58 protein-coding genes and 2 pseudogenes (1 of these 60 only partly in view) are annotated in these 54,953 nt (G+C 60.7%); 43 read left to right on the top strand and 17 right to left on the bottom strand.

Annotated elements, in window-relative coordinates; translation table 11 throughout:
* The 6 genes in view from merT to merE are tightly spaced (at most 16 nt apart) and all read left to right on the top strand, a layout consistent with a single transcriptional unit that may run on beyond the window.
* A protein-coding gene (gene merT / locus GQA94_RS22470) for a mercuric ion transporter MerT (protein WP_001294667.1) crosses the window boundary here: on the top strand, positions 1–308 show its 3' portion. It extends 43 nt beyond the left edge of the window; the window shows 308 of its 351 coding nt (coding positions 44–351); the start codon falls outside the window, past its left edge; the stop codon is at positions 306–308.
* A gap of 15 nt (positions 309–323) precedes the next feature.
* Complete coding sequence (merP, locus tag GQA94_RS22465) at positions 324–599, top strand: mercury resistance system periplasmic binding protein MerP (RefSeq protein ID WP_000735441.1); 276 nt, start codon at positions 324–326, stop codon at positions 597–599.
* A 2-nt stretch (positions 600–601) separates the two neighbouring features.
* Complete coding sequence (gene merF, locus GQA94_RS22460; protein WP_000654684.1) at positions 602–847, top strand: mercury resistance system transport protein MerF; 246 nt, start codon at positions 602–604, stop codon at positions 845–847.
* Positions 844–2,490, top strand: coding sequence for a mercury(II) reductase (gene merA / locus GQA94_RS22455; protein WP_000136268.1), 1,647 nt, complete (start codon positions 844–846; stop codon positions 2,488–2,490). The genes merF and merA overlap by 4 nt, the downstream gene beginning before the upstream one ends.
* Before the next feature lie 16 nt (positions 2,491–2,506).
* Complete coding sequence (merD, locus tag GQA94_RS22450; RefSeq protein WP_003465059.1) at positions 2,507–2,872, top strand: mercury resistance co-regulator MerD; 366 nt, start codon at positions 2,507–2,509, stop codon at positions 2,870–2,872.
* On the top strand, positions 2,869–3,105 hold the full coding sequence (gene merE, locus GQA94_RS22445) for a broad-spectrum mercury transporter MerE (RefSeq protein ID WP_001087809.1): 237 nt from the start codon (positions 2,869–2,871) through the stop codon (positions 3,103–3,105). The genes merD and merE overlap by 4 nt, the downstream gene beginning before the upstream one ends.
* 52 nt (positions 3,106–3,157) lie before the next feature.
* Here merE and GQA94_RS22440 read toward each other — a convergent pair whose 3' ends face one another.
* The 4 genes from GQA94_RS22440 to GQA94_RS22425 are packed head-to-tail and all read right to left on the bottom strand — an operon-like array spanning position 3,158 to position 7,637.
* Positions 3,158–3,772, bottom strand: a complete 615-nt coding sequence (locus tag GQA94_RS22440) for a recombinase family protein (RefSeq protein ID WP_000904941.1) — start codon at positions 3,770–3,772, stop codon at positions 3,158–3,160.
* Positions 3,773–3,832: 60 nt separating this feature from the next.
* Positions 3,833–5,050, bottom strand: a complete 1,218-nt coding sequence (locus GQA94_RS22435) for a TniQ family protein (protein ID WP_054471483.1) — start codon at positions 5,048–5,050, stop codon at positions 3,833–3,835.
* Positions 5,047–5,955, bottom strand: a complete 909-nt coding sequence (locus tag GQA94_RS22430) for a TniB family NTP-binding protein (RefSeq protein ID WP_003465065.1) — start codon at positions 5,953–5,955, stop codon at positions 5,047–5,049. The genes GQA94_RS22435 and GQA94_RS22430 overlap by 4 nt, the downstream gene beginning before the upstream one ends.
* Before the next feature lie 2 nt (positions 5,956–5,957).
* On the bottom strand, positions 5,958–7,637 hold the full coding sequence (locus GQA94_RS22425) for a Mu transposase C-terminal domain-containing protein (RefSeq protein ID WP_003465068.1): 1,680 nt from the start codon (positions 7,635–7,637) through the stop codon (positions 5,958–5,960).
* A gap of 248 nt (positions 7,638–7,885) precedes the next feature.
* On the opposite strand from GQA94_RS22425, the gene GQA94_RS22420 reads away from it, so the two are divergent.
* From GQA94_RS22420 to GQA94_RS22350, 15 genes and pseudogenes are all read left to right on the top strand, one after another.
* The gene (locus GQA94_RS22420; protein ID WP_003151133.1) at positions 7,886–8,263 is read left to right on the top strand and encodes a type II toxin-antitoxin system RelE/ParE family toxin; all 378 of its coding nucleotides are present in this window, start codon (positions 7,886–7,888) and stop codon (positions 8,261–8,263) included.
* A complete protein-coding gene (locus GQA94_RS22415; protein ID WP_001172026.1) occupies positions 8,244–8,579 on the top strand; it encodes a helix-turn-helix domain-containing protein in 336 nt (111 codons plus the stop codon). The genes GQA94_RS22420 and GQA94_RS22415 overlap by 20 nt, the downstream gene beginning before the upstream one ends.
* Before the next feature lie 14 nt (positions 8,580–8,593).
* Positions 8,594–8,929 (top strand): hypothetical protein, encoded by a 336-nt coding sequence (locus tag GQA94_RS22410; RefSeq protein ID WP_000741275.1) that lies wholly within the window; start codon positions 8,594–8,596, stop codon positions 8,927–8,929.
* A 23-nt stretch (positions 8,930–8,952) separates the two neighbouring features.
* Positions 8,953–9,279 carry a hypothetical protein gene (locus GQA94_RS22405; protein WP_047883117.1) on the top strand — a complete coding sequence of 109 codons (327 nt, stop codon included), beginning with the start codon at positions 8,953–8,955 and terminating at the stop codon, positions 9,277–9,279.
* The gene (locus GQA94_RS22400) at positions 9,276–9,656 is read left to right on the top strand and encodes a hypothetical protein (RefSeq protein WP_001054412.1); all 381 of its coding nucleotides are present in this window, start codon (positions 9,276–9,278) and stop codon (positions 9,654–9,656) included. The genes GQA94_RS22405 and GQA94_RS22400 overlap by 4 nt, the downstream gene beginning before the upstream one ends.
* 156 nt (positions 9,657–9,812) lie before the next feature.
* A complete protein-coding gene (locus GQA94_RS23610; protein ID WP_302931911.1) occupies positions 9,813–10,082 on the top strand; it encodes a DUF3391 domain-containing protein in 270 nt (89 codons plus the stop codon).
* 46 nt (positions 10,083–10,128) lie between these two features.
* Positions 10,129–11,043: an HD-GYP domain-containing protein gene (locus tag GQA94_RS22390; protein WP_001736514.1), complete on the top strand. Its 915-nt coding sequence runs from the start codon at positions 10,129–10,131 to the stop codon at positions 11,041–11,043.
* A 167-nt stretch (positions 11,044–11,210) separates the two neighbouring features.
* Positions 11,211–11,606 (top strand): annotated as a pseudogene (locus GQA94_RS22385) (fumarylacetoacetate hydrolase family protein); the annotation flags it as partial.
* Positions 11,607–11,620: 14 nt separating this feature from the next.
* Positions 11,621–11,830 (top strand): tautomerase family protein, encoded by a 210-nt coding sequence (locus GQA94_RS22380; protein ID WP_047883046.1) that lies wholly within the window; start codon positions 11,621–11,623, stop codon positions 11,828–11,830.
* Positions 11,827–12,741, top strand: coding sequence for an acetaldehyde dehydrogenase (acetylating) (locus GQA94_RS22375; protein WP_047883045.1), 915 nt, complete (start codon positions 11,827–11,829; stop codon positions 12,739–12,741). Before GQA94_RS22380 ends, GQA94_RS22375 begins: the two co-directional genes overlap by 4 nt.
* A complete protein-coding gene (dmpG, locus tag GQA94_RS22370; RefSeq protein ID WP_177329715.1) occupies positions 12,738–13,790 on the top strand; it encodes a 4-hydroxy-2-oxovalerate aldolase in 1,053 nt (350 codons plus the stop codon). The genes GQA94_RS22375 and dmpG overlap by 4 nt, the downstream gene beginning before the upstream one ends.
* Before the next feature lie 28 nt (positions 13,791–13,818).
* On the top strand, positions 13,819–14,568 hold the full coding sequence (locus GQA94_RS22365) for an SDR family NAD(P)-dependent oxidoreductase (protein WP_047883043.1): 750 nt from the start codon (positions 13,819–13,821) through the stop codon (positions 14,566–14,568).
* A gap of 63 nt (positions 14,569–14,631) precedes the next feature.
* On the top strand, positions 14,632–15,048 hold the full coding sequence (locus GQA94_RS22360; protein WP_047883042.1) for a tautomerase family protein: 417 nt from the start codon (positions 14,632–14,634) through the stop codon (positions 15,046–15,048).
* The gene (locus tag GQA94_RS22355; protein ID WP_047883041.1) at positions 15,045–15,491 is read left to right on the top strand and encodes a GlcG/HbpS family heme-binding protein; all 447 of its coding nucleotides are present in this window, start codon (positions 15,045–15,047) and stop codon (positions 15,489–15,491) included. Before GQA94_RS22360 ends, GQA94_RS22355 begins: the two co-directional genes overlap by 4 nt.
* A gap of 10 nt (positions 15,492–15,501) precedes the next feature.
* Positions 15,502–15,828 (top strand): 2Fe-2S iron-sulfur cluster-binding protein, encoded by a 327-nt coding sequence (locus GQA94_RS22350; RefSeq protein WP_047883048.1) that lies wholly within the window; start codon positions 15,502–15,504, stop codon positions 15,826–15,828.
* Between the two features lie 627 nt (positions 15,829–16,455).
* Here GQA94_RS22350 and GQA94_RS22345 read toward each other — a convergent pair.
* Both GQA94_RS22345 and GQA94_RS22340 read right to left on the bottom strand, forming a co-directional pair.
* Positions 16,456–17,829 carry a solute carrier family 23 protein gene (locus GQA94_RS22345; protein WP_047883039.1) on the bottom strand — a complete coding sequence of 458 codons (1,374 nt, stop codon included), beginning with the start codon at positions 17,827–17,829 and terminating at the stop codon, positions 16,456–16,458.
* A 108-nt stretch (positions 17,830–17,937) separates the two neighbouring features.
* Complete coding sequence (locus GQA94_RS22340) at positions 17,938–19,596, bottom strand: acyl-CoA synthetase (RefSeq protein WP_047883038.1); 1,659 nt, start codon at positions 19,594–19,596, stop codon at positions 17,938–17,940.
* Between the two features lie 193 nt (positions 19,597–19,789).
* Between GQA94_RS22340 and GQA94_RS22335 the strand changes: the two genes are divergently transcribed.
* Both GQA94_RS22335 and GQA94_RS22330 read left to right on the top strand, forming a co-directional pair.
* Positions 19,790–22,060: a PAS domain-containing sensor histidine kinase gene (locus GQA94_RS22335; RefSeq protein ID WP_126588708.1), complete on the top strand. Its 2,271-nt coding sequence runs from the start codon at positions 19,790–19,792 to the stop codon at positions 22,058–22,060.
* Positions 22,060–22,695, top strand: coding sequence for a response regulator transcription factor (locus GQA94_RS22330; protein WP_042909934.1), 636 nt, complete (start codon positions 22,060–22,062; stop codon positions 22,693–22,695). The genes GQA94_RS22335 and GQA94_RS22330 overlap by 1 nt, the downstream gene beginning before the upstream one ends.
* Positions 22,696–22,699: 4 nt before the next feature.
* On the opposite strand, the gene GQA94_RS22325 is transcribed toward GQA94_RS22330, so the two are convergent.
* Positions 22,700–23,713 carry an AraC family transcriptional regulator gene (locus GQA94_RS22325; protein ID WP_047883037.1) on the bottom strand — a complete coding sequence of 338 codons (1,014 nt, stop codon included), beginning with the start codon at positions 23,711–23,713 and terminating at the stop codon, positions 22,700–22,702.
* A gap of 189 nt (positions 23,714–23,902) precedes the next feature.
* On the opposite strand from GQA94_RS22325, the gene bktB reads away from it, so the two are divergent.
* From bktB to GQA94_RS22300, 5 genes are all read left to right on the top strand, one after another.
* Positions 23,903–25,090, top strand: coding sequence for a beta-ketothiolase BktB (gene bktB, locus GQA94_RS22320; RefSeq protein WP_047883036.1), 1,188 nt, complete (start codon positions 23,903–23,905; stop codon positions 25,088–25,090).
* The gene (gene fadB, locus GQA94_RS22315; protein ID WP_047883035.1) at positions 25,090–27,195 is read left to right on the top strand and encodes a fatty acid oxidation complex subunit alpha FadB; all 2,106 of its coding nucleotides are present in this window, start codon (positions 25,090–25,092) and stop codon (positions 27,193–27,195) included. Before bktB ends, fadB begins: the two co-directional genes overlap by 1 nt.
* Before the next feature lie 19 nt (positions 27,196–27,214).
* Positions 27,215–28,993, top strand: a complete 1,779-nt coding sequence (locus GQA94_RS22310; protein ID WP_047883034.1) for an acyl-CoA dehydrogenase — start codon at positions 27,215–27,217, stop codon at positions 28,991–28,993.
* Between the two features lie 78 nt (positions 28,994–29,071).
* Positions 29,072–29,821, top strand: a complete 750-nt coding sequence (locus tag GQA94_RS22305; RefSeq protein WP_042909930.1) for an electron transfer flavoprotein subunit beta/FixA family protein — start codon at positions 29,072–29,074, stop codon at positions 29,819–29,821.
* Positions 29,821–30,765 (top strand): electron transfer flavoprotein subunit alpha/FixB family protein, encoded by a 945-nt coding sequence (locus GQA94_RS22300; protein WP_047883033.1) that lies wholly within the window; start codon positions 29,821–29,823, stop codon positions 30,763–30,765. Before GQA94_RS22305 ends, GQA94_RS22300 begins: the two co-directional genes overlap by 1 nt.
* Before the next feature lie 539 nt (positions 30,766–31,304).
* Here GQA94_RS22300 and GQA94_RS22295 read toward each other — a convergent pair.
* Complete coding sequence (locus tag GQA94_RS22295) at positions 31,305–31,739, bottom strand: hypothetical protein (protein WP_003291593.1); 435 nt, start codon at positions 31,737–31,739, stop codon at positions 31,305–31,307.
* 564 nt (positions 31,740–32,303) lie between these two features.
* On the opposite strand from GQA94_RS22295, the gene GQA94_RS22290 reads away from it, so the two are divergent.
* The 3 genes and pseudogenes from GQA94_RS22290 to GQA94_RS22280 all read left to right on the top strand — a co-directional run.
* On the top strand, positions 32,304–33,197 hold the full coding sequence (locus GQA94_RS22290) for an integrase (protein WP_047883032.1): 894 nt from the start codon (positions 32,304–32,306) through the stop codon (positions 33,195–33,197).
* Positions 33,198–33,303: 106 nt separating this feature from the next.
* Entirely contained in the window at positions 33,304–34,284 is a 981-nt protein-coding gene (locus GQA94_RS22285; protein ID WP_047882739.1) for an IS5 family transposase, read from the top strand.
* Between the two features lie 359 nt (positions 34,285–34,643).
* A pseudogene (locus tag GQA94_RS22280) lies at positions 34,644–34,967 on the top strand (DUF4158 domain-containing protein); the annotation flags it as partial.
* Positions 34,968–35,290: 323 nt separating this feature from the next.
* Here GQA94_RS22280 and GQA94_RS22275 read toward each other — a convergent pair.
* Positions 35,291–36,775 (bottom strand): DEAD/DEAH box helicase, encoded by a 1,485-nt coding sequence (locus GQA94_RS22275; RefSeq protein WP_019406703.1) that lies wholly within the window; start codon positions 36,773–36,775, stop codon positions 35,291–35,293.
* 361 nt (positions 36,776–37,136) lie between these two features.
* Between GQA94_RS22275 and GQA94_RS22270 the strand changes: the two genes are divergently transcribed.
* Complete coding sequence (locus GQA94_RS22270; protein WP_019406702.1) at positions 37,137–38,039, top strand: DNA-binding protein; 903 nt, start codon at positions 37,137–37,139, stop codon at positions 38,037–38,039.
* Between the two features lie 6 nt (positions 38,040–38,045).
* Here GQA94_RS22270 and GQA94_RS22265 read toward each other — a convergent pair whose 3' ends face one another.
* From GQA94_RS22265 to GQA94_RS22255, 3 genes are all read right to left on the bottom strand, one after another.
* A complete protein-coding gene (locus GQA94_RS22265; protein WP_423835466.1) occupies positions 38,046–39,227 on the bottom strand; it encodes a DUF4113 domain-containing protein in 1,182 nt (393 codons plus the stop codon).
* A 101-nt stretch (positions 39,228–39,328) separates the two neighbouring features.
* Positions 39,329–40,450: a hypothetical protein gene (locus tag GQA94_RS22260; protein ID WP_040137971.1), complete on the bottom strand. Its 1,122-nt coding sequence runs from the start codon at positions 40,448–40,450 to the stop codon at positions 39,329–39,331.
* 76 nt (positions 40,451–40,526) lie between these two features.
* The gene (locus GQA94_RS22255; protein WP_080902098.1) at positions 40,527–40,967 is read right to left on the bottom strand and encodes a LexA family protein; all 441 of its coding nucleotides are present in this window, start codon (positions 40,965–40,967) and stop codon (positions 40,527–40,529) included.
* A gap of 172 nt (positions 40,968–41,139) precedes the next feature.
* On the opposite strand from GQA94_RS22255, the gene GQA94_RS22250 reads away from it, so the two are divergent.
* The 10 genes from GQA94_RS22250 (at position 41,140) to GQA94_RS22205 (ending at position 50,643) form a co-directional block, all read left to right on the top strand.
* Complete coding sequence (locus GQA94_RS22250) at positions 41,140–41,685, top strand: hypothetical protein (RefSeq protein ID WP_040137966.1); 546 nt, start codon at positions 41,140–41,142, stop codon at positions 41,683–41,685.
* Between the two features lie 148 nt (positions 41,686–41,833).
* Complete coding sequence (locus tag GQA94_RS22245) at positions 41,834–42,325, top strand: hypothetical protein (protein WP_044315039.1); 492 nt, start codon at positions 41,834–41,836, stop codon at positions 42,323–42,325.
* A gap of 262 nt (positions 42,326–42,587) precedes the next feature.
* Entirely contained in the window at positions 42,588–42,935 is a 348-nt protein-coding gene (locus GQA94_RS22240; RefSeq protein ID WP_063542205.1) for a hypothetical protein, read from the top strand.
* 1,392 nt (positions 42,936–44,327) lie between these two features.
* Complete coding sequence (locus GQA94_RS22235) at positions 44,328–45,158, top strand: replication initiation protein (protein ID WP_063542203.1); 831 nt, start codon at positions 44,328–44,330, stop codon at positions 45,156–45,158.
* 66 nt (positions 45,159–45,224) lie between these two features.
* Positions 45,225–46,949 (top strand): DUF4942 domain-containing protein, encoded by a 1,725-nt coding sequence (locus tag GQA94_RS22230; protein ID WP_063542201.1) that lies wholly within the window; start codon positions 45,225–45,227, stop codon positions 46,947–46,949.
* A gap of 273 nt (positions 46,950–47,222) precedes the next feature.
* A complete protein-coding gene (locus GQA94_RS22225; RefSeq protein ID WP_063542199.1) occupies positions 47,223–47,624 on the top strand; it encodes a TraR/DksA family transcriptional regulator in 402 nt (133 codons plus the stop codon).
* 70 nt (positions 47,625–47,694) lie between these two features.
* Positions 47,695–48,063 carry a hypothetical protein gene (locus GQA94_RS22220; RefSeq protein WP_063542197.1) on the top strand — a complete coding sequence of 123 codons (369 nt, stop codon included), beginning with the start codon at positions 47,695–47,697 and terminating at the stop codon, positions 48,061–48,063.
* 108 nt (positions 48,064–48,171) lie between these two features.
* Positions 48,172–48,918, top strand: a complete 747-nt coding sequence (locus tag GQA94_RS22215) for a metallophosphoesterase (protein WP_155736335.1) — start codon at positions 48,172–48,174, stop codon at positions 48,916–48,918.
* Between the two features lie 169 nt (positions 48,919–49,087).
* Positions 49,088–49,456 (top strand): hypothetical protein, encoded by a 369-nt coding sequence (locus GQA94_RS22210; RefSeq protein WP_044314877.1) that lies wholly within the window; start codon positions 49,088–49,090, stop codon positions 49,454–49,456.
* Complete coding sequence (locus tag GQA94_RS22205; protein ID WP_044314876.1) at positions 49,453–50,643, top strand: tyrosine-type recombinase/integrase; 1,191 nt, start codon at positions 49,453–49,455, stop codon at positions 50,641–50,643. Before GQA94_RS22210 ends, GQA94_RS22205 begins: the two co-directional genes overlap by 4 nt.
* A gap of 187 nt (positions 50,644–50,830) precedes the next feature.
* On the opposite strand, the gene GQA94_RS22200 is transcribed toward GQA94_RS22205, so the two are convergent.
* Positions 50,831–51,592: a hypothetical protein gene (locus tag GQA94_RS22200; RefSeq protein WP_052816814.1), complete on the bottom strand. Its 762-nt coding sequence runs from the start codon at positions 51,590–51,592 to the stop codon at positions 50,831–50,833.
* 109 nt (positions 51,593–51,701) lie between these two features.
* On the opposite strand from GQA94_RS22200, the gene GQA94_RS22195 reads away from it, so the two are divergent.
* Positions 51,702–52,016 (top strand): hypothetical protein, encoded by a 315-nt coding sequence (locus tag GQA94_RS22195; protein ID WP_040138111.1) that lies wholly within the window; start codon positions 51,702–51,704, stop codon positions 52,014–52,016.
* A gap of 76 nt (positions 52,017–52,092) precedes the next feature.
* Here the strand turns inward: GQA94_RS22195 and mvaT are convergent, their stop codons facing one another.
* The 4 genes from mvaT to GQA94_RS22175 all read right to left on the bottom strand — a co-directional run bounded on the left by mvaT (position 52,093) and on the right by GQA94_RS22175 (position 54,930).
* On the bottom strand, positions 52,093–52,452 hold the full coding sequence (gene mvaT / locus GQA94_RS22190; protein ID WP_044314875.1) for a histone-like nucleoid-structuring protein MvaT: 360 nt from the start codon (positions 52,450–52,452) through the stop codon (positions 52,093–52,095).
* Between the two features lie 258 nt (positions 52,453–52,710).
* A complete protein-coding gene (locus GQA94_RS22185) occupies positions 52,711–53,604 on the bottom strand; it encodes a ParB/RepB/Spo0J family partition protein (protein ID WP_063542353.1) in 894 nt (297 codons plus the stop codon).
* A 460-nt stretch (positions 53,605–54,064) separates the two neighbouring features.
* Positions 54,065–54,337, bottom strand: coding sequence for a hypothetical protein (locus tag GQA94_RS22180; RefSeq protein WP_141239065.1), 273 nt, complete (start codon positions 54,335–54,337; stop codon positions 54,065–54,067).
* Positions 54,338–54,441: 104 nt separating this feature from the next.
* Positions 54,442–54,930: a hypothetical protein gene (locus tag GQA94_RS22175; protein WP_044314872.1), complete on the bottom strand. Its 489-nt coding sequence runs from the start codon at positions 54,928–54,930 to the stop codon at positions 54,442–54,444.
* Positions 54,931–54,953: the final 23 nt, after the last annotated feature.

Below are 54,953 nucleotides of genomic sequence, written 5' to 3'. Positions count from 1 at the left end.
GGCTGGCCGCCATCCTCGCCTCGGCTTGCTGCCTCGGGCCGCTGGTTCTGATCGCCTTGGGGTTCAGCGGCGCTTGGATCGGCAACTTGACGGTGTTGGAACCCTATCGCCCCATCTTTATCGGCGTGGCGCTGGTGGCGTTGTTCTTCGCCTGGCGGCGCATCTACCGGCCGTCAGCCGCCTGCAAACCGGGTGAGGTTTGCGCGATTCCCCAAGTGCGAGCTACTTACAAGCTCATTTTCTGGGGCGTGGCCGTGCTGGTTTTGGTCGCGCTCGGATTTCCCTACGTCGTGCCATTTTTCTATTGATCACAGGAGTTCACCATGAAAAAGCTGCTTTCCGCCCTTGCCCTCGCTGCCGTTGTTGCCCCCGTGTGGGCCGCCACCCAGACCGTTACGCTGTCCGTACCGGGCATGACCTGCTCGGCCTGTCCGATCACTGTCAAGAAGGCGATTTCCAAGGTCGATGGCGTCAGTAAAGTTGACGTGACCTTCGAGACGCGCGAAGCGGTGGTCACCTTCGATGATGCCAAGACCAGCGTGCAGAAACTGACCAAGGCTACCGAGGATGCGGGCTACCCATCATCAGTCAAGAACTGATCATGAAAGACCCGAAGACACTGCTGCGGGTCAGCATCATTGGCACAACCCTCGTGGCGCTGTGTTGCTTCACCCCTGTTCTGGTCATTTTGCTCGGTGTGGTCGGCTTGTCCGCGCTGACCGGCTATCTGGACTATGTGCTGCTGCCTGCGCTGGCGATTTTCATCGGCTTGACCATCTACGCCATCCAACGAAAACGCCAAGCCGATGCCTGCTGCACCCCGAAATTCAATGGAGTAAAAAAATGACCGAAATCACCGTGAATGGCATGACCTGCACATCCTGCGCCACCCATGTCAAAGATGCTTTGGAAAAGATTCCCGGCGTGAATGCCGCTGTGGTGTCCTATCCAGAAAGCCGCGCGCAAGTCATGGCAGACACCGCCGTGAGCCACAACCAACTGCTGGCCGCCATCGCCGCATTGGGTTATCAAGGCTCGATCCGGGTTGGTGATTTCAAAGATGAACCAAAAATCCGTGATGCACTTGAGGGCGCCGGTTTGCATATCGCCATCATTGGCAGCGGCGGGGCCGCGATGGCGGCGGCGCTGAAGGCCGTCGAGCAAGGCGCGACGGTCACGCTGATCGAACGCGGCACCATCGGCGGCACCTGCGTCAATATCGGCTGTGTGCCGTCCAAGATCATGATCCGCGCTGCCCATATTGCCCATCTGCGCCGGGAAAGTCCGTTCGACGGCGGTATTGCGGCAACTGTGCCTGCGATTGACCGCAGCAAACTGCTGGCCCAGCAGCAGGCCCGTGTCGATGAACTGCGGCACGCCAAATACGAAGGCATCCTGGACGGCAATCCAGCCATCACCGTTTTGCACGGTGAAGCGCGTTTCAAGGACGACCAGAGCCTGGTCGTCCGTTTGAACGAGGGTGGCGAGCGCGAGGTAACGTTCGACCGCTGCCTGGTCGCCACCGGTGCCAGTCCGGCCGTGCCGCCGATTCCGGGCCTGAAAGAGTCACCCTACTGGACTTCCACCGAAGCGCTTGTCAGCGACACCATTCCCGCACGCCTGGCCGTGATCGGTTCGTCGGTGGTGGCGTTGGAACTGGCGCAAGCCTTTGCCCGGCTCGGCAGCCAGGTCACGATCCTGGCACGCAGCACCTTGTTCTTCCGGGAAGACCCGGCCATCGGCGAGGCCGTGACAGCCGCTTTCCGCGCCGAGGGCATCGAGGTGCTGGAGCACACGCAAGCCAGCCAGGTCGCCCATGTGAACGGCGAATTCGTGCTGACCACCGGACACGGTGAATTGCGCGCTGACAAGTTGCTGGTTGCCACCGGTCGGGCACCGAATACGCGCAGCCTCGCGCTGGACGCGGCGGGGGTCACTGTCAATGCGCAAGGGGCCATCGTTATCGACCAAGGCATGCGCACGAGCAACCCGAACATCTACGCGGCCGGCGACTGCACCGACCAGCCGCAGTTCGTCTACGTGGCAGCGGCCGCCGGCACCCGTGCCGCGATCAACATGACCGGCGGCGACGCAGCCCTCAATCTGACCGCGATGCCGGCAGTGGTGTTCACCGACCCGCAAGTCGCCACCGTGGGCTACAGCGAGGCGGAAGCGCACCACGATGGCATCGAGACCGACAGTCGCACGCTGACACTCGACAACGTTCCGCGAGCGCTTGCCAACTTCGACACACGCGGCTTCATCAAGCTGGTCATCGAGGAAGGTAGCGGACGGCTCATCGGCGTGCAGGCGGTGGCCCCGGAAGCGGGCGAACTGATCCAGACGGCGGTGCTCGCCATCCGCAACCGCATGACGGTGCAGGAACTGGCCGACCAGTTGTTCCCCTACCTGACAATGGTCGAGGGGTTGAAGCTTGCGGCGCAGACCTTCAACAAGGACGTGAAGCAGCTTTCCTGCTGCGCTGGATAAAAAAAGGAGGTTTTCAATGAGCGCCTACACCGTGTCCCGGCTGGCCCTTGATGCCGGGGTGAGCGTGCATATCGTGCGCGACTACCTGCTGCGCGGATTGCTGCGTCCGGTGGCGTGCACCCCGGGCGGCTATGGCCTGTTCGATGATGCCGCCTTGCAACGGCTGTGCTTCGTGCGGGCGGCCTTCGAGGCGGGCATCGGCCTGGACGCGCTGGCGCGGCTGTGCCGGGCGCTGGATGCTGCGGACGGCGATGAAGCGGCCGCGCAGCTTGCCGTTCTGCGCCAGTTCGTCGAGCGTCGGCGCGAAGCGTTGGCCGATCTGGAGGTGCAGTTGGCCACCATGCCGACCGAGCCGGCACAGCACGCGGAGAGTCTGCCATGAACAGCCCCGAGCGCTTGCCGTCCGAGACGCACAAACCGATCACCGGCTACCTGTGGGGCGCGCTGGCCGTGCTCACCTGTCCCTGCCATTTGCCGATTCTCGCCATTGTGCTGGCCGGCACGACGGCCGGCGCGTTCATCGGAGAGTACTGGGGTATCGCAGCCCTCACGCTGACCGGTTTGTTCGTCCTGTCTGTGACACGACTGCTGCGGGCCTTCAAAGATCGATCATGAGCGCTTCCCATTGAGACAAACCACGCTGTCGCTACGTTGCCTCATGCCGGCATCAAATTCGGCTGAGTAGCTTCTCGCCATCTGGACGTAGCTCACCCTTGGGTGAAACATGCCGATACAGGGTCTGCCGCGTGACGCCAAGTTCCTGGCACAGGTCGCCGACCTTGGTCTCTGGCTGACCCATTGCCGCCATCGCCAGCCGCAGCTTGGCGGCGGTCATCTTGAACGGCCGGCCGCCTTTCCGCCCGCGCGCGCGGGCCGAGGCTAGGCCGGCAATCGTGCGCTCCGCGATCAACTCGCGCTCGAACTCGGCCAGGGCGGCGAAGATGCCAAAGACCAGCTTGCCGGCGGCGGTCGTGGTGTCGATGGCCGCGCCGTGCCCGGTTAATACCTTCAAGCCGATGCCGCGCCCAGTCAGGTCGTGCACGGTGTTGATGAGATGTCGCAGGTCGCGTCCGAGCCGATCCAGTTTCCACACGACCAGTGTGTCGCCAGTTCGCAACGCCTTCAGGCAGCTCGTCAAGCCGGGCCGATCCTCGCGCATGCCGGATGCCTGGTCCTCGTAAAGATGTACTGGATCGACCCCGGCGGCAATCAGCGCGTCGCGCTGCAAATCGGTAGCCTGGGAGCCGTCCGCCTTCGATACCCGCATGTAGCCTATCAGCATGTCGTACCTGTCACATATACGTTCGATTATGTGACAGTGTGAGCCAGAAAGTTCTCGCCGTCAAAAACTGTCACTTAACCCGTCATTTAGTCTAAGACCTGCAAACGGCCATTCAGGCTCGTAATGTGACAAAAACTCCGGCGGGATGCCCTCCTTGGTGAACGTGGCGCGCAAACGTTCCAGGGATTCGGGGTCGCGTCGCCCGTAGGACGCCAGTGTGAACAGCAAGCGGGCCGTCTCCGGGTTGTGTCGCGCTTCAATGATGGCCTCATCGATGGCCTGGGCTGCTCGTTGCCAGTGGTTGATGGGTTCCGGCTTCGGCACCTTCGCCGGCAGGCCGTTGGTGAAACCAGTGTGCGGCTCCGTCTGAAACAGCGCGGCCTGTTCCCCGCGCGGGATCAGCGCCTTTGACTCGATCAGCGTGATGGCGGTGGCCGCCGCCTCCAGCATCTGCCACTGCACCGCCGGGGCCAGAATCTCGTAGGGACGCCACAGACTCTGCCCGGCGCGCAGCGGATGGCCGCAGCGCTCCCAGACATGGCGGATGCTCGCCGAGCAACTGCCGCAGTGCGAGAGCGGCGTGTTCAGCTCATCAAGCAGGGTGCGCAGCAGCCGGAACCACAAGCCGGCGTGGACACGCCGACGCGGCAGCTCCACAAAACCCGTCGTCAGCGCCTGCCAGGTGCGCCGGTCCATGCAGGCGATTGCGTCATCGGCAGGGCGCGGCGCAGCATCGGCGATTTCCCACTGAAGATACCGGCCGTGCATGCCCCAGTAGGACTCCAGCCAGCAGCCATGCTGCGGGCAGCTCAGCATCAAGGGGAGCTGCCAGACGAGTAGCACAGCTTGATTCGTTGGATCGTTCAGACACTGCGGACACGCCCGGCGAATCGTCTGGCTCGGTAGCCAGGCACGCCAGCGAGTGATGGACCGCACCTTGCGGGTGCGCTTGGGCAGGAGCACCGCGCATTGGAATGTATAGGTTTCCAAGGCTGCTGGTACCGAATCGTCGAGACTGTCGAGCAGCCACGGCACCCAGCCTGCAAGACTCATGCTGCGCAACCGCTCCAGCTCGACGCCACTGCGCTGGCAGAGCGCCGTCAGCAACGACAAGGATGGTGCGGTATCCAGGTCATCAAGTTGGCTGTGACCAAGATCGTGGGCCAGCAGCTCGTGCACGTCCATCTGGTAGCAGGCGGCGACCCGGTTGAGCCATGAGGACAGGGCTTCGCCTTCCTTGGGTGCCGGATGCAGCGGCCAGCGCGGCGCGGACTTCACATCAGTTCCCGCTCGAACTGTCGCCGCCGCTCACTGGGGCCGATGTAGTCGGCCATGCTGAGCGTGCGGTGGTTGATCGCTTCCTCGCCACTCTCCACGGCGGCGACGGCCGCCGCCACCAGCAGATGTGCAAGCTCGCCGATGGTGCCTTCGCTCCGGGTGAGCAGGTAGCGGGCCATGTCCAGCGTGGCAATCGGGGATGGCCGCCGTAGCGGGAGTGACGCCGCGAAGCTGGCCAGCAGCGAGCAGCAGTCCTCATTGGCCTCCCACGGCGGCAGCAGCATCGGCTCGAAGCGGTTTTCCAACTGATCGTCCGAACGGATGGCCAGGTACGCCTCGCGCGTGCCGACCCCGACCAGGGGGATACGCAGCTCGTTGCCGAGGAAGCGCAGCAGGTTGAGGAACTCGCGCCGGTTAACGCTGTTGCCAGCCAGTACATTGTGCAGTTCGTCGATCACCAGCATGCGCACGCCGACCTTGCGCAGCAGGGCCAGCGCCAGTTGCTCCATTTCCGGCAGCCGTGGGCGCGGGCGCAGCGGCGCGCCCATCGCAGCCAGCAGCGCGACATAGAAGCGGATCACCGATGGCTCTGACGGCATCTGCACGACCAGCACCGGGATATGTTCTTGGTCAGCGTCGGTGCCGACCGGGTGCGCCCGCCGGAATTTCTCGACGATCATCGACTTGCCGTTGTTGGTGGGGCCGACCAGCAGCAGGTTTGGCATGCGTTGCTTGTTCGGCCACGCATACAGAGTTTCCAGCCGGTTCAGCGCCTCGACCGCGCGCGGGTAGCCGATCCAGCGGTCGGCGCGAATGCGCTGGATGCGCTCGTCTGCCGGCAGCCTGGCCAAACCCTGTGCCGCTGGCAGCAGGTGGGACAGGTCAATGACGGGATATTCGTCCACGGCTACCACTCCTCGATCTGATCGAACGGTTTGGCCGGCGGCAGGTTGTCTGCCTGCGGGTCAGCCATGTCCACATCCGGCGGTATGGGCTTGGCCGGTGGCTCCGACGTCTTGAGGTGCTGGCGGCGATCAGCGTCGCGCCGCGCCTTGCGCGTGGCCTTCTGGGCGGTGGTCACGATCTCGCGCATCTGCCCGATCATGCGGAACAGCGCCGACTCGTCCACCTGCTCGCGCCCGAGCTGACGCAATTTGGCCAGCGCCTGGCGTTGTTCCCAGAGGGTGACGGCCGGATGGGACAAGGTGCGGTAGTGGATCTCCAGATAGTGCTGACCTTCCGGTTCCAGTACCCAGATGCGGCTGATGTCGCGCGGATCGCGCCGGATCAGGAAGGCGGGCAAGCGCTCGCGCCGGGCAATCCACGGCTTGAGGGCGTCGGCGTAGTAGTGGATGTGGTCGATGACAAAGCCGGTGCGGGTCAGGGTGCGGCGGATCACCGGCAGGAAATCGACCAAAAACGCGGTGGGGCGGGTAACGACGGCCGGGACGCCAACGCGCTCCACGGCCTCGGCCCAGCGCGCGGCCGGCGGCTGGAGCAGGCCGTTGTGCACGGAGCCGTGATAGGTGCCTACCGCCAACGCGAGCCAGCGCTCCAGCTCGCGCAGCGTCAGGGTGGCCATCTTCTCGGAATCGTACTCGCCGCGCTGGCCGGGATTGGAGAAGGTCGTCCCCGGTAATTCGTCGTGGATCATCTGCATCGCCGTGCCGATGATCCGTTCCACGATGCCGCCGTAGTGCGGCTGGCCTGGTGGGCGATAGTCCAGCCGGATGCCATGCTGTTCGCAGCCACGGCGCAGCGCTTCGCTTTTGAACTCGGCCGCGTTGTCCAGATAGAGCAGCCTGGGCTTGCCGCTCATCGGCCAGTCCATTTCCACATTCAGCCCTTCCAGCCAGGGCCGCTTGTCGCAGGCGGCATGCGCGAGGCATAGGCCGACCGAGACGGCGGACGGCGCTTCCAGCGTGACCACCATGCCGAGTACGCAGCGCGTGAACACGTCGATGGCGAGGGTCAAATATGGGCGGCCAATCGGTTGCCGGTCGCGCTCGTCGACCACGATCAGGTCGATGACGGTGTGGTCGATCTGCACCTGTTCCAGCGGCATGGTGACTTCGGGCGGAATGCCACCCGCGCCTTGCAAGGGACGGGCAGCGTCCTGCCCGCCCCGGCTGCGGGCTATTTTCGCCGGGTGTAGTCCGGCAATCCGCTGGGCCACGGTGTTGCGCGCCGGCACCGGCAGCTTCTGGGTTTTGCACGCCTGCGCGACTTCGCGGTGGAACGCCGCCAGGCTGCGTTTCTGCTTGGTCAGGAAGCGCTTTTGCAGCAGCTCGCGGATGATGCGCTCGACCGGTTCCGGCAAGCGCCCCTTGCCTTTGCCGCCGCCGGATCGGCCGGGCGTCAGGTCTGTTACCAGGCCAGTACCCTGCCGGGCGCGACGGATCAGGACATATACCTGTCGCCGGGACAGGCCCAGCGCTTGGGCTGCCTCATCGGCGGCTTCATGCCCGACCACCTCAAGCGCTGCCAGTGGCCCGATGATTTCCGTCCGGTGCCGGGCTTGCGCCCATGCCTCGTCGGGCAGGGTGGCCACGCCTTGCGCGGCAATCGGTGGAGTGTCTGATGTCATGCCCAAACCTCGCTTTGGTGCACACGAGTATTGAGCATAGTCGAGATTGGTGCAGACGACTCCTGATATTGGGCTGTCAGGAGCCGTATGCACACCAGGCGTTACATCCAGTCAGATGGTGCGGTCGTCTTCTGAAAACGACAGTAGCACAGCGGCGGCTGACAGCCTGTCGCAAAACAAATGTTTTACGACACCTCCTTGAGGTTGCCGCGTTTACATCATTACCTGAACAGGTATAAAATTCCGTCATGACAAACAAAGAAAAACCGCTCGAATGGATCGCGAGCAGCCACAAGGATTTGATGGCGTTGCCGTCCGACGTGCGTCGCCGTTTCGGTTACGCGCTCTCGTTGGCGCAGATAGGCGATCAGGATGACGCAGCAAAGGTGCTCAAGGGGTTCGGTGGTGCCGGCGTGCTGGAGGTCGTCGAAGACGATGCCGGCGGCACCTATCGAGCGGTATACACGGTCAAGTTTGCGGAAGCGGTGTTCGTCCTGCACTGCTTCCAGAAGAAGAGCAAGAGCGGAATCGCCACGCCAAAGGCCGACATGGACATCATCCGCGCTCGGCTGAAGGTGGCCGAGGTATTGGCACAGGAGCTACGAAATGCAAAAACGAATCATTGAAGGCGTCGAGGTTCAGCGCAGCTCGGGCAACGTCTTTGCCGACCTTGGACTGCCTGACGCTGAAAAGCTCAAGATCAAGACCGGCCTGGTGGTCGAGATCAGGAGGGCCATGCGCGCCCTTGGGCTGACTCAACAAGCGGCGGCCAAACGCATGGGCATCCCGCAACCGAAGGTGTCGGGCATGATGCGCGGCGACTTCACCAATCTATCCGAACGCAAGCTGATGGATTGTCTGAATCGCCTCGGCTACGACATCGAAATCAAGGTACGGCCAGCAGCCGAGCCGATCGGGCATCTAACGCTCGCAACCGCTTAATCGGAGCTCTCCTGATGGCAGCCCGCATCACCGACGACGAATGGGACGAACTGACTCCCGAGAATTTCGATACCACGGCACTGCTGCGTGCAGTCGATGCCGTGGACGTGCTGCGCGGCGATTTGAATGACAGCGCAGACGGCGCACCTCCGCAACTGCGCACCGACCTGTTGAAGCTGCATCAACTGGCAATGGCCGCGTTCAACGAGGGATCACGCAGCCGAGTGGCTGAGCTATTTGATCTCGCCGTGGATCTTCAGGATCAGGTTGATCATCTGATGACCTCGCTGGAACAAGTGCAAGAAACCCTGTCCCGGTTGACGGCGCTCTACCCAGAAAGCCTGTCCTGAATGTTCTTGGAGACAACCACATCATGAGCCGCAGCCGCCGCAAAACGCCCATCGTTGGGCACACGACCTGCCGTAGCGAGCGCGAGGACAAGAAACTCTGGCATCAGCGCTGGCGAACCCACGAGCGCACCGCGCTGGCCAGCGCGTCGCCGAAAGCTCTATGCGCCCATCTGCCTCTACTGGAAAACCAGGTCAGCAACGTCTGGTCGATGGGTAAGGATGGCCGCTCCTACTGGCCCATCAAGCGCCAGGCCGCCACGGCGGATCGCATTGCCAACCACAAGGGACGCAATCCGCAAGAGCGCGCCTCCCTGAAAAAGCGTCTGCTGCGCAAGTGGATGAGCAAATGAACCTGTCCACCATCGAGGCGCTGGCTATCGCTTGGGCGCGAATCGCTGAAGAAGCAGAACTCCCAGCCGGCTACGAGGGCACGGCGACGCCAGAGGCGCATCGGGCCTGCGAGGTGATCCAGGAGCGGATTCGAGAGCACGTCGTCGCCACCAATGACATGCGGCTGTTCGGCCTGCTGCACCTGCTTGGGCAGGCGTCGCTGCGCATGGAGCAAGCGCTGTGGCCGGAAGAATATGCGCGGATGACCCGCGAGGTCGAGGAAGCTCTCCGAGAGGCCGACGACCCCAACGCCAAGTCGTACACCCACGAAGAAGTCATGCAGGCGATGCAGGAACGCATCGACCGAGCGCGAGACAAAGCCATGTTGATCGGCTGACGGAAATTTCGGCGGTTCCGGCTGATCCAAGAATCTTGGCGTGACCTTACCTCCGCTCTACCGCTGGGTGCCAGCCTCGGCGCACGCCTAACCACCCAACTCAGAAAGGAAAATAAGTTGGTAAAACGCATTCCCGTATCCGAGCTTCGTCTCGGCATGTACATCCACAAGCTCGCCGGCTCTTGGGTTCGACACCCATTCTGGCGCGGCAGCTTCCTGCTGACCGAGCCTCAGGATCTCTCTGCCATTCGAGAATGTGGCGTCGGGGAGGTCTGGGTCGACTTGGCCAAAAGCCAAGTCGACCCAGAGAGCCCAGAGAGCCCAGAGAGCCCAGAGAGCCCAGAGAGCCCAGAGAGCCCAGAGAGCCCAGAGAGCCCAGAGCCCAGAGCCCAGAGAATTGTCGGAGGAGCAATCTCTGCCGTCTAGTCCACTAAGCAAGAAAAGTGACGGCGCAACCTCAATGGAGAGCGAAATGTGTTATGCACGGAAACTCTGTCTTGCGGCCAAGTCCCAAGTCATGGACATGTTCCAGGAAGCCCGGCTTGGCAAGGCCGTCGACCCAAGCACGACGTTGCCGCTGGTCGGAGAAATCGCTGCCTCGGTGCTGCGCCAACCTCATGCCCTCATCAGCGTCGCACGCATCAAAACGCACGACGATTACACCTACCTGCACTCGGTTGCCGTCTGCGCCCTGATGCTATCGCTGGCCCGGCATCTCGATCTAGACGAGGAGCAAACGCGCCTGGCTGGCATCGGCGGACTGATGCACGACCTAGGCAAGGCCGCGATGCCGCTGGAAGTGCTTAACAAACCAGGCAAGCTCACCGATGCCGAGTTCGCCATCATGAAGCGCCACCCTGTGGAGGGCGCAAAGATGCTGCGCGCAGGCGGGGCCGAGCCCGGGGTGGTGGACATTGCCCTGCACCATCACGAGAAGATCGACGGAACCGGCTACCCGGATCGCTTGGCCGGTGACGCCATTTCACTCCTGGCCCGCATGGGCGCAATCTGCGACGTCTATGATGCCGTGACGTCGGAGCGAGCCTACAAAAAGCCGTGGGACCCGTCCGCGGCGATGCGGCAGATGGCCAAGTGGGAGGGCCATTTCGACAAACGCATCTTCCACGCCTTCGTCAAGGCCGTGGGCATCTACCCCGTCGGCTCCTTGGTTCGCCTGTCCTCTCAGCGTCTGGCCGTTGTCGTTGAGCCGGGAATGGAATCACTGCTGACTCCCAAGGTTCGCGTGTTCTTCTCGCTACGCTCGAGAGAGCCGATCCCGATGCAGACCATCGACCTGGCGGCCACGAGTTGCAAGGACAGTATCACTGGCCCCGAAGACCCGACGCTCTGGAACTTCAAGAACCTCGACGACTTGTGGATGGAATAGCCCCCACAAAACGACGGCCCCGTGAGGGAGCCGTTGAACATCGTCGAGCGATGCCCGTCCAGGGAGGGATGGCCGAGCTCGATTCTCCAGAAGGTAGCTGGTGACACGAGTGTTGAGCCCACCCAACTAGGGTGACGGAAATTTCTGGGGTTCCGGCTTACATCCCCGACTACGTGCTGCCGGCGGTGGAGATCATCGACTCGAGATTCTCCGGCTTCAAATTCGACCTCGCCAGCGTGGTTGCCGACAACGCCTCGTCGGCGCGCTTCGTCGGCGGCGGTCGCCCGCGCTACGTCGAGGATCTGGACCTGCGCACCCTTGGCGTGGTGATCGAGATCAACGGCGAGATCGTCGCCACCGGTGCGTCGGCGGCGGTCATGGGGCATCCGGCCGAGGCCATCGCGATGGTCGTCAACATCCTCGCCGAGCTGGGCGAGAGCCTGCGGGCCGGCAGCTTCGTGATGAGCGGCGGAATCACCGAAGCCGTGGCGGTGAAGCCCGGCGACAACGTGGTCGCGCGCTTCCAGGACCTGGGCAGCGTCTCGATGCGCTTCGTCGACTAACCGGAGAACCACTCATGCCAATCATCGAAATGCACATGGTCGAGGGGCGCACCCACGAGCAGAAGAGTCGCGTCGCCGCCGCCGTCACCGCGGCGGTTGCCGAGAGTCTCGACTGCGCGCCGGAAACGGTACGGATCCTCATCACCGAACACGGCAGCGGCGAGTTCTATGTCGGCGGCATGACGCTGGCCCAACGCGCCGCGAAACGGGAGCAGGCACAATGAAAAAGATCAAATGCGCACTCATCGGCTCGGGCAACATCGGCACCGACCTGATCTACAAGATCATGCGCAGCCCGGTGCTCGAGCCGATGTGGATGGTAGGGATCGACGCCGAGTCCGAAGGCCTCAAGCGCGCCCGTGAAATGGGCCTGAAAACCACTCATGAGGGCGTCGACGGCCTGCTGCCGCACGTGCTCGAAGACGGCATCCAGATCGCCTTCGACGCCACCAGCGCTTACGTGCACGCCGAGAACAGCCGCAAGCTCAACGCCCTCGGCGTGCTGATGGTCGATCTCACCCCGGCGGCCATCGGCCCGCTGTGCGTGCCGCCGGTGAACCTCAAGGCGCACGCCGAGAAGCTGGAGATGAACGTCAACATGATCTCCTGCGCCGGTCAGGCGACGATCCCGGTGGTCTATGCGGTGTCACGCATCCAGAGCGTGGACTACGCGGAAATCATCGGCAGCCTGGCATCGAAATCCATCGGTCCGGGCACCCGCGCCAACCTCGACGAATTCACCACCACCACCTCAGGTGCGATCTGCAAGGTCGGCGGTTCGCGGCGCGGCAAGGCGCTGTGCATCATCAATCCGGCCGAGCCGCCGATGATGATGCGCAACACCGTCTACTGCCTGACCGACGAGGAGCCGGACCGCGACCGCATCACCGCCTCGATCCTCGAGATGATCGGCGAGGTGCAGAAGTACGTGCCGGGTTACCGCCTAGTCAACGGGCCGATCTTCGACGGCAACAAGGTTTCGGTATTCCTCGAAGTGGCCGGTTTGGGCGACTACCTGCCGACGTACGCCGGCAACCTCGACATCATGACCGCCGCCGCCACCCGTACTGCCGAGATGTTCGCCGAGGAAATCCTTGCCGGAAAAATCCAGCTGCCTGCCGTGGAGGTTGCGTGATGAGTCAGTCCAACAGTTTGAAAGGCCGCAAGGTCATCCTGCATGACATGTGCCTGCGCGACGGCATGCACGCCAAGCGTGAGCAGATCAGCGTCGCGCAGATGGTCAAGGTCGCCACCGCGCTGGACGATGCCGGCGTGCCCTATATCCAGGTCACCCACGGCGCCGGGCTGGGCGGCAACTCGCTGCAGCACGGCTTCGCGCCGCACAGCAACGAGGAATACATCAGCGCCGTCGCGGCACAGATGAAGCAGGCCAAGGTTTCGGTGCTGCTGATTCCCGGCCTCGGCACCATGAAGGAATTGCAATCGGCCTACGACTGCGGCGCGCGCAGCGTGCACGTGGCCACCCATTGCACCGAGGCCGACACCTCGCCGCAACACATCGCCTATGCGCGCAAGCTGGGCATGGACACCTCGGGCTTTCTGATGATGGCGCACCTCAACGACGCCGAAGGCATCGCCCAGCAGGGCAAGCTGATGGAGTCCTACGGTGCGCAGACCGTCTACGTCACCGATTCGGCCGGCTACATGCTGCCCGAGGACGTCAAGGCGCGGGTCGGGGCGCTGCATGCAGTGCTCAATCCCGAGACCGAGATCGGCTTCCACGGCCACCACAACCTGGGCATGGGCATCGCCAACTCCATCGCCGCCATCGAGGCCGGCGCGACGCGCATCGACGGCTCGGTGGCCGGCCTTGGTGCCGGTGCCGGCAACACGCCGCTGGAAGTCTTCGCTGCCGTGTGCGAGCGCATGGGCATGGAAACCGGTGCCGATCTGTTCAAGCTGATGGACGTCGCCGAAGAGATCATCGTGCCGATGATGGAGCACGTGGTGCGGGTCGACCGCGAGTCGCTGACCCTCGGCTATGCCGGCGTCTACTCGACCTTCCTGCTGCACGCCAAGCGGGCCGCCGAGCGCTTCGGCGTGCCGGCGCGCGACATCCTCGTCGAGCTGGGCCGCAAGAAGATGATCGGCGGCCAGGAAGACATGATCCCGGACACCGCCATGACCATGGCCAAGGAGCGCGGCATCGCCTTCCGGGCCTGATGCCACGCACAGCGCAGGAGGGCGGACAGTGGCCAACGAACTGGCGGTGGTGGTGGGGGCCTCGGGCGACTTCGGGCGGCGGATCGTCGCGCGGCTGATCGACAGCGGCCTCGATGTGCTCGCTGTGGCGCGCAGCGAAGCGCCGCTGCAGGCGTTGCGCACGCAGTATCCGCGGGTGATTCCCTGCGTCGCCGACATCGCTGCCGATGAGTCGGTCACGGCCATCGCTGCGGCACTCGACCGGCCGGTGCGGATGGTGGTGCACGGGCCGGGCGTGGCAGTCGCCGGTGGCATCCTCGATGCGCCCACTGCGGCGCTGGTGGATGCGGTCAACATCAAGGTCGGCGGTCTGCTGCGGCTGGTGCGTGCGGTCGATCCGCATCTGCGCGCCGGCTCGCGGCTGGTCGCCATCGGCGGGCACTACGGCTTCGAACCGACCGTCTACGCCGCCTCGGCCGGCATCGCCAACGCGGCACTGGTCAACGCGGTGCGCCAGCTGAGTCTGGCCTACGGCGCGCGCGGCATCACCGCACACCTGGTCGCCCCGGGCCCGGCCGACACCGAGCGGTTGCACCGGGTCGCCGCCGACCGCGCGCGGCAACGCGGCATCGACAGCGCGGCAGTGCTGGCCGAGATGTGCGCGGAGTCCTCGCTCGGCACCTTCACCACGCCCGAGCAGGTCGCCTGGGCGGTGGCGCTGCTGCTGGCGCCGGAAGCCGACGCGATGACCGGCTCGACGCTGATGCTCGACTCGGGGCGCCGCCGCGGATTGCCCTGAGCCAGGCAGCCAACCGAAACGAAGCGGACGAACAATTACAACGACGCCGTGGAGACAACCCCAATGCCCATCGTGAACTTCCACCTGGCGCAAGGCTGCGCCAGCCCCGAACAGCAGATCGAGCTGCTAGGCGAAGCCTCGCGGCTATATAGCGAGGTACTTGTCGCGCCGATCGACCGGGTCCGGGCGATGATCAGCCTGTACCCGCGCGAGTGTTTTGCCGTGGCCGGCGAAGTTGGCAGGCAGGCGCCGTATTTTGAATTCCGCGTGCTCGACGGCCGCCCGCTCGAGCAGCGACGGCGGCTGATGGCCGGCTTCACCGAACTACTGGTACGCATTCTGGATGTGCAGCCGCAGCTGGTGCGCGGGCTGTGCATTCGCGTCGAACCGGAGGACTGGTCGATCGGCGGCATACCGGCCGACCTGCTGCGCGCGGCCGAAATCGCGGCGCGCGAGCAGGCAGGGGAGGTCGAGCCATGACGCAGGCCGAATTCCTCCAACCCCAGGGGCTGCGTCTGGACTGGCGCGGCGCCGCCGTGGCCGCGCAGGCGGCGCTGGACTGCGCCGAGCGGCTGGGCATCCGTGTGCATGTGGCGCTGGTCGACCGCAGCGGTAATACGCTGGCCTATCTGCGCATGGCCGAGGCCTTCCTGCATTCGGAGAGCATCGCCATCGACAAGGCCTACACGGCCGCCAGCTTCGGCTTTCCAACCGGCCAATGGCTGGAGGTGATCGGCGACAACCCGCGCCTGCACGCCGGGCTGACTACGCGGCCACGGCTGGTGGTGCTCGGCGGCGGCTTGCCGATGGTCGCGGACGGCCGCTGCATCGGTGGCGTCGGCGTTTCCGGCGGCAGCGAGGAGCAGGACGAAGCCTGCGCCCGCGCGGCGCTGGCAGCGCTGGGTCTCAATACGGCAGAGTGAGGGCGCGATGATGAAACACCAGATAACCATCGAAGACACCGCCGAGCACTATCCCTGCGACGAGCACGAGTCGGTCCTGCATGGCATGGCGCGCCTCGGTCGGCGCGGCATACCGCTGGGCTGCCGTGGCGGCGGCTGCGGTGTGTGCAAGGTGCAGATCACCCAGGGCAGCTACGAGGCGAAGGTGATGAGCCAGGCCCACGTCAGCGCCGAGGAACAGGCGCAGGACATAGTGCTAGCCTGCCGGATCATGCCGCACAGCGACATTTGCCTGCAGGTGCTCGGCAAGATGAAGGAGCGCGTATGCGCCCGAGCGGCGCCAATTTCGGAAGCTTAAGGACCGAGGCGGCCGCTGCAAGGCTAATGGACCACACCGTTGTTTCTCGTTTTCTTGCATGGCCATTCGGTCTGGACGAGCTCCCTAGTACCGGGTGCTTACGTTATAGAGGCTGCTATGGGGGTACCGACGAGAACTCGCGCCATCAACTCTTGGATCAATCGAGGAAGGCCCGGCGGGGCTATAGAGATTCACGAGGTAGCTGCTCAGATTGTTGACATTCAGGCACTCCTCGACGCTGCGCGTGAAGTGCTAGGCGGACGTGATTTCGGGATTGAGCGACTAGAACAGGCGTTGCTGTTCTCCCAGCAACTGCCCCTATTTCAACAGGACCAACAGGACCAACAGGACCAACAGGAATCATCGCTGGCGTCTTGGCTGAACACGATGTTGCGCGACGTCCTTGGGGGCGCGCATATCATCGTGGAACGAGGAGTTGCGTTGATTCATCACCTCCAGCCAGCCTTCCAGAGTCGACGGTTAGCCCTTCCTTCTCGCGGCTGTTGAGCCGGGCGCCGCGGAAGGTTGTTGCAATGGCCTGCTGTAGTTGTTCATCAGGACTGGCTTTTCTAGTCGCCCGCACTGGCCACGCGGACCAATGCGGGGAGGTTTGGGGGCGGGCGGCGGTCAGTCGGCTTCGCTGGGGCGCTGGGCGCGCACCCCGGGGGAGGTGAAGCGCAGCAGGTGGGTGCGCTCGATCAGCAGGTACAGCACGGCGCCAGCGGCCAGGCCCCAGCCCGCGCCGTACACCGCCAGCACCACACCCATGGTGCCGGCGATACCGCGTTCGGCGTTGTTGTTGAGCTGCTCGAAGCCGACCATCAGGCAGATGTAGCCGGTGAGGATCAGCGTCAGCGACAGGGCGATCGGCAGCACCGGCTGGAAGAAGCTCACCAGCGGCAGGACGAACAGCGCGAGAAAGCCGGTGATCCAGAAGGTGCCGGCGCCGCTGTAGATCGACTCCATCGCCTTGCTGCCGTACTTGTAGCGCTCGGCCATGGTCGCCGCCACGGCCGTCCACAGCGGGCCGGCCAGGCCCGGGTAGGGCGCGAAGAAGGCATGCAGGGCGTTGCGGATGGCGCACACCAGGTGGATGCGGTCGACGTTGATCTCGATCTTCTCGTCGGTGCGCAGCTCGTCGGCGCGCTGCATCAGCGACTGGCCGACGATGATGTCGCCGAAGGCGATGATGTAGGCGATCACCGCGGTGGGCACCGCCAGCATGAACACCTGGGCGTCGGGGAAGCCGGCGGTGAAGGGCAGGTACTGCCAGAGCTGGTCGAAAGCCGGCACGGTGATGCCGAAGCGCACGTCCGGCATCCTGTACTCGCCCACCGCGATGCCGGCGACGATGGCCACGATCATCCCCGGGACCATGCCGTAGTTGACGATCTTGCGCGCCAGCGGCACCCGCTCGGTAAGCCCGCGGAACGACACCGAGAACATCAGGTACAGGCAGATCAGGCTGCCCAGCACCAACGAGATCGGCGTGTTGGCCAGGCGCCCGCCGGTCTCGATCTCGCCGATCAGCGCGGCGATGCCGGCGCCGATGATGATCCCGCCCTTCATCGAGTTGGGCACGATGCGCACCATCACGCTGCCCAGGCGCGTGACCCCGAGCAGGAAGAAGATGACGCAGACCAGGATCTGCAGCGCGAACAGCGCGCGGATCGCCTCCGGCCCCGGCTCGAAGTTGCCGAGAAACAGCAGCACCACCGGGATGCCGGGGGTGATCCAGCCCGGCACCAGCGGCACGCCGAGCAACGCCGGCAGCATGAAGCCGATGCCGCACACCACCACGTAGGCCAGCGCCACCTCGTAGGGCAGGCCGAGGTATTTCTCCAACAGCGGGATCATGCCCAGGCTGACCACGAACATGATCAGCGCCTGGAGCATCTCCGCGGTTTCCCAGCGGTAGTGCACGAAGGGCAGGCGAAGCTTGAACGGTCCGGCCTTCCAGCAGGGTTGTTCATCGCCGTCGTTACGTTTGTACAGTTGCATGGAGCCTCCGTTGACGCCGTGTGGCGCCTTCTTGTTGTTGTGAACGGATGCCGCCGGCAGCCGCCATCCCTGCAACGGGATGGCAGTACCAGGCAGAAAAAAGAGGGGTCAGGCCAGATTGCGCAGAGGTGCAGGCTGGGGTGGCGACAGGTCGCGTGCCCGTTCGCGCAGGACGTACTTCTGGATCTTGCCGGTCGAGGTCTTGGGCAGCGCCCCGAATATGACGGTGCGTGGCACCTTGAACGAGGCCAGGTGCTCGCGGCAGAAACTGATGATGGCGTCTTCGTCGACGGCCTGGTGATCGGCCTTGAGGTTGATGAAGGCGCAGGGGGTTTCGCCCCATTTCTCATCCGGTCGAGCCACCACGGCAGCTTCCAGCACGGCAGGATGGCGGTACAGCACACCTTCGAGTTCGATGGTGGAAATGTTCTCCCCGCCGGAAATGATGATGTCCTTGAGCCGATCCTTGATCTCCACGTAGCCGTCCGGGTGGCAGACGGCCAGGTCGCCGGTATGGAACCAGCCACCTTCGAACGCTTCGGCCGTTGCACTGGGGTTCTTCAGATAACCCTTCATCACCGTGTTGCCGCGCATGAAGATCTCGCCGATGGTCTGGCCGTCGCGCGGGGTCGGCTCCAGGGTTTTGGGATCGGCCACCATCAGCCCTTCCAGGGTCGGGTAGCGCACGCCCTGGCGTGCCTTGATTTCCGCGCGCTCCTCCAGAGGGCGTTCGTCCCATTCGGCATGCCAGGCGCAGATGGTGACCGGCCCATAGACTTCGGTCAGGCCGTAGACATGCGTCACCTTGATGCCCATTTCCTCGACTGCGCCGATCACCTTGGCCGGCGGCGCGGCGCCGGCGACCATGGCGTGCACGGGGTGGTCGATGGCGGCTTTGGCCGAAGCGGGCATGTTGACCAGCGCATTGAGCACGATCGGCGCGCCACACAGGTGAGTGACCTGATGCTCGCGAATCAGCCCGAGAATCTTCTGCGGGTCGACGCGGCGCAGGAACACATGGACGCCGGCCAGCGCGGTAATCGTCCATGGGTAGCACCAGCCGTTGCAGTGGAACATCGGCAGCGTCCAGAGATACACCGGATGGTTGCCCATCGCCCAGGTCATCTGGTTGCCCAGCGCGTTCAGATAGGCGCCGCGGTGGTGATAGACCACGCCCTTGGGGTTGCCGGTGGTGCCGGAGGTGTAGTTGAGGCTGATCGCCTGCCACTCGTCTTCCGGCCACTGCCAGGCGAACGCCGGGTCGCCTTCGGCGAGCAGCGCTTCGTAGTCGAGGCTGGAAACCGGCTCGCCTTCGCCGTACTCGGGGTCGTCCACATCGATCACGAGCGGCGGGTGATCGAGCATCCCGACGGCCGCGCGCACGACCGAGGCGAACTCGCGGTCGGCGATCAATACCCGGGCCTCGCCATGCTGCAGCATGAAGGCAATGGCTTCGGCATCCAGTCGTACATTGAGCGTATTGAGCACCGCGCCGATCATGGGCACGGCAAAATGGGCCTCGAGCATCGAGGGGATATTGGGCAGCATCACCGCGACGGTATCGCCCTTGCCGATACCACGCCCGGCCAACGCAGAGGCCAGGCGTCGGCAGCGCATGTAGGTTTCGGCCCAGGTGCGACGGATCGAACCGTGGATCACGGCGGGGTAATCCGGATAAACGCTGGCGGTGCGCTCGATGAAGCTGAGCGGACTGAGGGCAACATGGTTGACTGCGGCGGGCGCAAGGCCCTGTTCGTAGATGGTCATGCAAGACACCACTTGGCTGATTATTAGCTCTTGTTCTGCATCGCCTGGGAGCTTCTCCCGGGCGGCTTGCAAATCTTATAGATCAGTCGGAAGGCATATGGAAGTATTGCTGGACGAATATGGTAATACTCCTATATCTATTTCCGTGCGGGCCAGGGGGTTTCTCCCGGCCAACCTTTCAGACGGATTGCTTATGAGCACAACTCCCGTTCGCCTTCACACCTGGCTGCGTCTGCAGCGTGAACAGGTAGCGCTCGACGCGCGCGCCGATGCCCTGTGCCGGGTGCTGCGCGGCTGCGCCGGGGTACGCCAGGCGTACTACATGACCTGGCAGGCCGGTGCCGGCATCTACACCCATGAGGGCAGTGGCGCACAGCTGCCTCCCGGCCTGGGTGATCCGCTGCAGGCCAGTGATCGCCTGCTGCATGAGCGGCTCGGCGGCGAGGGCCTGCTCGACCTCGCCGTTGTCCGTGGGCTGGACTGCTGGCTTGCCGGCCGCCTGCGCCGGGCAGGTATCGTTCAGGGCGCCGTGCTGGCGCTGGATCTGGATGAAGCCGTACCCGGGTTGTTGCTGCTTGCCACCGATGGCGATGTCGGTCCCTGCTCGCTGAGCTGGGTACGCGAGCTGTTGCTCAGCCTGCTCGCATGCGCGAGCGGCCTGGCGCGTCAGTCGCCGTTGCTCGGCCTGGATCCGCAACCGAGCCTGCTGCTGGACGAGCACGCGTATCCCGTCGAGCTGAACGCTGCCCTGCTGGCGCTGCTGGCCGATCGCCCTCTGGATGAGCTGCTGCGCTTTCTGCCCGTCAATCACGCCGCGCTGGTCGGCGCTTGTCTGGCGCAACAACGGGCTATCGAAGGGGTGGAGGCCGAATACGACCAGCGCATCCTGATCTGGACCTTTGTTCCCGACCCCGCGCAGAACCGGGTGCTCGCGCGCTGTCGAGAGGCGACCGCACAGGTCCTGGCCGAGCGGGATGCGGCACGCGCCCGGCGTCTGTATCGGCTGATCACCGAAAACACCACCGACCTGATCTCCCGGCACGCGCCCGATGGACGCTTTCTCGACGCCTCGCCAGCGGCCTGGCGGCTGCTCGGCTATTGGCCGGAGCAGTTGCGTGGCCAGCTCGTGGAAACGCTGTTCCACCCCGAAGACCGGGCCCAGTTGCCGGCGCGCAGCCGCGACGCGCTGGAGGTGGACGGCTATCACACGATGACCTACCGGGTGCGCCATCGGGATGGTCACTACCTGTGGTTCGAGACCGCCAGCCATGCCATCCGCGAGACCTATACCGGCGCGGTGGTCGAGGTGGTCAGCGTGTCGCGCGACATCACCGCGCGGGTGCAGGCCGAAGAGAACCGCCGGCGTCTGGCCGAGGTGGTGGAAGTAAACACTGACCTGGTGTTGTTCATCGATGCCGAGGGGCGGGTGACGTATCTCAATCCGGCGGCAAGGCGAGCGCTGCGTCTGCAGGATGGGCAGATGCCGGCGCTCGATGCGCTGTTCGATACCGAGGTACTGGCGCTGCTGCACGGAACCGGCCGCACGACCGCCGAGCGCGAGGGCGTCTGGAGCTGCGATTCGCGTCTGCTCGCACAGGACGGCGGTGCCTCGGTGCCGATTTCCCTCGTGCTGCTGGCGCATCGGACGACCGGCGGCGAGCGTTATTACTCGCTGGTGGCCCGCGACATGAGCGAGCGTGAGCTGCGCGAGGCGCAGCAGCGGCGCCACCAGGACGAGCTGGCGCATACGGGGCGCCTCATCACCCTCGGCGAGCTGGCATCCGGCATCGCGCATGAGATCAACCAGCCGCTCGCGGCGGTGGTCAACTACGCCAGCGCCAGCCAGCGCTACCTGCAGAGCCTGGGGCAGAATCCGCAAGCAGCCGAGCGCGTGGCCCAGGGCCTGGAGCGGATTACCGAGCACGCCAACCATGCCTCGGAGGTGATCAAGCGCTTGCGGGCGTTCCTGCGCAAGGGGCAGCGGCGCATGCAGCCGCTCGATGTCGCCGAGGTCGCGCGCGACGCGGTGCGCCTCTGCGCGTGGGAGACCGCTGCCGCCCAGGTGACCGTCGAGCAGGTGCTGGCCGCCGACCTGCCACGGGTCTATGCCGACCGCGTGCTGCTCGAGCAGGTCTTGATCAACCTCTTGAGCAATGCGATAGAAGCGAACCGCGAAGCCCACCCGGGGCAGCCGTCGCGTATCGTATTGCGCGCCGAGCGACAGGCCGATGAGGTGGTCCTGGCCGTTGCGGACCAGGGCCGTGGGTTGGATGAGCAGGAACTCGAGCAGGCCTTTACGCCGTTCTTTACCCGCAAGCCGGACGGTCTCGGGCTCGGGTTGCCGATGAGCCGCAGCATCATCGAGGGGTTTGGCGGCGCGTTGCAGGGCCAGCCGGGCGAGAACGGAGGGCTCTGCATGCGCTGTTGCCTGCCGATCAAGACAATAGCAACAGAGGAACGCTGATGAGCGATGCTCACGAGCAGGTGGTGTATATCGTCGACGACGACCAGGGCATGCTCGACTCGACGGTCTGGCTATTGGAGTCGGTGGGGTTGTCTGCCAGGCCGTTCATCGGCGGGCGGGAGTTTCTCGAAGCCTGCAATGGCGCGGATAACGCCTGCGTGCTGTTGGACGTCAGGATGCCGGGTATGGGCGGTCTGCAGGTTCAGGAGGCCATGCGCGCGCGCGGGCTGCAGTTGCCTGTGATCTTCGTCAGCGGCCATGCCGATGTGCCTATCGTGGTTCGCGCATTCAAGGCCGGCGCGGTGGATTTCATCGAGAAGCCCTACAACGAGCAATTACTGCTCGATAGCGTGCAGCAGGCGCTCAGTCGTCAGGAACGTGCCGGCGGCACCGGCGAGCACGTCAGCCTGCAGGCCCGCCTGGACAGCCTGACCCCGCGAGAGCGCGATGTACTGCTGCCGCTGGTGCAGGGCTACACCACCAAGGAAATCGCTCGCCAGCTCGACATCAGCATCAAGACCGTCGACCTCTATCGGTCCCGGGTGATGAAGCGCATGCAGGCCGAGCGCCTGGCCGATCTGGTCGGCATGGCCGTAGCGGCACGCCTGGTGGATCCGCTGCGCTTGCGCGGCTAGGCGTTCAGGCCCGCGCCGCTTCCCGATAGGCGCGTGGGCTGTCGCCGGTCCACTGACGAAAGGCACGGGTGAAAGCCGAAGGTTCGGAGAAACCGAGACGCTGGGCGATTTCACTGATCGGCAGCCCAGCCTGACTGAGGTAGTGGATGGCCAGGTCGCGGCGCAGGCCATCCTTGAGCGCCTGGAAGCGGGCACCTTCGAGGGCAAGACGCCGCCGCAGGGTGCGCTCGGTGATATGCAGCGCCGCTGCCGCGGCTTCGATACCGAGGTCCCTGAACGCGCCATCGTATTGGAACAGGTCACTGACGCTGCGCGTGAAGGCGGCCTGGTAGGACGGGCGCGTGAACCATTCCAGCGGCGCCCGCCGCAGGTGTTCACGCAGCGTGGCGGGCGTCTGGACCACCGGCATGTCCAGGCATTGAGGGTCGAGCACCAGGCGGCAATCGGGCATCGAGAAGCGTGCCGGGCAGGGAAACATCAGCCTGTACTCGGCATGGTTGGCCGGTTGCGGGTAGTCGAAGTGCACCTCCCGCAATCCGATGCGCTGGCCCACCAGCCAGCTGGCGAAACGATGCCAGAGCAGCATGAACACTTCCCGCAAGAGATGCTCCGGGTCATGCTCCGGATCGGCCAGGCGCATCACGAAAGCGGTTTGCCCGCCATCGGCGGCCAGCTCCAGACGCAGCGAATCGTTGACCAGATTGTAAAAGCGCGCCATTCGGTAATAGACCGAGGCCAGGCGACGACAGCCGATGACCTGGCGGGCCATCAGGGCGAACACACCGTGGCGGCTACGGGAGGGCGCAAGGCCCATGAATTCGTCGTCGCCAACGCGCCATAGCGCCAGCATCAGCCGGCTGAACTGCAGTGAGGTCATGCGCATCTGCGCGTTGTCGAGCAGGCGCTGGCCGATGCCGGCTTCCTGCAGCAACGCCTGTTCGTCGAGCCCACTGCGCTGCGCCGCCTTGATGGCGCTGCAGGCGAAGTGGACCGAAATGCTGTAGCCCTCGTAAGACATGTGAGGCTCTCGGATTGTCCGTTTATGTCAAGTATTAGTCAGCTTTGGTTATGGCTGGCGCCTGCGTGAGCGGCGAAGCTAGCGGCGCTTTACGAACGAGCGAGCGGCGACGTGCTCGGCTGGTGCAGTGGCCGGCTCGAGGCCTTCCTGCGCGCTATCCGGCAACTCTACCTGAGCAGGGAGCCTTCCATGCAACTACGAGAGGTGGTGATCACCGGCGCTTTGCGCACGGCGATCGGGGATTTCGGCGGCAGCCTCAAAGACGCCAGGCCGAGTGAGCTGGCAACCCAACTGGTTGCCGAATCGGTCAAGCGCTACGGCGTGGCCCCGGCGAGCGTGGGGCACTGCGTGTTCGGTAACGTACTGCCGACCGAGTCGCGCGATCTGTATCTCTCGCGGGTGGCTGCGCTGGAAGGGGGCCTGACCGAGCGCTGCGTCGCCATGTCGGTGAACCGGCTCTGTGGTAGCGGCCTGCAAGCGGTCATCAGTGCGGCGCAGCAGCTTCAACTCGGCCTTTGCCAAGCGGCGATCGCGGGCGGCGCCGAGTCCATGAGCCGCGCGCCCTACCTGCTGCCCGCGGCCCGCTTTGGCCAGCGGATGGGAGACGGCCAGACACTCGACCTGATGGTTGGCGCGCTGACCTGTCCGATCAACCGTTATCACATGGGAATCACGGCGGAAAACGTCGCCGAGCGCTACGGCATCAGCCGTGCGCAGCAGGACGCTCTCGCCCTGGAAAGCCACCGCCGGGCGGCCCGCGCCATCGCCGAGGGGCGCTTCGCCGGGCAGATCGTCCCCGTGGAGCTGAAAACCCGCAAAGGCACGCGGTCGTTCGACACCGATGAGCACGTGCGCCACGACTGCACGCCGGAAGAGCTGGCGGCTCTGCGCCCGGCGTTCAAGCGCGAGGGCGGCACCGTTACCGCGGGCAACGCGTCTGGCCTGAACGACGCCGCCGCGGCGCTGTTGCTGATGGACCGCGATTACGCCGAGGTCAACGGCCACCAGGTCATGGCGCGGCTGGTGGACTACCAGGTGTCCGGCGTGGCACCCGAGATCATGGGCATCGGCCCGGTGTCGGCGGTGCGCGAGCTGCTGGCGCGCAACGGGCTGGAGATCGGCGATATCGATTTCTTCGAGCTCAACGAGGCGTTCGCGGCACAGGCGCTGGCGGTGGTGCAGCAGCTCGACCTGCCGCTGGAAAAGGTCAACCCCAACGGCAGCGGCATCTCCCTTGGCCACCCCATCGGCGCCACCGGGGCGATCCTGATGGTCAAGGCCGTGCACGAGCTGCACCGCAGCGGCGGCCGCTTCGCCGTGGTCAGCCTGTGCATCGGTGGCGGCCAGGGCATCGCCGCATTGCTGGAGCGCCTCTGATGACTCTTTATCAAGGGCAGGCGCTGCGCCTGGAAATGCTTGGCGACGGCTTCGCCGAGCTGGTGCTGGATCTCGACGGCTCGTCGGTCAACAAACTGGACCGCGCCACCCTGGCGGATCTGCGCGCGGCGCTGGAGGTGCTCGAGCACACCGCGTTGCGCGGGCTGCTGGTGCGTAGCGCCAAGCCGGCGTTCGTGGTCGGTGCGGACGTCAGCGAATTCCCCGCGCTGTTCGAGGCCGGGGAGGGCGCGCTGCACGCCTGGATCGAGCAGGCGCTGGACAGCCTCGGGCGCCTGGAATCGCTGCCCTACCCAAGCGTTGCCGCGATCAACGGGTTCGCCCTTGGTGGCGGCTTGGAGCTGGCGCTGGCCACCGACTACCGGGTGCTGGCCGAGGATGCGCAGGTCGGCCTGCCGGAAGTCACCCTTGGCATTTGCCCCGGCTTCGGCGGCACGGTGCGGCTGTCGCGCCTTGTCGGCGTGGCCGATGCGCTGGACTGGCTGCTCGAGGGCAAGCCGCGGAAGGCCGGGGCGGCGTTGACGGCCGGTGTCGCCGAACGTGTGGTGCCCCCAGAAACCTTGCGCCAAGAGGCGCTGGCGCTGCTCGGTGAGGTTGCCGAGGGCGGCGACTGGCAGGCCTGGCGCGCACGCAAGCGTCAGCCGGTGGCTGTGCCGGACGGCATCGCCGCCCGTGGCGATACGCTCGACCCGCGCTACCCGGCGCCGCAGGCGATTCTCGCCGCGGTGCAGACCCACGCCGGGCTGCAGTTCGCCGAGGCGCTGCGAGTCGAGCGCGAGACCTTCGTGGCCCTGGCGCGTGGGCCCGAGGCGGCCTCGCTGGTCGGGCTGTTCCTCGCCGATCAGGCGGTGCGCAAGCAGGCCCGTCGGCATGCCGAAGGTGCCGCGCCGGTGCGCCGCGCCGCAGTGCTCGGCGCTGGCATCATGGGCGGCGGCATTGCCTACCAGGCGGCGGCCAGCGGCACGCCGATCCTGATGAAGGACATCCGTGCCGAGGCGCTGGAGCTGGGCATGCGCACCGCCACCGCCCAGCTCGACCGGCAGGTCGCCAAGGGCAAGCTGAGCGAGGCACAGAAGGCGGCGATCCTCGAGCGGATCACCCCGACGATGGACTGGCAGGGCTTCGCCGAGGTCGATCTGCTGGTTGAAGCGGTGGTCGAGCGGGCCGACGTCAAGGCCGCGGTGCTCGGCGAAGCCGAGGGGCTGGTGGCCGACGCCGCGGTGCTGGCCTCCAACACCTCGACCATTTCCATCGACCGGCTGGCCGAAGGGCTGCGCCACCCCGAGCGCTTCTGCGGCATGCACTTCTTCAACCCGGTACCGATGATGCCGCTGGTGGAGGTCATCCGCGGTCGCCACACCGACGACGCGACGCTGTCGCGCACCGTGGCCTTCGCCCTGGCGCTGGGCAAGACGCCCATCGTGGTCGGCGACTGCCCGGGCTTTCTGGTCAATCGGGTGCTGTTTCCCTACTTCAACGGCTTCAACCGGCTGCTGCAGGACGGTGTCGATTTCGAGCGTATCGACCGGGTCATGGAAGCCTTCGGCTGGCCCATGGGCCCGGCCTATCTCGCCGACGTGATCGGCCTGGACACCATGGTGCATGCCGACCGGGTGCTGCAGGAGGGCTACCCCGGGCGCATGGGGCATGACGGCGAGCCGGTGATGGAGCAGTTGCTCGCGGCCGGCTGCCTGGGCCAGAAGAACGGCCGCGGTTTCTACCTCTACGGCACCGATGAGCAGGGCCGGCGCCAGCGCGAGCCGTCGGCCGAGGCGCGGGCGCTGCTGGGTACGCCGGGCGCCGAGGTGAGCGACCAGGACATCGTCGACCGGCTGATGATCCCGCTGTGCCTGGAAACCGTGCGCTGCCTCGAAGACGGCATCGTCGCCAGTGCCGCCGAAGCGGATATGGGCCTGGTGCTCGGCCTCGGCTTCCCGCGCTTTCGCGGTGGCGCGCTGCGCTACATCCAGAACCAGGGGCTCGCCGAGTTCGCCGCCCGCGCCAGGCGCCATGCACACCACGGCGGGCTGTACCAACTCACCGACGAGTTCCGCGCGCGGCTGCACAGCGGCCAGCGCTACCACTAACGCACCGAGAGAAACGCACATGGCCGATTACGTCCATCCGTACCGCGACACCGAGTTCGTGCTCAATGAAGTACTGGGCTTCGAGCGCCTATGCGCCGAGCTTGGCCTGGGCGATATCAACAGCGAGCTGGCGGCGGCAGTGCTGGCCGAGGCGGGAAAACTGGGCGCCGAAGTGCTGGCGCCGCTGAACGCGATCGGCGACCGGGAAGGCGTCCGGCTGACCGAGCACGGCGTCAAGGAGGCGCCCGGTTTCGCCGACGCCTATCGGTTGTTCAGCGAAGGGGGCTGGTGTTCGCTTACCGCGCCCGAGGCGTTTGGCGGGCAGGCGCTACCGAATGTGCTGGGGACCGCGGTCAGTGAGGTCTGGCACGCGGCGAACATGGCGTTCGCGCTTTGCCCGCTGCTGACCCAGGGCGCCATCGAGGCACTGGCGCATCATGCGTCGGCACCGTTGCAGGCACGCTATCTGCCCAGGCTGGTCAGCGGCGAGTGGACCGGCACGATGAATCTCACCGAGCCGGATGCCGGCTCCGATCTGGCGGCTGTCAAGGCGCGCGCGGTTCCCGAAGGCGAGCACTACCGCATCACCGGGCAGAAGATCTTCATCAGCTGGGGCGACCACCAGATGACATCCAACGTGATTCATCTGGTGCTTGCTCGCCTGCCGGATGCGCCTGCTGGCGTAAAGGGTATCTCGCTGTTTCTGGTGCCCAAGTTCCTGCCGAACGCCGCAGGCGAAGCCGCCGAGCCGAACGATGTGCGCTGCGTGTCGCTGGAGCACAAGCTCGGGATCCACGGCAGCCCGACCTGCACCATGAGCTTTGGCGAGCAGGGCGGGGCGATCGGCTACCTGGTCGGCGAGCCGCACGCCGGGCTGGCCTGCATGTTCACGATGATGAACCACGCGCGTCAGGCCGTGGGGCTGCAGGGCCTGGCGATTTCCGAACGCGCCTGGCAGGACGCCCGCAGCTATGCCCGCGAGCGCTTGCAGGGCACCCAGCGCGACGGCAGCCGCTACCCGATCATCCGCTTCCCCGATGTGCGCCGCATGCTGATGCAGATGAAGGCCTCGACCGAGGCCATGCGCGCCCTGGCGCTGCTCGCGGCGTCCGAACTGGACCGCGCCCGCCATGCGCCCGACCCGGCCAGCCACCGTGCCCGCCAGGGCCGCGTGGATCTCTACACGCCGATCATCAAGGGATGGCTGACCGAGCTGGCGCAGGAGGTGACCTCGCTGGCCGTGCAGGTTCATGGCGGCATGGGCTATGTCGAGGAGACCGGTGTTGCGCGGCATTTCCGTGATGCGCGCATCCTGCCGATCTACGAGGGCACCAACGGCATCCAGGCGATGGACCTGGTAGGGCGCAAGACCCTCGCCAACGAAGGAGCGTTGCTGGCCGAGCTGCTCGATGACATCGACACGACCCTCGGCCACCTGCGCCAGGATGCGCGCTGCAGCAGGCTGGCGGCGCCGCTGGCCGAGGCGCTGGCAGCTGCACGGCGAGCGCGCCAGTACCTGCTGGAAGGTGCTGCAAGCGATCCCGCGCTGCCCGGCAGCGTCGCCTTCAACCTGATGATGCTGTTGGGTTACCTGTGCGGGGGCTGGGCCATGGCGCGCTCGGCGCTGGCCGCGTCCGCCGCGCTGGCCGCAGGGCGCGGCGATCCCGCCTTTCTCGAGGCCAAGCTGGTCACCGCGGGCTTCTACACCGACCACCTGCTGCCTCGCACCGGCGCCCTGCTTGCCAGCGTGCTCGCCGGTAGCCACAGCACCATGGCGCTCGTCGAAGAGCTTTTCTGAACCGACCCGGCAGGTGCTCGCCTTACCCGCCGGCTGGGCGGCGGGCATCCGCTCCCGTGAGATCGAGAGGTTTTCCACATGAAAGTACTGATCGCCGTCAAACGAGTGGTCGATTACAACGTCAAGGTCCGCGTCAAGGCGGACAACTCCGGCGTTGACCTGGCCAACGTCAAGATGTCGATGAACCCCTTCTGCGAAATCGCCGTGGAAGAAGCCGTGCGCCTGAAAGAGAAAGGCGTGGCCAGCGAAATCGTGGTCGTCTCCGTCGGCCCGAGCGCTGCCCAGGAGCAGCTGCGTACCGCCCTGGCGCTGGGCGCCGACCGCGCCGTGCTGGTCGAGTCCGCTGATGAACTCAATTCCCTGGCGATCGCCAAGCTGCTCAAGGCCGTGGTCGACAAGGAGCAGCCGCAACTGATCATCCTCGGCAAGCAGGCGATCGACAGCGACAACAACCAGACCGGGCAGATGCTCGGCGCGCTGACCGGCTACGCCCAGGGCACCTTCGCCTCCAAGGTGGAAGTCGCTGGCGACAAGGTCAACGTCACCCGCGAGATCGACGGCGGCCTGCAGACCGTCGCGCTGAACTTGCCGGCGATCGTCACCACCGACCTGCGCCTGAACGAGCCGCGCTACGCGTCGCTGCCGAACATCATGAAGGCCAAGAAGAAGCCGCTGGAAACCCTGACGCCCGAGGCGCTGGGCGTGACCACCACCTCGACCGTGAAGACCCTCAAGGTCGAAGCGCCGGCTGCCCGCAGCGCCGGTATCAAGGTCAAGTTCGTGGCTGAACTGGTCGAGAAACTGAAGAACGAGGCGAAGGTGATCTGATGGCTATCCTGGTTATCGCTGAACACAACAACGCGGTCCTGGCGGCTGCAACCCTGAACACCGTGGCGGCGGCCACCAAGATCGGCGGCGACATCCACGTGCTGGTCGCCGGCAGCGGCTGCGGCGCCATCGGTGAAGCGGCGGCCAAGATCGAGGGCGTGTCCAAGGTGCTGGTCGCCGACGACGCGGCCTACGCCAATCAGCTGCCGGAAAACGTCGCGCCGCTGATCGCGCAGCTTGTAGGGGAAAGTGGGGCGAAAAATTACAGCCACGTGCTGGCTCCGGCCACCACCAATGGCAAGAACTTCCTGCCGCGCGTGGCGGCGCTGCTGGAGGTCGACCAGATCTCCGAGATCATCGCCGTCGAAAGCGCCGACACCTTCAAGCGCCCGATCTACGCCGGCAACGCCATCGCCACCGTGCAGTCCAGCGCCCCGATCAAGGTCATCACCGTGCGTGCCACCGGCTTCGACGCGGTGAACGCCGAGGGCGGCTCAGCGGCCGTCGAGCAGGTCTCCGGCAGCGGTGACGCCGGCAAGTCCGCCTTCGTTGGCGAAGAGCTGGCCAAATCCGACCGTCCGGAGCTGACCGCGGCCAAGATCGTCGTTTCCGGCGGCCGCGGCATGCAGAACGGCGACAACTTCAAGCACCTGTACTCGCTGGCCGACAAGCTCGGCGCCGCAGTCGGTGCCTCGCGAGCCGCGGTCGACGCCGGCTTCGTGCCGAACGACATGCAGGTCGGCCAGACCGGCAAGATCGTCGCGCCGCAGCTGTACATCGCCGTCGGCATCTCCGGTGCGATCCAGCACCTGGCGGGCATGAAGGACTCCAAGGTGATCGTCGCGATCAACAAGGACGAGGAAGCGCCGATCTTCCAGGTCGCCGACTACGGCCTGGTCGGGGATCTGTTCGAGATCCTGCCGGAGTTGGAAAAGCTCGTCTGAGTCGAAGTAGGTATCATTAATCGAAACCATCGGCCTGTAGCCAACGGTAATAGGCGAACTAGGCGGCTGTCTGCGTTCCTTTGCCTGTCCTGAGAAATAGACCACTAACGGTTGTTTCAGGGAAATACGGTGGTGTACGAATTGACGACGGTCTTCGCAACTCTCTGCGGAGCAAGCACTTGCTCCGCTATGTTGTCTGCTGGCTATAGTATTGCTTAATGGTTATATGGGGCGCCTCGAGGCGGAAATACTGGATGACGGTACTTCTGCTGTAGATGAACCATAATCCATGCGCTTTTGTTGGTGCAATCTTTAAGCGTGCGTCGGTTGCCGGGTATTAGTAAATGAAAGGCTACCGAGACAGTAAAGGTTTGAAGTGAGCAGCCTTCAAGTTAATCAGGCGAGCTACAATAAAGCCAACGTCTAACCGAGTCGCATTGAAGCCAATTTAGTCAATAAACGTCTTTATCTATAGCGCGCCTCGGTTGCATGCGGCTTTTGATTAGGAATGCAATGGCGGGACATTAGCGCTTGCACGCTTACCGTGGCGCATTGAAATCCAAAATATCCAGTTGCTCGGTCAGCCAGCGATATGCCTGATATGTGCTATTAAATTTACGAACTAGGGTGCGTACACCTTTATCTATGTTACAGTCGCGGAGCGTGAGGCCAAGACCTTCTTCGTCGATTTCGTAGGTCTTTGCTTTCATATCGCCGAGCTGCATCGCAAGCAGCCTAACGTCATCGAGTGAGTGAATGGGGGCGATGCTGTGCTTGCGCACGTAGGAGCGTACCTTCTCTGAAAGCTCATTGAAGTCATCTGCATTAATGCGGTGGACTATATCATCTGAATCTGGGATTTGCTCCGGATAGTCATCATCAAGTGATACGCAGTGTTCCACACCGTGAATGCTTGCTACTAGGTATTGACCGCCGACTTCGTCGCGCTCGCGGTTAAGAATTAGGATAGACATGTTTTTTCCTCAGGTTGTTGTTCTGTTCATTATTCTAAGTTGCTCCGCTTAAAAAAGGCAATAGGCTATACTGTATTTTTATACAGCCCATGGTTAACGCCCCGGAGGCCGTTCGGCTGGCTATCTAGTGAGTGTCCGGCCCAAAACCCATAATTTAAAAGTGGCATAAGCAGTATGTCGTGGGCAGTGGTGTCTCGGTAAGCGATTGCGCCAGTCCGTCGCCGCCCCAGGCTGTGAGCGCAATTTAAAATTACTCTACTTGGTTCTCGCATTTTAAAATGTGAATCGGCTGAAAGAGTGGAAGCACCTGCTCATACCCAGCGCTGTTCAGTCGGTCTATGTGCTGCTCCCGGCGGGTCGTCTTGTGGGGTCAGGTAACATGGTGCGTCCTTGGCCAACGAACCAAAGTCCGGAATGCGATATAGAAATGATAGAATTTTTTCGCCTTTGCAATACTTGGCTTTTGGGTTATATAAAAATAATGTTTTGGCTGTTGTTTTTTTGTTTTCGTATTTGCGATAATTGATTGTGTGGCATGTGTCACCAAATAATAAGAAGAATATTATGAATGCAGAGACTCAAAGCGCCTACATCAGTTTGGCCAGTAACTTCTATGCGACTCGAATGCAGGGCGTTGAGCTTGATGAGCTCAATATTATTGGTGCTTTGCTTCGGGCGGCTCCTGATTACCGCCCGGACTATTATCGGCGCTTACGTAACGCTTTGGCGTTTGATCAAAAGCGTCGAGGCAATTTCTGGGCTGCCCAAGAAATCAATCGGACGCTCAATCCGGTCACTGTGTTAAATCTGCCGCGAAAGAAAAAACAGCGACGTCCGCAGAAGCTTTCTTCCGCTGATTTCGAGACGTGGCTACGGTGTCTGGCTGAACGAGATATGCCTGTCGAAGCGGGAGCGTTAATGGTGATATCTCTTACCGGAGCGCGACCATGCGAGCTTAACGGAATTTCCATTGATGGCCGGCGCATCCATATATCTGGTGCGAAGCTTAGCCACAAAGGTTTACGCGGCGCTAGCCGAACGCTTGAGGCTGATGGAGACGTCTGCAATATCTTGAGAAACGCTCTCGCTGCTTTTAAATGTCAGCCGCGCAGTATGGATTCTATACGCATTGCGCTTCACCAAGTCGCTACTGAGCTATTCGGTAGGAGGAAGGTGCCGAGTATGTACACACTTCGTCACCAGTTCGGCTCAAATCTGAAAGCCTCAGGCATGTCCGCAATAGAAATGGCATACGTCATGGGGCACCAGGCTACCGATTCGATTAGCCGCTATGGCGATAAAAGATTTGGACATGCAGAAGCGGTTAAGGTTAAGCCTGCAAGCGATGCTGACTTTTCAAAGGTGAGAGATACAGTGCCTGCTCGAATGCGTGCGGACGTCGTGGCCCTTAATGATCAGCGAGACTTGGATCGTAGGTCTGAGGTCGCTGACCGCTGAGGTGATGTGGTCATTTCAGCGGACAATCATGAATTCCTTAGGGAAACTCTGAAGAAGACTTCCTGATTTTGGCAAAATGTCCGGACTCCACCCGCCGAGTTTTCCGATGAAGCAGATGACCTTCGCCGACGCCGAGTACGCCGGCAAGCGCAAACAGACCCGCAAAGAGCTGTTCCTGATCGAGATGGATCAGGTAGTGCCGTGGAAAGGTTTGGTCGCTCTGATCGACCCGCGCTACCCCAAAGGCGAGGGTGGTCGTCCGGCGTACCCGTTGATGGCGATGCTGCGCATACATCTGATGCAGAACTGGTTTGGCTACAGCGACCCTGCGATGGAGGAAGCGCTGTACGAGACCACCATCCTGCGCCAGTTTGCCGGACTGAGCCTGGAGCGCATTCCGGATGAAACCACCATCCTCAACTTCCGCCGCCTGCTGGAGAAACACGAACTGGCTGCCGGCATCCTGGCTGTGATCAATGGCTACCTAGGTGACCGAGGTTTGTCGTTGCGCCAAGGCACTATCGTCGATGCAACGCTGATCAATGCGCCAAGTTCGACCAAGAACAAGGACGGCAAGCGTGACCCGGAAATGCACCAGACCAAGAAGGGAAACCAGTATTACTTCGGCATGAAGGCGCATATCGGCGTTGATGACGAGTCCGGCCTGGTGCACAGCGTGGTGGGGACGGCAGCCAACGTTGCAGACGTTACCCAGGTCGACAAACTGCTGCACGGTGAGGAAAACATGGTCGGTGCCGACGCGGGCTACACCGGCGTAGAGAAGCGCCCGGAACATGAAGGCCGTGAGGTGATCTGGCAGATCGCGGCCCGTCGTAGTACGTACAAGAAGCTGAGTAAGCGCAGCGCGCTGTACAAAGCCAAGCGCAAGATCGAGAAAGCCAAGGCCCAGGTGCGTGCCAAGGTCGAGCATCCGTTCCGGGTGATCAAGCGCCAGTTCGGCTATGTGAAAACACGCTTCCGTGGCCTGGCGAAGAACACGGCACAGCTGGTGACACTGTTCGCGCTGTCGAACCTGTGGATGGTGCGCCGGCATTTGCTGACGAATGCGGGAGAGGTGCGCCTGTAATGTGGGAAATGGCCGCTGCGAGGTTATCGCGGCGGCCGAAACACTGAAATGAGCGGGTGATCTGATCGTTTTTGATTGGTTTGCCGCTTTCAAAATCGGCGACGGCTGAAGTCGACTGAAAATACAGGACTACTTCAGACCATCCCTAGGCGCTTACTTGGCTGGCCTAGCTGCCCAGTCACAAGCGTTCATCAACATGTCGCTCCGCCGTAATGATGGGTAGTCCGGGTCATGCCGAGATGAAGGGAAAATTCACTCACTTCGCTCGTAACGTGTTGATGCCAAGAGAATTTACCAAATAGACCGCACAGCCTCTGATCGTGGACTATCTTTTCTGACTCCTCAGAAAAGGAGTTCCTATGGCTTCATTAGAGCGTACGGCGTATCCCACTCTGCCAAAGGCGTATTCAAAAGCTGAGCTGCAGCGAGATTTTTCGTTCTCAGATGATGAGATTAAATGGGTACGAAGCAAGTCCAAGGCCCCTTTTCACCTCAATCTCGCCGTTCTCCTCAAGACCTTTCAGGTGCTCCGGTATTTTCCTGATATCACCGACGTACCTGATCAACTGGTGGATTTCATTCGCGGAGAGTTGGGTCAGCGTAGCAAGGTGAAACTCGCGGAATACAAGTGGTTCCAGCAATATCGCCACATGAACGCGATCCGAGTTCGCCTCGGTGTGACGAGGGTAGCGTATGTCGGCACGCCCAATGTATTCGAGCGTAGAATTCACCTATGGATCAAAAGGTTAGAGAGGAAGTGAGTGAAATTTTCCCTTATCTCGGCACGCACCCTAGACCGGGATCGGCCGAGCGGGTGTGGTGACGGCATCTCGCGCCGCTTGGGTGGTCGGCACGCTGCTCGGCGCAGCGTGGTTGGCGCAACCAGTGAGTGTTGCCATTAGAAGTGCGTAAGCAGTGAGTCGCTTCTGGTAGCAGTGCACAGCAATTTCCTTGATGCCGATTGACTGCAGATAGCTTGCCCCTGGTAGGGAAAATCCCAAGGCCCTCATGCGCGCCGCTTACTCTTCGCACGCCTTACGTTGTAGCCCTTGACCCATTGCTGCATCGGCTCGCCTGGCGGCACCGACGCAACCGTGTTCACCCACTCGCGCTGGATTGGCTCAGCCATGAACGCCTGATAGGCGCCTTGCGCCCACATGGGACTTTTGCCTTTCATCTGGGCATACCCCAGCAGCTCTGCGTAAGCGTGTTGCTTCGTGTTCGGGGCCAGCTTGGTCTTGCGGTCTGCCAATTTAACCAGAACGCCAGCTGCTACCTCCACGCCGGCGTCGATCTTGATCTCGAACCCGCAGCGGGGACAGATCAAGCCGGTCATCACATAGCTGCAGGTTGGGCACGGCTTGGTCTTAGCTTCCTTGTCAGGGTTGTTATCCGGCTTGGCCCGATCTACCGGGTCACCGTCACCCATGTCGAGCCGGTCTGGTAGCGGGTCAGTGGGGAGCCCGTTACGCAGAAGATTCCCCGCATGATCGATGATGATGCCGTTGGTCTTGCCTTCGAATATCCGCAAAACCCGTCCCAGGATCTGGTAGTGCAACATCAGGCTCTTGGTCGGGCGGGCGATCACGATGCACGAGGTCCGGGGGTCGTCGAACCCTTTGGCTAGCATCCCGACTGAAACCAGCACCTTAATCTTGCCAGACTTGTAGAGCCGAATAATCTCGTCGGATTCGTCAGAGTGCATGTATCCGTCGATGTGCGCGGCCATTACGCCCGCATTGAAGAACGACTCGGCAAGTTGCTTGGCGTGATGGACATTGCAGGCAAAGACCAGTGTTTGCCGGTTCTCGCCCAGCTGCTTCCAGTGGCTTACGACATCCCCGAGGATATCGGCGCCGCCCATGACGCGGGCTAGCTCATCTTCAGCCCAGTCACCGCCAGTCGATGTTCCTACACCTTTCAGGTCAGGCACATGCGGGGCGTAACACTCGGCAGGGACTAGGAAGCCTTGGTCTGTCAGCTGCTTAGTGCTGATGCGATTGACCAGACGGTCATAGATTTTGCCGAGCCCCCGCTTGAACGGCGTCGCGCTCAATCCGATCACCGGCACCTTGTTCTTGCGGCACCACTGGATCAGATCCTGATGCGCCTTGAACAGGACGTGCGCCTCATCGATCACCACCAGCTTGGGCGGCTGAGTTCGCAGCAACCAGTCCAGGCGCGGCCCGAGTGACTGAACCGTTGCCACCTGAACCACTTTCGAGTAGTCGGTGCACGGGTGATTCGACTGAATAGCGCCGGCATATATGCCATCGGCGTGGAAGCGCGCAAGCGTCTGATCAAGCAGTTTGACGCTATCGACTATGAACCAGACCTTGTTCTGCTTTGCCGCCGCATTGGCGATGACGTATTTCGCGACCTCGGTCTTGCCCGAGCCGGTAGGGCTCATGAGCATCTGCACGAGGAATTGCTGGCGGATTCCCTCGCGCAAATCTGAAACCTGATCGTTCTGGTAAGCCCTGAGCTGCATGGTGCCTCCCTGAAGTGCTGACATCAGGAGAACACCGCTTCTGGGAAACCCAAGCCCGGCCGGCTGAGGAGTGCCGGCACACCATTTCTCGGGTTCGCTGCCCACGGCTGGTCCCCGGCGCGACGGGCACCTCTATGGGCTGTATCGGCAATTCGCGAGATCTGCGGCGCCTACCTGAGCACTGGGCTCGCCCCACGCCGGCCCCGCATACGCGTCTGCGATAAGTGCACGAGCAAAGCCAGATCAGCAACCCGCCCTGCAGTAGCACGGCTGTGTTTCATCACCTCATAAAATCACAGCATAGATAACGTTATGTGGTATCATGTTATTCGTTATCTGTTATTACGTTTCGGAGCACACCATGGCCAACATCACACCGGATAGGGTTTTCGCTGCAGCAGATGCCCTTGAGGCCTCAGGCAACCGCGTCTCTGTGCGCTCCGTGCGCGATCACCTTGGTGGGGGCTCCCCAAACCAGATCACCCCACTGCTCGCCAGCTGGCGTGCACGCAAGCCTTCAGTGGCGGCGCCGGAGATCCAGCTGGACCCTCGCATCGTCCAGCTCATTGCCGAGCAAGTCCGCGCAGCAGCCGGCGAAGCCGCTGTTCGCGCCGATGAGCGCGCAAACGAGGCCGAGGACACCCTGACACTGTGCCAGCAGGAAAACAGCGAGCTGGCCGAGCAGCTGGCCACGACCCTCCGCGCCCTGGACGAAGCCCGCGCCAAGGTCGAGCAGCAGGCAGGGACCATCAGCGAGATCCGCGAGGAAATCGAGCGCGTGCGCAGTGAAGCCGAGGAAGAGGTGGAGGCAGCCGACACCAGGGCAAACCGTGAGCGAGAAGTGGCAGAGACGGCGCAGCACGCCCTGGCCCGCGCCGAACTGCGGCTCGAATCCATGCCTCGCCTGGAAGGGGAAGTGGAACGGCTCCGCACCGCGCTCGACGAGGCACTGTCCGGTAAGCAGTCGGCAGAGCAACAAGCGGCAGTCGCCGCCGCCAAGCTCGATGCCGCTATCCAGCGTGTGTCGGCAGCAGAAGAGCGCGAGCGTGAGGCACGCCAGCAGCAGGCAGCAGCTCAGGAGGCAGCCGCCCGTGCCAATGGCGATGCCCACCAGGCCCAAATCACTCTGCAGGCCGTGCAGGCGCGGCTTGAGTCCACCAGCAGAGAACTGGAAACCGCCAGGGGCAGCTTGAGCGAGCTGAAGGAAGAGCTGAAGGAGCTTCGCGCTGAGAAGAAGCCAGCAAAGAACGGTGAGCAGGGCTAGGCGCCCTCAGCAGCGCGCTTGGGGTAATTCCTGCCAGGAGGTGGTGTAGGACGGGCTCAGAAGCCTCTGCCGCATCACCCATCCGCCGCCCTCATGATCGCTGCCGAGGCGAATAGCTCCCCTGCCCTGTCTGGCATTGATCGCATCCATCACCTGCATGACAGCCTTGCTTCCGCTGCGCGGCGCCGGTGCGAAGAGGTCGCCGGTGATGGCACCCCGCTCGACGAACTGACTTAGGATCACACCGGCCTTGGCATAAGCCACACCTTCACGAAACATCGCGCCGAGCCCTTGCTGCGCTGCTGCAACCAGATCGCGTGTGTCATCGGTCGGGTACGGCAGCGCCATGATCCGCGTTCCGCTGAAGCGCTCGCCGGGGGCAAAGGCACTGCTTTGAGCGAAGACCTGAATGCAGTTTGCCAAACTCCCCTGGCCGCGCAGCTTGGCAGCAGCAACCGAGGTGTAATGCGCCACGGCGCTACGCAGGGATTCCAAGCGGTAAATCTTCTCCCCGAATGTCCGTGAGCTGATGATCTGCTGCTTGCGCTCCGGCCCTGTGTCGCCAAAGGGAAAACATGGGATACCGCACAGCTCGCGCGCGGTACGCTCGACGTAGACGCTGAAGTAGCGGCGCAGTAGCTTCGGATCGGCGTTGGCCAGCTGCCAGGCGGTCTTGATGCTCAGCTCCGATTCAAGTCTCGCGCTCAACCTCCGGCCAATCCCCCAAACCTCTCCAACCGGCGCATAGCGGAGTAGCTTTTCCTGTCGCGAAGGGTCGGTCAGCAGCACCACGCATCCCGTCTTGGCCTTCCATCTCTTCGCCGCCCAGTTGGCCAGCTTGGCGAGCGTCTTGGTGGGGCCGATGCCAACACCCACCGGCAAGCCAATGCGCCGCATCACTTGTGCCTGCGCCTGCCGGCCCCAGGCCTCCGGGTCGGCAATACCATCGAGCCACGAAAAACATTCGTCGATTGAGTACGGGGAGATTCGAGGCGAATGCTCCTCCAGGATGGCCATCATGCGGTTGCTGAGCGATTGGTAGAGCGAGTAGTTCGAGGAGAAAATCTTCACCTGATTTCGGGCTTCGAGGTCGCGCAGCTCGAATACCGGCTGGCCCATTTTTATGCCGAGCGCCTTGGCCGGGTCATTACGGCTGACCACACATCCATCCCCGTTGCTGGCGACCACCACCGCAGAGTCACGCAGCCACGGCTCGAACAGGATCTGCGCCGAGCAGTAGAAGAGTTGGCGTCGATCAAGGCGATAGTCATGGCAGCCAGCCAGCGGGGTCAGTCCTGATCATCGTCCAGCAAAACCCGCCGCAGGTAGCTTTGCAAGGCGCCGTCCTCAATGCTCCAACTGCCGTGGTCGAGGTTACCGATCAGTTCGGCTCGCTGCAGGCGTTTGAGCGCTGACTGCACCTGAGTCGTCGTAGGCGCTATTCCGCTGGGGAGTTCATCACCGAGCCTCTTGCGGTATTCAGCCGAGAACAAGGATTCGCCAGTGAGAATGCCCACAAGCAATGCCTGATCCAGCGGAGCCAAGCTCTCGATCAGGGTGGCAAACTGGCCTTCGTCCAGCATGGAAGCCCAGACGATTTTATCCGCCTCAACTACGGGCAGGTTTTGCGTCAGGCTCAGGTTGTAAATCTCGCGCAAATGCTTGGGCATCATTCCCCGCCGCACGTACAGCGAGAACGCCTCGGCAGCTTCCCAGGTTCGGCCGGTGGCCTCGAAATACAAGGCGGCAAGGTGCTGCGCGAATTCCATACCCAGCTCCGGGAAACTGACCTCCGAGCCGTACTGGTAGAAAGGGGCTTTGCTGCGCCGGAACATGCGCGCCAGGCCATGCTGCGAAGAGCCGGTAAACACGGCATAGACTTCACCCTGCGCGCCCTGCAGTAGCGTGCGCAGCGTGGCGGTAAACGTCTCGAATTCCTTGCGCGTGGCGAGGTGCTGAACCTCGTCGATGATCAGCAGCGCCTTGCCTTTGCCGAGCTGGCTGAATCGTTCGAACAGCTCGGGCAGAACAAGCCCCGCGTCGTCCGCCAGATCGAGGCCAATGGATACTCCGTCCGTGCCGGCACCGGCGTTCACGCCACTGATCACCTGACCGGGCCTCGTAAACCGTAGCAAGGTGCGCCGGACAAAGCCGGTGCCATGAATGGCCTCCTGCAATGCCCGCGCGATAACTCGCTCCGGGTGATCCTTGTCCAGCCATAGGTCAGCGGTCGCAACAAGAAACCCCTTGTCTCTGGCCATCGGAATGAGATCGTTGCGCACGAACGTGGTCTTGCCTTTTCGACGCGGAGCGAAAATGGTCGTTGCAGTCTGGATGTTGTTCTCGAAGCCCAGCAAAATGGACTCGGCCAGCGCGTGTCGGGGGAAGTGCAGACGATCCTTGGTGGTCATGAATATGCACCTTTATGCGATTCTGAATAATTATTCATTTTATGCATAATCCAGCATAAACCCAACCCCCCGCAACTCATCTGGCGGCGCCCATCTGGCGCAACACCCAGATGCACACCCCCCACACCTCCAAGGTTTCTGCCTCGCCCAGCACAATCGGCGGATACGCCGGGTTCGTGGCCACGAGGGAGAAATTGCCTTGTTCATCCTTGGCCAGCTCCTTGACGGTGAACTCGCATCCGATGATGGCCAGCACCACATCGCCGACCTTGGCCTCCTTCGCCTTATCCACCACCAGGATGTCGCCGTCGCGGATGCCGGTTCCGAGCATTGAGTCCCCTGACGCGCGGAAGAGGAAAATCGAGCTGGTCGGCCTGATACCCACCAGCTCATCGAGCGATAGATCCGGTACCGCGTAGTCGGCCGCAGGCGATGGGAACCCGCAGCTCACAGGCCCAGCCAGGGGGAGCGGTTGACTTGAGGCGCTTGGCGAGAGCTTGGCAGTGAGCGGGATCATGATGCGAAACCAATACTGTACATACAGACAGTATTCTAGTGCGGCAGCCTGAATCCTGAAACGAGTTTTTCCCCTGGGAATTCCAGTGATTGCTCGCCTTGGGTTTCGCCGGTTCCATGCAAGCCTGTTCTCGCGGGGATTGGCCCCGCAAATAATCACAGCGGAGTCACCAATGGACGAGGCTGGAAAAGCACGCGGTCGCAAATTTGCGGCCCAAATTGAGAGCGCTGGGTGGGTGCTGGACGCCGGTCAGGAAGATGTTACGTCCTCGGGAGGCTTCTGGCTCTATTCCTACAGCATTCCGCAGGGCTCGCGTCTGGTTGCTCAGCTGACACCTGAGGGGTATCGCGCTATGTGCTCGGGCGAAATGCTGAAGCATGCTGCCGGGCTCAGCCCAGTTGATGTGCTAGCGGGCGCCTTGTCTCATTACGATGCGCTGCGCCCAGAAAAACGGGATCGGGCTTCCTCCCGTGATCTGGCGCTGGCTTTGGCTCTGTATGCCAGCCATACCCAAACGCTCAAGGCTTTGCCAAGGCTTCAAGGTGGCCTATCGCTGCACTTCATGGTCTTCGATTGGCATACCGCTCAGGGCACCCGAATTCTGAAGCCAGGTGCAGCACCTCACCCCTCCCCCATTACGCCCGCCGAACTGGAAGTTTTTTCCGCGCGTGTGCTGTTTGAGCACTTGGTCAAGAACCCGAACGAGCAACCTGCATAGAACCGCTTTCAGGGAGGAATTTTCTTCTGGGTTTTGTAGGCATGTACGGCCCTCGCTGCCGGTAGCTAAGCAAAGGCGCGCCGGCTCAGCTTGGGTTTCTTCGGGTCAGCGATAGCCTGGAAGCAATCCAAACAGCGAGGACACCCGTATGCAACCCCTCAACTTTTCATTGATCTTCAGCGGCACCGTCAACCCGAATGGTGGTGATGAGGAGGCCACTGGGATCGCCATGCAACGAGGCGAGTTGTACGCCAATCTTGAGCAGATCGTTTGCGATATCACAGGCAAGGGCCTGGTCACTGGTGACACGCCCGCCACTCTCGAAGATCACTCTCACCGCGTCCGTATCACTGAAGGCCGGTTCGACATGATGGCGATGCCCGTTATCTCGACTGCGCACCTGGACCAAGCTACTGCTCAAGAGCTGAGCGATAAGCCGGACGCCTGTAGCTGGGCCATCGTCGCCAATTACGGCGCTGGCATGTTCATTCGCTTCTTGGAGCAAGAGGGGCTGGAAGCAGAGCTGCCGCAGTGTGCCGCTGATATTCGCCAGTGGCTCAAGCGTCAGGGGCTCGATGGCTGGGTGCGCCTGGATCGGGACTGGGATGCCGTTGATGTCCTGAAGACCTACGAGTGGTAGTGCCAGTGGCCCTTGATCGATTCCATTTGCTCGGGCGGCGTACCAGTGCCGCCTCCTTGGTACTGCGGGGATGCTTCCATGGAAAAGAGGTGGTCGAGGTTGCGCCCTGGTCCGGTGAACAAACGGACCATTGGCAGACCACTGTCCAGCTGCGCTCGGAAGGGACCACCGCCATCGTTCAGTTCAACCTGTTTTTCCCGAATGGCGGGGAAGATCCTAATCGTGTGGATCTGATCCGACTGCCGAACCAGGAAGCATCGAGATGACGATTGAGCGTGTTAGCGGCCAGCGACCATACGTTGCGAGCTGGCAGGCGTATGGCGGACACATGATGTATGTCGGTGTTTTCACCTCAAATCTCTGCGGTCAGGTGCTGTTGGCAACCGCAGAGTCCTCCGAAGCGGCTGGGTTTGTGTCCGGTAAAGCTTGCGCTGCCGCACTGATGGCGTTCGGCTTCAAGGTTTGTGGGATGCAAATAAAGTTTCATCCTAACGGGAACGATTTGCTGGGCTGGCTGGGAAGCTCACTGCCCGACCTGTACCTAAAGTCTCATCCTAATGCCTCGCAGCGGCCTTCAAATGGTCGGAAAACCCCGGAGCCATGCGAATAAAGTGTCATCCTTACCTGAAATCGTAAGTCGTTGATTTCTATTGTGACCTTGCTAATTTCCTCCCTGATTGCGGCCTTGCAGGCCGCAATCATTGGGGGTTCCAGGGGGCGGACAAGGCCAGAACCCGATTGCTCGGGATGACACTTTATTTCTAAGGATGAAACTTTATTTGCATCCCACAAGGTTGACGGCGAAACGTGGATTGATATCGCTCCGATGTGCGGTCAGTTGGCGCTGTTCTGACCGCCCTACTCTGCTTGGGGCTGGAATTGTGATTTCACTGGGAACCCGCATGCAAAGCAGCATTCGTTGCTCGCAAATTTGCGTGCTCCATAGTTGCCTGATCTGAGGTGCTGAGCAGCCAAGGTCCGCTCTTCCCCTGGTAGGGATGCCCTGTCGCTGCTAGCTGGCAAAGTTGGTTCGCAGGAGGTGAGGGTCGTGGTATCAGGCCCCAGGCCGGGGCTCGATCCCGCCTTGTCCACAACCACCTGCCCTTTTAAATCTTTTTTTCTTGTTTTATGGCTTGTTTTTAAAAGCTTTATCGGAACGCTCCAGCCCTTCTACCATGCGGGTTTCAGAAGGGTCATGACTACAGATTCCCACCTTCATGACTACAGATTCCATGTCTCATGCCTACAGATTCCAGTCCTCATGACTACGGATTCCATGCTTCGTGCTACAGATTCCATGCGCTATCCACAGGCAGGTGCGAACGCGGGTTGAAGGGGCGAGGTCAGGGCTACAACAAAACAACCAATTTGTAAGGCTCAATCTTACGCTTTTCTTGTAGGTTTAGGCTTTCGGCACCACCGAAGGCCGCTAAATCATTGATCTTCAAACAGTTTTCCTTTTATCGGAACCTTGAACAACTTCCGATTGTCTCGCTGGCCTCACAGCTACAAATTCCATGCTGTGAGCATGATAAATGTCACGATTTTGAGCCGCAGATCGGTCGATGGGTGCGGTCTGATGACTACAAATTCCATGTTAAGCAGCGCTCCGAACGGGCTCATGACTACAGATTCCATGTCGTAAGCCAGGCTTTGGAGCCCTCATGACTACAGATTCCAGGTGGAAAACCTCCCTCTCTCGGCGTCATGACTACAGATTCCATGCGAAACGAGCGGATCGGAACGCCTCATGACTACAAATTCCATGTTCCCAACCAGGGCGGCGTGGCCTTATGACTACAGATTCCATGCTGACATGACCTCAGGAAAACCTCATGACTACAGATTCCAGGTCGAGAAGATCACCCGCATCAAGCTGTCATGGCTACAGATTCCATTACCTGCCGGCACCGTGCGAGATATCTGCAGGATGGTCGGTTGGGGTTTCCGGGAAAGGCCTTTATGCTCAACACCCTGAATGACTTTTGACCGGGATTGAGGCATGGGAGACATCATCACGACTGATAGCGTCGCCACTGAGCCAGACAGCGACACCAGCAATGAAACGATGATTTCGCCTCACGTTGTCTCCAAGCACAACGATCTGGTGGGCGCGTCCTATCGCTTGTCCGTGGCTGAGCAGCGGCTGATCCTGCTGGCCATTGCCAAGATCGATTCGCGCAAGCCCATGCCCAACGGGATCGTAGTCACCGCGCACGACTTCATGAGCCGGTACACGGTCAACAAGAGCGATGCCTACACCCAGCTCCAGGACGCCGCCAAGCAGCTGTTCAACGCCAAGATCACCTCCATCACCGGGACTGGCAAAGGCCGGGCGATCCACGAGGTCCGCTGGGTTGAGCGCTGCACCTATGTCAAAGGCGAAGGCCGGGTAGAGCTTCTTTTCTCCACGACCGTTAAGCCATATCTCTCCAGGCTGATCGGCCATTACACGTCCTACGACCTTTGGCGTGTTTCCGGCATCGAATCAACCTATAGCTTTCGACTCTTTGAGATGCTGATGCAGTACAAGTCGAAAGGATGGCTTTACATCACAGTTGAGGAGCTGCGCCGGCGCCTTCAGCTCGGCGAGACCTATGAGCGCTTTAGTAATCTGCGCAGTCGTGTAATCGATGCTTCAGTGAAAGAGCTGCGCAATAAATGCAGCATGGAACTGGACTACGAGTTAATAAAAGAGCACCGGACAGTTAAGGCAATTAAATTCAACTTTAGACTGCTCGATCAAATGACGCTCCAGTTCCAGAAAGGGAATTTTCCCCCTGAGGACCTTGAGCAAGACATGAACGATATCATTGCTGAGCCCGAAAGTTAGGTAGCGTTGATTTGGGTATTTAAGCCCGCGCGGGACAATTTGGTCATTTCCTTATAGGTGATGACCATGTTGAGCAACATACCCGCAACAGAGCCAGAAGTAATCCCTGCCGATATTATAGACACGTTCTATGCTCCGGTCGCTTTCGACCGATTCTCCTCCCTTGTCTCAGCTTATGAGGCAACCAAGAAAAAGATATTGGAAGTGCATGCTATCTACACCCAAGAGAATGTCTCGGGTGTTATGCACTACTTTTTCAATGGGAACAGTAAAGACAAGTACGGCCACTCGGCAAGTCTTCGTCACACAAACTCGTTCTCCGAGATATTTCAACTCCAAGGCGCCCTGTTTGAGCTGGAAGCCACATACTGGGATAAAGCGCTGCGGGAAACGGACCTGATGGACTATATGCCGCAGGAGCGCCGTAATCAGTGGAATGAAATCCTGAACGCCTGGCGTGACCATAATTATGTAAAGGGCCAGAACCCAGAACGTGATATGCCGGATTTTAATATCGACAATCTTCGGAGCACGATCATTTCTTTGCAGGCTCGGAGAGCCGAGTTCTTGGCTGAGCGGGTAGATGGAATATTCAAGGGAATATCGCGTCAGCACGTAACGAATGTTCCAGAGGGATTCTCCAAGCGCATGATCATGAGTGGCGTGTTCAACGAGTGGGGAAGCACGTCGCATGATCGCGAGGGGTATATCCACGACCTGCGGATGGTGATCGCGAAATTCATGGGTCGCGACGATCCCTGCCGATCTTCAACGGGACGACTACTGCAGACCGCACGCGCGGCGTCTGGAGAGTGGATCGAAGCGGACGCCGGCGCATTTCGGGTGAAGGCGTTCAAGGTGGGCACAGCTCACCTGGATGTGCATCCTGAGATGGCGTATCGGCTCAATAGCATCCTTGCTTATCTGCACCCTGCAGCCATACCTGAATCGTTCCGCAAGCGGCCGAAGCGGGCACCTACAGGCACATTCAAGAACAGGCCACTGTTTGATCGGCCATTTTCAAATGCGGTAGGGGCTCTGCTGGCCCAGATCGAGCCTTTCAAGAAGATGGTTAAGTCTGAAAGCTTCCGTCGCGAATACGAATACATTCCGGTGCGTAACGCGGTGTCCCTGCCCTTCTCCTGCCGTGAGCACAGCAAGCATCTACGGGCCGAGGTCGGAGCCGTCATGCAGGCGCTCGGCGGCGTGCTGACGCCATGCGCGGAACAACCCAGGATCACGTATTGGCAGTTCGATTTTGATGCACTGGACCTGATCCACGAAACTGCCGCGTTGGGGGTCCTGCCGGATCAGCGGTCACATCAATTCTTCCCCACCCCCGAGGCGGTAGCACGCCAACTGGTGGATTGGCTGGATATCGGCCTGCTGGATACCGTGTGTGAGCCTCAGGCTGGTCAAGGAGGCATTGCGGATCTACTACCGAAGGATCGTACCCGGTGCGTAGAGATCAGCCCCCTGCACTGCGAAATCCTGCGCAAGAAGGGACATCAGGTCATCGAGGGCGATTTCCTCGCCTGGAGCGCTGGTGACGCCTTCTCTGTGATCGCGATGAACCCACCCTATAGCGAGGGGCGTTGGCAGGCGCATCTGCAGCATGCGGGCACTCTGGTAGCCCAGGGCGGGCGTATTGGTGCGGTGCTCCCTCTGAGTGCTCGCGGCAAGGCTGCGGATCTCCTTCCAGGCTTCGACCTTGAGTTTTCGCAGCCAATCGAGAACGCATTTGCCGGTACGTCTATAAGCGTGCTCCTTCTCAAGGCAACTAAGCGCTAAGAGTTGGGATTCGCCAAAGCTCGATCATTGTAATCGAGCACGACTTATCGCGCCTATCAGCGGATAGGCGCAGATATTGGGCTAAGAGAAATATCGGTGCTTTATGAAATGGTTTTATTGGCTAATTGTGCTGTACCTGATGATCGCTCTTTATGGTGCGGTCAGATCACAGAGTCATTGGAATGCCGTCAGTATCATCACTCAGTTACTGATTTGGATCTATATGTATCGGGCACACAAACAGGAAAAAATATCCAAAGAAGGAAATGACATATGAGCAGCTTCACTATCAATCGCGTTCCGGGTGGCGACTATATGAACCCAGCACAGAAAGAATTCTTCGAGGGCGTGCTGCGGGCTCGCCTTGGAGAAGTGGCTGATTCAGCGCGTGCTGCCAAAGAAGCATTGGCAGGCCTTGGCATTGCAGCGGACGCGTTAGATCAAGGCCTTATCGAAGAAGAACGAAACACGCTTTATCGCACCTTGGAGCGTTTGAATGCGCAGAGTGCCGAAATTACACGAGCTATCCAGGCAATCAAAGATGATGAGTATGGATGGTGTGAAGATACCGGCGAAGAAATCGGGCTAGAACGACTGATTGCTCAGCCCACTGCGAAGTTAAGCGCTGTGGCACAGGCGCGAATGGAGTCTGCAGCTGCTCACTATAATCGGTAAAATAAAGGTTTGACTAATTCGATTATTGTTATATTGTTGGCGTTAGAGTTTGAATTGATATGAGGTGGGTATGCTGGTGAGTGAAGAGATTAATTTTGACACGCTGTTGCGCTTCGATGGTAATGACCAAGTAAAAATGCACGCGGCGCTCCGGGGTTGGATGGACCTTGCCCAAGAGCAAAGAGCTTTATTGTGGAGATTCTACAATCTTTCAGAAGTGCTCACTGCACAAGACGTTCCGCGTGTAGAAAGTGCGCTGATGATTATTCGTCAGATTCGTGCGCGCATTGCCAATCTTGTTGAGCAATTTGCATTGACCCCGTGCGTGAATGTTCTAAAGAGTGCACTTGAAACATTGGACTCCTGTGCTAATGACGCAGAAAAGTACGCCAAGTGGATTCTTTCGTTCTACTACGAGCACAACAACGTCATGTTGTAGGACGCATGAAGAAAGAGTTACAAAACAAGACCTGCCCTCTGCAGGTCTTTTTTTTGGGGGGGCTTGGGTTATGGCGGACCTGGGATAGAGTCTATAGATAAATGTTCAGTGGGAAAAACAATGGTCGGTCGGACGCCAGTTGTCTCCGGTAATGGGCTCTATCATCAGTTCGGTGCCAATCATGCTGGTCGCGATTTCGTGGTTGGTGACCTTCACGGAGAGGCTGAAAAGCTCAATGAACTGCTCTGCATGGCGCGGTTTGACTGGGATTCTGACAGGATTTTTTCTGCTGGCGATCTGGTTGATCGTGGCCCTCTCTCACTCCGAATGGCATTGATGACTCGCCAGCAAGGCTTCATCGCTGTGCGCGGGAATCATGATCAGTGGTGTATTGACGCAGGTTTAGAAGGTGATGCGCCGGGGCATATCAATAATGGTGGCGACTGGTTTTATGAATTAAACGTACTTGAGCGAAGTATGGTCGCAAGGCTTTTAAATAAGCTTCCAGTTGCACTTTCGTTTATTGGGCCGTGCGGAAAGAAATACGGATTAGTTCATGCCGAATGCCCTCATCACGACTGGACCCACTTTGAGGAAATACTTCGTGGTGAGTGGGGGAATAATGTGCGCGCCCACTTCGCCTCCAAGGCTATCTGGAGCCGAAAGCGCTACCAGCAACTTGACGCTTCCCTGGTGCGCGGTGTTGAAGCGGTGTTCGTTGGCCACACGCGGGTCGATCAGGTCAAAACCATTGGCAACGTCTGTTACCTGGACACTGGCGCCTGCTTTGAGGGCGGCCGGTTGACCATGATCGAGCTGATGCCGAACGGCGCCCGGCACGTCTATCAGGTGTAAATGTGGGAGAGGCTGTGGGACAGATTGAGCCGGAACGGGCAATGGGCTGTAAATATGCGCTCTACAGGTCGTTTGTACGCAGATACTCTATCTGCGTACAAAGCGTGAAATCTGACCCTGCTGCTGGCCCTGCGGTGCCGAGATTTGAATTTTGCATAAAAGGATCAGCATGGAATCAGTAGTTGCAACCGTCAGTGCAGTGATCGAGGACGGCATATGCGCAGCAGCCATCAGCATGGCCTTGGATCAGGACTTCACCCAGGTGCGCGCGGAGATGGAGGTGCGCGCGATATACCTCAGCGCATCGCAGCGTCCGTTGTTCATAAAGGATGCAGTCGCTCACCTGGTCATCGAAGCCATCGGTGCGTTTGCTGAGTCCGAGGGGTTCACAGGCAACCGCCGTGCAGGTTTTGTCCGCGCCTGGCTGGGCTGCCCGGTTGGTGCGCACGGATCTTCCGACACGCTCGCCGGCTGGCAGGCAGGCTTCAGCCACCCGGCCAAGCCGCAACTTGAAACCTTCCTTGGAATCGAACCATGAGCAAACTGACCCCGAAGTTTGTGAAGGACACGACCACACCCGGCGCCTATCAGGATGGGCGGGGCTTGATACTGCGTATCGCGGAGACAGGGCGGAAAAGCTGGGTGTTCCGATATTCATTCCACGGGGATCGGCACGACATCTCGTTGGGTACCTACCCTGCCCTCTCTCTGCGTGATGCCCGGCTTGCCGCCGACGCTGAGCGAGTGACGATCTCGCAGGGGAAAAATCCGCTGGACCAGCGCTACGCCATTCGCCAGAAATCGGCTGCCAGCAAAAAGGCGGGAAAGACGTTCAAGTCTGAAGCCAAGCAGTACGTCAGGACTCACTCTGCCTCTTGGAGCCCGGCGTATGCTCAGGATTGGGAATCGAGCCTGGAGAATCACGTATTCAATGTTATCGGCATGCTGCACCCACGCGATGTACACACCGATAACGTCCTGGCTGTTCTCGAACCCATCTGGCTGCAGATTCCAGCTACCGCAAAGCTGGTCCGCAATCGCATCGAGCTGATTCTGGATGCTGCCAAAGCCAAGGGGCTGCGTGAGGGCGAGAATCCGGCCCGCTGGCGTGGCCACCTCGACAAGCTGCTGGCCAGGCAATCAAAGAGTAAGCGGCCCTTCCCCGCCTACCCTTGGCAGAAGATCCACGGGCTATACAGCGATCTCATCACCCTGGATGGGAGTGCTGCCCGCGCAATGGAGATGGTGATTCTCACTGCCTGCCGAAGCGGTGAGGTCCGTAATGCCCAATGGCATGAGTTCGATTTTGCAGAGCGCATCTGGACGATCCCTGCAGAGCGCATGAAGTCTGGGGTAACACATCGGGTACCGCTCACCGAGGCAATGATCGAAGTTCTCGACAGTGTGAAAGGGCTCGATCCTGTCTGGGTTTTTAAGAAGGGTCGGGGCTCAGGCCCTTTGGCGGGGAATGCATTGGGCCGCGTGCTGAAGAAGATCAAGGCCGGTGATTGCGTCCCGCATGGGTTCCGCTCGACCTTCAGGACGTGGGCGGCAGACGCTACCGATTTCCCGCGAGAGGTCTGCGAAATGGCTTTGGCGCACGGTCTGAGTGACAGGGTAGAAGCAGCGTACAACCGCGCGGAGTTGATCGATAAACGCCGGCTGCTTATGCAGCAGTGGAACGATTTCTTGATGGGTACCAGAGAGCAGCAAGAGGCTGCTTAATGCAAACACGCTGGGATAGGCATCTCATGGGAGGCCTCCATTTGAGCAATGGTGGCCGTCATGTAGATGACTGTGGTTGTAGGCCGGAGCTGGGCAATGGCGGGTTTAATTCTCTGCCCCAGGCAATGAGCAGCAGCTGCATCTGCAGCAGCGTGCCAAAGTAGCTAGGTCGGCGTTGCACCATGCATCAGGTAGCCTGCTGCATGTGCATTGTTGAGCGAACCAGTGCGATAGCTGAACTGGCATCCAACCATGGAGAGATCTTACGGATCTGCAAGAGAAACAAGCTCGTGACAAAGAAGGCGTCTGCAGCCTCAATCGGTACAGCTTTCACACCCCCGCCCTTCTCGAAGACCTTCGTGAACACCTTAGTACCCTGGCGCTCCATAGAGAAGCCTTTCGTTTTATCGGCACCGTGAGAAGAGAACTCGCAGGATTGGCGAGCGCCAAGCAGTACGGCCGCAACCACGGGTAGCTCAGCGCGCGTCATTTGAATGCGAGTTTTCTGCCCCCAGTTGTAGGATCGCGGTCCCGTTGCACTTGCAGCATCGAGTGCAATGGTTGGCACCCCACCACGGGTAACATCGGCTTCAAAGCATAGCGCGGCTTTGCCACCGTAGACGTGGAACTTCGCACGATCACTCATCAGATTGTTCTCGTCACGTTGGCTACGGCCCTGGTCATCATCGTTAGTTTGGCCATCCATACCACCTTGATCATCTTCCTCATTGGCCGACAGTATTTGCGCGGCTGTTAGCGATGATCTGACATATTCCAATGCGTTCGGGTCATCGAGCTGGTTGAGCGAGGCGATCAACTTACCGCGATCAGCATGATCAAGAACCACCTGGATCTTTTCGCGCGGGATCACTGGCAAGCTGAAGCGCATTAGCTGGTGATTGATCTGGGCAAGAGTTGGATTCTGATTGAGTGCGACTGAGCTATTCATGGAACCCTCCGGTTTTTCTTAAATCTATCCTAGATGACCAGAAACCCAATGGCTTGGGATATAGCAGCTTGGCCGTACAGTCGATCTAGGCATTGACTGGAGAGCCTGTATGGAAAACATCTTAAAGCACATTTGCTCTGTAAAAGAGATATGCAATGAGTGCCCGTTTCTGAAAAGTAACCGTGATGCTGAAGCATTGAGTATTCGCCGGCATCATCTGTCTGAAATGAAAGGCGACCTATTTTATCGCCCCAACTGCCGCAAGCACGCTGACGTTGCTGACGGTGGCGATAACCCTATGTGTCGAGGGGCAGCGGTCTACATGCATAAGACCAAACAACTTAACGCAGCACTAAAGGTAGCGCTCGATAGCGGGGAGATCAAGGAGGAAGAGCTTGTAGCCGAGCACAATAAGGTTATTTGAAATCTACTGAAACTCAGCAAAAGAATAGAAACAAAAAAGCCAGCTTAGCGCTGACTTTTTTGTTTAACCTTAACGGTCATTCGGTAACCCAGCTTTCAACCACATCGCTGCCGTGTTCGGCTTTCCAGGCTTTCAGGGTTTTGTGGTTGCCCCCTTTGGTGGAGATTGATTCGTTGGTGTGGGGATTCACGTAGGTCTTGACCTTACGCTCTCCACGCTTCTTGGGCGCCGCAGCAGCTGGGCGCTGACGGGAATCGGGGTCCAGGATTGCGATGATGTCCCGTAGGGACTTGTTGTAATCAGCCATCAGAGCGCGCAGCTTTTCTTCGAACTCCATTTCCTTTTTCAGGCGGTCATCATTGTTCATGCTTTCCAATCGGGCCTGAAGCTCTTTGATAGCTTCCTCGGTCTGGCGGTATTCAGTGATGAGAGACATTTTCGATCCTTTCCTTATGTTGGGAATGCGCAATTAGATCGCGTGTGAGCCAAACCCGACAAGAGTAAGGCATCCGTAGGTTGCAAGCGTACCGAAAGCAAATATGCCTGCATACCAAAATTTACCGCGTATGAGCTGAAATGTGTTCATTTGTGTTCACGAGTGTTACTCGCCCTCTTTGGAGTCAACTGGTGTGGTCGGTTCGTTCTATCTGTACAGCTTCATCTAACCACGGACCAGCAACAACCCAAGCGAGGTTTAACGCCTGAACGACATAGCTTTAAGGCGGGGGTATAGAAGACTCATGGCCTCGGAGGTAAACAGTAGTAATTGCATATCCAATCCCTGTTCTACCTCATCCAGAATCTGTCCCACCAGTGTCTCGGCCTCATAGCCCTGCTCCATAGCTTCCTTCGCTAGTGCAAATAGCAACTCGGTGCTGGACGGAGACTTCATCGTTGGCTGAAGCAAATCGTCTGATGCGGAGTTTGTATCAAAAGTAGATGCATCGAGGGATGCAGGATTGGATTCAGCTGCATCAATTAGCGATGGTGCAGTTATGGGTTTACTTGCAGCCTTGGGGGCCGGCCTGCTCTTCTCTCGCATTTGCTTCGCAGCTTTGCATATGGCTTTGGGTCCATCGTTGCAAAGTGTTTTTTGTTCCTGGTCTTCCAGTCCACTGATTCTTTCTGCAGCTGAAATACTGATTTCGCCAGACTTCACAGCGTCTAGCAGCTCGGGCACACCCTGGCGAACGACCTTGCAAGCTGAAGATATGGATCTGGGGCTAACGCCCATAATGGTTGCTGCGTCCTCAATCGTAATGCTCGCCTCTTCATCTGCGGACTTCAAGGAGGAAACCTCTGCTGCGATCAATGCTCGCTGCGCAACGCTCAGTTGCCGACGATAGAGGTTTAACGACAGCACGAAGCCTAACGCGTCGTCGCCTGTGTACTCCTCCGTCGCTGGCTCAATATCGAGATCACAGCAGCTCCTATAACGATTACGACCGTCAAGAATCTTGCCCTGGAAAAGAACGATAGGATGTCGCAAGCCATTGGTGCTGATATCTGAGCGGAATGTGACGTATTCATCTTCTTGCATCATCGGGAACAGCTTGGCGTAAGGATGAATTTCGTACTGTGTGACCATGATGCGGAGCCTGGCTAGTTGATGGACTTACGTTATCAGTCATCAACATGATCCGGTGCTTTAAACCTACCAGATTCTGGTAGGTTTCCTGCCAACAAAAAAGGCCGCGTCGAGCGGCCTTTGATTGGTCTTCATTGTGCTTCGTTGTTTGTATCTACCCGTCAAACCCTCTCTTTCTCAAGGGCAGTGATCAGTGCCTCAAGTTCCTTAGGATCGGGGTTTGTTTCGACGATCCTCAGCGTTTTATCAGACAGGACCTCCATTACGCACCAGTCGATGCTTCGGAGATCTTGTCCCGGCGCGGGCGGTTCGACCCAATAAGGGAAAGAATGCACGACGCTAGGCTCTGACTTTTTCTTCATTGTGGCTAACCTCTTGCTCAGTCAGCAATATCAACAGTTGCGGCACGCTGGCTGATGTGACACTCAGCTTTGAAAGGCCACCTGTTGCGCGGGTGCTTTCAGACCAGGCGTATCATGTCAGATTGGGTAATATCAAAAATCTTTTGCATTAATTTGGCATTATCCCTGATGGGACGGCAGCTGGATTCTAGGAGTTCTCGTTTCGCGCAGGGTGTGCATTTTCTCCAGTGCTCCATCACGGCTGCGTACAGCTCAGCAGTGGATTCGTCAATAAGGTCATTACGGGTTAGGGTTTCCGTCAAGCGCATGCTATCGAATCGAGAGATTGCCCGATGAGAAACTGGTGTGCTGGTTTTGGTTGGCTGTTCCATGTTCGCCTCCGAAATGCTCGGCTGGCATTGTGCCATCATGCAAGAAACATAGGCACATCATATTGATATTTTAGTACGCCGTTCGTTCCGATCACCTCACTCATTTATTCATATATAAGCGTCGTTCTAGACATTTTTGCTAAATGAAACTTTCTGGTGCTGTAGCCAAGGGTCATTTCTTGGCTGAACAGCGGCGCATGAAGCTCCAGCTGCCCATCTTCGAGCTTGAAGAGCACGCTCCTGCTGCCTCTTATAGGGTCGTTGGTATTGATCACCTCTAGGGCCTGCGAAAGGTTCGTTTTCATTTGTTCGTACTGTGAAGCATCCAGCGTCAGCCAGGCCGCATCCAGGATGCTTGTTTCGTCGAAGGCCAGCAGAATGTGCTGCACCTCTGGGTACAGATCATTCGCCGATATGACCTCTACTACTGGCCCATTCGTGAAGCTGAACCCTTGTTCGCTCGTGACTATGAAATCTTCCAAGACTGATTTCATTGTGCTCTGCCCTACCCGCAATCCCAGCGGCAGGCTTAGGTCGCTGCAACGTTCCTTAGGTGCGAAGGCTTCTTCATCGAATTTCAGCGCGCTTTCCATGACTGTCCTCTTTGTGGTGAGTG

The organism is Stutzerimonas stutzeri, assembly GCF_009789555.1.
GTDB classification, from domain to species: domain Bacteria; phylum Pseudomonadota; class Gammaproteobacteria; order Pseudomonadales; family Pseudomonadaceae; genus Stutzerimonas; species Stutzerimonas stutzeri_R.
Note: the sequence above shows the minus strand (reverse complement) of the source record. Positions and strands in the feature narration are given on the sequence as shown.

Coding starts and splice junctions, on each gene's coding strand:
- GQA94_RS22340 (WP_047883038.1), bottom strand. CDS start 19,596: ATGACCATCTACGAACAGGGCCTTGCGCCCGCCGCAGTCAACCATGTT.
- GQA94_RS22410 (WP_000741275.1), top strand. CDS start 8,594: ATGGCAGCCCGCATCACCGACGACGAATGGGACGAACTGACTCCCGAG.
- merD (WP_003465059.1), top strand. CDS start 2,507: ATGAGCGCCTACACCGTGTCCCGGCTGGCCCTTGATGCCGGGGTGAGC.
- GQA94_RS22345 (WP_047883039.1), bottom strand. CDS start 17,829: ATGCAACTGTACAAACGTAACGACGGCGATGAACAACCCTGCTGGAAG.
- GQA94_RS22400 (WP_001054412.1), top strand. CDS start 9,276: ATGAACCTGTCCACCATCGAGGCGCTGGCTATCGCTTGGGCGCGAATC.
- GQA94_RS22275 (WP_019406703.1), bottom strand. CDS start 36,775: ATGCAGCTCAGGGCTTACCAGAACGATCAGGTTTCAGATTTGCGCGAG.
- GQA94_RS22175 (WP_044314872.1), bottom strand. CDS start 54,930: ATGGAAAGCGCGCTGAAATTCGATGAAGAAGCCTTCGCACCTAAGGAA.
- GQA94_RS23610 (WP_302931911.1), top strand. CDS start 9,813: ATGTACATCCACAAGCTCGCCGGCTCTTGGGTTCGACACCCATTCTGG.
- merP (WP_000735441.1), top strand. CDS start 324: ATGAAAAAGCTGCTTTCCGCCCTTGCCCTCGCTGCCGTTGTTGCCCCC.
- GQA94_RS22195 (WP_040138111.1), top strand. CDS start 51,702: ATGGAAAACATCTTAAAGCACATTTGCTCTGTAAAAGAGATATGCAAT.
- mvaT (WP_044314875.1), bottom strand. CDS start 52,452: ATGTCTCTCATCACTGAATACCGCCAGACCGAGGAAGCTATCAAAGAG.
- GQA94_RS22420 (WP_003151133.1), top strand. CDS start 7,886: ATGACAAACAAAGAAAAACCGCTCGAATGGATCGCGAGCAGCCACAAG.
- GQA94_RS22375 (WP_047883045.1), top strand. CDS start 11,827: ATGAAAAAGATCAAATGCGCACTCATCGGCTCGGGCAACATCGGCACC.
- GQA94_RS22415 (WP_001172026.1), top strand. CDS start 8,244: ATGCAAAAACGAATCATTGAAGGCGTCGAGGTTCAGCGCAGCTCGGGC.
- GQA94_RS22325 (WP_047883037.1), bottom strand. CDS start 23,713: ATGTCTTACGAGGGCTACAGCATTTCGGTCCACTTCGCCTGCAGCGCC.
- GQA94_RS22350 (WP_047883048.1), top strand. CDS start 15,502: ATGAAACACCAGATAACCATCGAAGACACCGCCGAGCACTATCCCTGC.
- GQA94_RS22210 (WP_044314877.1), top strand. CDS start 49,088: ATGGAATCAGTAGTTGCAACCGTCAGTGCAGTGATCGAGGACGGCATA.
- GQA94_RS22330 (WP_042909934.1), top strand. CDS start 22,060: ATGAGCGATGCTCACGAGCAGGTGGTGTATATCGTCGACGACGACCAG.
- GQA94_RS22240 (WP_063542205.1), top strand. CDS start 42,588: ATGACGATTGAGCGTGTTAGCGGCCAGCGACCATACGTTGCGAGCTGG.
- GQA94_RS22300 (WP_047883033.1), top strand. CDS start 29,821: ATGGCTATCCTGGTTATCGCTGAACACAACAACGCGGTCCTGGCGGCT.
- GQA94_RS22335 (WP_126588708.1), top strand. CDS start 19,790: ATGAGCACAACTCCCGTTCGCCTTCACACCTGGCTGCGTCTGCAGCGT.
- GQA94_RS22220 (WP_063542197.1), top strand. CDS start 47,695: ATGCTGGTGAGTGAAGAGATTAATTTTGACACGCTGTTGCGCTTCGAT.
- GQA94_RS22235 (WP_063542203.1), top strand. CDS start 44,328: ATGGGAGACATCATCACGACTGATAGCGTCGCCACTGAGCCAGACAGC.
- GQA94_RS22360 (WP_047883042.1), top strand. CDS start 14,632: ATGCCCATCGTGAACTTCCACCTGGCGCAAGGCTGCGCCAGCCCCGAA.
- GQA94_RS22380 (WP_047883046.1), top strand. CDS start 11,621: ATGCCAATCATCGAAATGCACATGGTCGAGGGGCGCACCCACGAGCAG.
- GQA94_RS22185 (WP_063542353.1), bottom strand. CDS start 53,604: ATGGTCACACAGTACGAAATTCATCCTTACGCCAAGCTGTTCCCGATG.
- merE (WP_001087809.1), top strand. CDS start 2,869: ATGAACAGCCCCGAGCGCTTGCCGTCCGAGACGCACAAACCGATCACC.
- GQA94_RS22355 (WP_047883041.1), top strand. CDS start 15,045: ATGACGCAGGCCGAATTCCTCCAACCCCAGGGGCTGCGTCTGGACTGG.
- GQA94_RS22295 (WP_003291593.1), bottom strand. CDS start 31,739: ATGTCTATCCTAATTCTTAACCGCGAGCGCGACGAAGTCGGCGGTCAA.
- fadB (WP_047883035.1), top strand. CDS start 25,090: ATGACTCTTTATCAAGGGCAGGCGCTGCGCCTGGAAATGCTTGGCGAC.
- GQA94_RS22425 (WP_003465068.1), bottom strand. CDS start 7,637: ATGACATCAGACACTCCACCGATTGCCGCGCAAGGCGTGGCCACCCTG.
- GQA94_RS22260 (WP_040137971.1), bottom strand. CDS start 40,450: ATGACCACCAAGGATCGTCTGCACTTCCCCCGACACGCGCTGGCCGAG.
- GQA94_RS22290 (WP_047883032.1), top strand. CDS start 32,304: ATGAATGCAGAGACTCAAAGCGCCTACATCAGTTTGGCCAGTAACTTC.
- GQA94_RS22310 (WP_047883034.1), top strand. CDS start 27,215: ATGGCCGATTACGTCCATCCGTACCGCGACACCGAGTTCGTGCTCAAT.
- GQA94_RS22230 (WP_063542201.1), top strand. CDS start 45,225: ATGTTGAGCAACATACCCGCAACAGAGCCAGAAGTAATCCCTGCCGAT.
- merF (WP_000654684.1), top strand. CDS start 602: ATGAAAGACCCGAAGACACTGCTGCGGGTCAGCATCATTGGCACAACC.
- bktB (WP_047883036.1), top strand. CDS start 23,903: ATGCAACTACGAGAGGTGGTGATCACCGGCGCTTTGCGCACGGCGATC.
- GQA94_RS22285 (WP_047882739.1), top strand. CDS start 33,304: ATGAAGCAGATGACCTTCGCCGACGCCGAGTACGCCGGCAAGCGCAAA.
- GQA94_RS22305 (WP_042909930.1), top strand. CDS start 29,072: ATGAAAGTACTGATCGCCGTCAAACGAGTGGTCGATTACAACGTCAAG.
- GQA94_RS22270 (WP_019406702.1), top strand. CDS start 37,137: ATGGCCAACATCACACCGGATAGGGTTTTCGCTGCAGCAGATGCCCTT.
- GQA94_RS22440 (WP_000904941.1), bottom strand. CDS start 3,772: ATGCTGATAGGCTACATGCGGGTATCGAAGGCGGACGGCTCCCAGGCT.
- GQA94_RS22245 (WP_044315039.1), top strand. CDS start 41,834: ATGCAACCCCTCAACTTTTCATTGATCTTCAGCGGCACCGTCAACCCG.
- GQA94_RS22180 (WP_141239065.1), bottom strand. CDS start 54,337: ATGGAACAGCCAACCAAAACCAGCACACCAGTTTCTCATCGGGCAATC.
- GQA94_RS22250 (WP_040137966.1), top strand. CDS start 41,140: ATGGACGAGGCTGGAAAAGCACGCGGTCGCAAATTTGCGGCCCAAATT.
- GQA94_RS22390 (WP_001736514.1), top strand. CDS start 10,129: ATGTGTTATGCACGGAAACTCTGTCTTGCGGCCAAGTCCCAAGTCATG.
- GQA94_RS22205 (WP_044314876.1), top strand. CDS start 49,453: ATGAGCAAACTGACCCCGAAGTTTGTGAAGGACACGACCACACCCGGC.
- GQA94_RS22225 (WP_063542199.1), top strand. CDS start 47,223: ATGAGCAGCTTCACTATCAATCGCGTTCCGGGTGGCGACTATATGAAC.
- GQA94_RS22255 (WP_080902098.1), bottom strand. CDS start 40,967: ATGATCCCGCTCACTGCCAAGCTCTCGCCAAGCGCCTCAAGTCAACCG.
- GQA94_RS22200 (WP_052816814.1), bottom strand. CDS start 51,592: ATGAATAGCTCAGTCGCACTCAATCAGAATCCAACTCTTGCCCAGATC.
- merA (WP_000136268.1), top strand. CDS start 844: ATGACCGAAATCACCGTGAATGGCATGACCTGCACATCCTGCGCCACC.
- GQA94_RS22405 (WP_047883117.1), top strand. CDS start 8,953: ATGAGCCGCAGCCGCCGCAAAACGCCCATCGTTGGGCACACGACCTGC.